We start from the raw sequence: 57671 nt of genomic DNA, 5'->3' as shown, positions 1-57671 counted from the left end.
CAAATCCCAACCCCGACTAACAATCTAAGATTAGTTTTTCTTAGACTAATTCTTTTTAGACTAATTCTTTTTAGAATAAGCCGCTGCATTCTCACCAGCCATTCTACCGAAGGTGACGATATCAGAGATAGCGTTACCACCTAGACGGTTAGCACCGTGAACACCACCAGTTACTTCACCTGCGCCATATAGACCTGGGATAACTTGCTGCTTCGCGTTCATGATTTCAGCTTTAGAGTCAATCTTCACGCCGCCCATAGTGTGGTGAACACCAGGAGTCACTTCGATTGCGTAGTAGTTACCTTCGTTAAGAGCACGAGGTAGGTTAGGACGTTCAAAGTCTGCATCCTTACCGCTCTTAACAAGTGTGTTGTAGCGTGCAACAGCTTCAGTTAGGTTCTTACCGTCAATACCTGTCTGCTCACCTAGTTTAACTAGCGAGTCAGCACTTGGTACAACACCTAGACCGATGTACTTATCAATCTTACTTAGCGACTTACGTACTGAGTCATCAAAGATTAGGAAGGCTGATTTGCCTGTTTGGTTCAAAATCGCTGCAGAAGCCTTATCACGTGTGGTGATTTCGTTGACGAAGCGCTTACCTTCACGGTTAACCAAGATTGCGCCGTTACCACGAACCGCTTCAGTAACCATCACACCACCTTTAACAGATAATGTTGGGTGAGCCTGGATGTATTGTAGATCTGTCATCGCCGCGCCTGCATTACCTGCTACGTCGATACCGTCACCTGTGGCACCAGGTTGGTTAGTTGAGATGAAGCCTTTTAACTTAGGATCAAGTTTTGATACACGCTCGTTGTTCTTAGCAAAACCACCTGTTGCTAGGATAACTGCGTCAGCTTTAATCCAGTAGTAACCTTTGTACATGCCTTTAACGAGTAGGCCTTTAACATTGCCTTTATCGTCTTTAAGAATTTCGATACCACGGGTGTTCATACGCATATCAACGTCACGCTTAACCGCGTTATCGTAAAGTACTTGAATTACGTGAGCACCCACACCTGCACCACCTGTTGGACGGTGTGAACGGTTGGCTGATGCGCCGCCCATACGACCTACGTCGTTAAGATCTGCGCCCATTGCGGTTAACCAATCAACAGAACCTTTAGAGTGTGAAGTGAGTACTTCAACTAGCTCTGGCTCGTTTAGGTCACGACCACCTTTCATAGTGTCTTTGTACATAGACTCAACACTATCTTTAATGCCTTTGGCTTTTTGCTGATCAGTCCAAGCGGCGTTCATGCCACCTGCTGCAAGCTTAGCGTTACCGCCAATAACAGGTTCTTTTTCAATTAGAATCACTTTAGCGCCGTGATCAACTGCAGATACTGCTGCAGAGAAACCTGCGCCACCTGAACCGACAACAACGACATCAACGGTGTCACGTGGTGCTGCAGCAAGGGCTGCTTGACGATCTTCAGTGTCTTTTAATAACTCATCGATGCTTGGCTCATGACGTTCCCACTTCTTAGTGTAAGGCATGTCAAAGTCGAAGCTATGGCAAGAGTCACAGTAGACCATCGATTTTTCGTGAGCGCTGTGACAAGAAGTACAAGCCACTTCGCCAGGGAAATGAGAGTCATGGGCATTGTAGTGCTCATGTTTAGTTTCTTCAGCAACTTCAGCGAGTGTACCGTGGCAAGCTACACACTGTTCATTCTCGTAAGTTAAGCTGTCGTTTGAAAGCTCACCATCTGGCATGTGGCAGCTATCACACTCTTGGTTTTCACCGTGGAATTCTGCCAAGTTGTCTGCCGCAATGGCGTTAGACATAAAGCCTGCTGAGCCGAGAAGTGTTGCAATACACACTGCTTTTTTAAAGTTTTTCATCTCATTTCCTCGCCTTTTTATTGCTGTTCTTAGCAGCGCAAAAAGCTATCACGTTATATACGACAGTCATAAACGCTGTCTTAAATACTCAATTCGAGGTAATTGTCTGCCTATTGCGTTAAGGCATCAACTGCATGTACCAAGTAGCTAGAGAAACTGAACACTCGATCACAGCTTGTAAAAGCGGCCATGCAAACATGCATAACCTGATAGGCAGTTATGCAAAAATGCATAAGACTAGGTTAACAAGATCACAAACCGGCCAAACTCAAAAGCTAAAGATGCTTACAATGATAAAAACCTGATAAACCAAGGGTTCGGTAGCACTTAAAGCCAGTACGTATTGCTTTAAAAGCGAGAAACCCCGCACAGTTATGCTGCATAAGCTCATGCTAAGATTCAAATATGAAAACATTTGTTAACTTAGTTTGCAGTCTTTGCACTCTCTACATATTAGCACTCTCGCAGCCGTTGCATGCTGAAGAGCCACACCTTAAGCAAAACATCGTCTTTGGGGTTCATTCAAAAACTGCGCCGCTAGAGTGGCGTAACAACGGTGTCGACCAAGGCTTTAATCTTGAGTTAATGGACCGCATCGGCCAGCTCACAGGTAAACGCATTGTCACCCGCCGCAAAAGCTTTCAACAACTGCTCAATGATGTACATAATCCAGATTCATTAATTGATGTGATTGCGGTTGTGAGCCCGATTAGCATCGACAGAGAGTTGAGCCAGTCAGACCCTATTTACGCTACCCATGCCAAAGCGTATACCCTGCAAGGTAAGTCATTTATTAATGGCTGGGCTGATCTAGTAGGTAAACGTGTCGCCATTAAAAAAGGTGCGTTTGTCGATGTGTATATTTCAGGAAAAAAGCAGGACTTTACCCGCGTCGATGTCGACCTGTATGAAACCGGCTTTCAAAAGCTGATAAAAGGTGAAGTCGATGTGGTCATCGCTGAGAACTTCGTGGCTAGACGTTTAATGCCACTGTATCCATCAGTCCGTAGCTCAAGTGATCCGCTTATTTATGGCGCCTTCAACTTTGTGAGTAACCATAAGAATGATGCGCTGATGGCTCAGATAAATGATGCCCTCAGACAATTAAAGCTATCGGGTGAGTACGACCGCTTAGTCAATAAGTGGTTTGGTACTGGCCGCGAGAAAGTTGATCTGAACTCCGCTCAAAAAAGAATGTTATCGTTAGCCATCTTTGTCAGCTTGCTCTCTGCCGTCGGTATGCTACTCACCGGCTTTATCAGTCTCAGCCTACGTAAGCGTTCTAAGGCGCTTAAAAAAGAGCTAGCCCAGCGCAAAAAAGCCGAGTTAGCCATATCTAGCCTATCGAAACAGTTCCAGTCAGTGCTCGACGGCATTCCCCATGGTGTGACTCTGTTTAACCAAGACGGCGAATGCTTATGGAGTAATGACAATAATAACGACCTACTGACAAACTCTGAGTTTCACTACATTGATGGCGAAACCTTTAACTTGAGCCATGCGCTATCTGGCGCACTAGCTGAGCAAAAATCGCAAACCGCAGATATGCAGATCAACAACCAGTATTGGCAGTTGCAGTTACACCCTATCAGCAAACTACAGGTGGTAATTCTGCTAGAGGAAGCCACTGAGCAGCATAGGCTACGCCAAGCTAATGATGAAGCCAGCCGCCTGGCATCCCTCGGTGAACTGTCGGCGGGTATTGCCCACGAAATTAATAATCCTACCGGGATTATCGTCCACGCTATCGCCTTTATTAATGACGCGCTAAAGGATCTTTCTGAGGCCAGCAACCATTATCAGAAGCAGAACCCGTTTTGGACAGTGGCAGGCTTGCCTCCAGACTCTGCAATGGGCGAACTTGAGTTAAGTGGCCAGTCTATTCACGAGGGAGCAGAGCGGATAAGTCGCATTGTTAACGATCTCAAACGTTATGCCTTACCGAGCCTAGCCAACGAATATCAGCCAATTAGCCTTAATGAAGTAGTAGCGGTATCGCTGCGCCTTACAGCCAACCAGACTAAGATATTTAATGTCACTACCGACCTGCTAACTCCCTCACCTGTTGTTATGGGTGATGCCCAGCAGCTACATCAAGTGCTGATTAATCTTATCCAGAATGCCTGTCATGCCATAAGGCAGGACGCAGAGTGCTATGAATGCGGCAATCACATCGATATCAAAACCTGTGTAGAGCAGAGCCATATCTGCCTTGTCATTAGCGATAAAGGAGTCGGTATGGATAGAGCAACATTACAAAGAATTACCGAGCCCTTCTTTACCACCCGCCGCTCAAGTGGTGGCACTGGACTGGGCTTATCGGTGTGCAGCCGCATCATCAAAGAACACAAGGCCGACATGCAGATCAGTTCACGTCTTGGCGAAGGGACTGAGATTAAAATACGCTTTCCGTTGGAGTACTAATTTCTTCATCAATACACCTTGAATTGAAAGCCACTGGGCTCTAGAACAGATATTTAATAGGATTGGTATCAAATGAAACTTGCTAGAAATATTCTTCTTGTTGACGATGAAGCCTCTTGGCTTAGAACGCTTTCTATCACGCTTAACCGCTTAGTACCGGAAGCGAAAATTGATACCTGCGTCGATAGCCGCCAGGTGATGAGTCGATTGCAGACCGGTGACTACGCCCTTGTGCTGCTCGATCTGACCATGCCATTTCACTCCGGCGAAGACTTACTAGAGATGATCCGTAGCGAGTTTCCTAAAACACGAGTGTTGATAGTCACAGGTGTGAACGAAGTTGACACTGCCGTGCGCTGCATTAAAAACGGCGCGTATGACTACTTTATTAAAACCGATAACGTCGACGACCTTGCCCGCACAGTGCGCCGCGCATTAGAAGTGGTTGGCCTTGAGCGGAACTACTTAAGGATTAAAGAAAGCTTTTTAAGCCGCACCTTAAATCGTCCCGAGGTGTTTAATAATATTCTCACCTGCGAGCCAGCGCTGCTTGACCAATTCCGCTATCTTGAGGCGGTCGCCTTAAGCCCTGAACCGATTTTAATTCAGGGTGAAAGTGGCACAGGTAAAGATGAATTTGCCAAATCGTGCCATCAGCTTATTTGTGCTGATGCGCCGTTTATTAACGTCAACTTAGCCGGTATTAGCACCTCAGCCTTTGAGCTGCAGTTATTTGGCCAAATTCATACTCAGGACGATGGCCAGATCAGTGCTCAAGCGGGGGTATTGCACCAGGTGCAAACGGGCTTACTCTATTTAAATGAAATTGGTGACTTGCCAATTGAAGCTCAAGCTAAACTTGTGGATGTGATTGAGCATAAACAGTATTACCCAATCGGTAGCGACAGAGCCTATCCGGTAATGTGTAAAATCATTACCTCGACCCAGCATGATCTGCTTGCACTTAATCAAGCGGGGAAATTTAGAAGTGATCTTTTATATCGCCTACGATCACACACAATCAAACTGCCACCATTGAGACAGCGTAAGCTAGATCTATCTATGCTTATCAATCACTTTATTAGCTTAGCAGCGAAGGATATGGGGCTTTCAGAGCCGCAACAACCCAGCTCACTGGCGCAGCAGTTATCGGAATACGATTTTCCTGGCAACTTGCATGAGCTTAAAGGCATGGTGTTTGATGCTGTCAGTCGCAGTGACGGGATCTCTCTTAATATCACCCCGTTTATGGAAGCAATGAACCTCAGCAAACCGGCTAATACGTCTGATAGCGACCAGTTTATCTTCCCTAAGAATTTGCCGACATTAGCACAGATGAGCGATGCGTTAATTCACGAAGCCTTGAACCGCACCGCTAACAATCAAACTGCAGCGGCGCAAATGCTTGGCATCAGCCAAAGCGCGCTAAGCCGCCGCATCACTAAAGAAAAGTAAGCAGCTTCTATGCTGTAAACTGAACACAAAAATGCCAGCAAATTGCTGGCATTTTTATCCTGAAATAGCGGTTCTAGTGCAGTTTAAGCTTGAGCTTGAGCTTGAGCCTGAGCTGCTGCGACCTTAGCCTCGCTGCTCTTTTCTGTTTCATCAACGATGGTCAAAACAGCAGTGTCACCCACCACGTTACAAGAGGTCAGTACCATATCGATTAAACGGTCAAGTGCTGCCACAATGGCGAAGGCTTCTACGGGAAGACCCATTTGGTGAATAAGCACACCAATCATCACCATGCCGCCACCGGGTACACCACCAGCGCCAACTGACAGTAAGAAGATACTGAACATCAATGCTGGTAGCTGCTCCATTGAAATTGGTGCGCCGAACGCATTAGCCACAAAGAAGATAGCGATAGTGATATATATCGATACACCGCCCATGTTCATGGTCGCGCCGAGAGGTACACCAAAGCCTGCCACTGCGCGGCTCACACCCAGCTTTTCGGTAAGCGTACGCATAGTCACTGGGATAGTGGCGTTTGAGCTCGCAGTCGACAGTGAAAACAAGATTTGCTCGCGGGTCTTAGCGCGAAACTCTTTTGCTGAAACTTGTGTGAACATGCCAACGGCAAATGGATACACTACGAAAATCCACAACAACAATAAGCCTAAGATCAACGCCAGATATTCAACCACACTGCCAAATATCGCCGCTTCTAGTGTTGCACCAAGCTTTAACATCAAGGCAAACACACCGATAGGGGCTAATTGCATCACGACGCTAATCAACTTCATCATGATCTTGTTAGCAACTTGAAAGCCATTTACCGCGCTTTGCGCCGCATCGCCTAAGGATTTAATCACGCCACCAAGTAGCAGCGCCATAAAGATAACCTGTAGCATGTTACCCGAGCTAAATGCCGCAACGGGGTTGCTCGGCACTATGCTCACCACTAAATCTACAAGGTTAGGTAGCTCAGTGGCGACAATATCGACACCGCCGCCACTGGACATATCGACGCCTTTACCAGGAGCAAGCAATAACGCCACCCCTAATGCTGCGACAATAGCCACTAGAGTATTGATGATGTAAAAACCGAATGTTTTACCGCCTAGGCGGCCGAAGCTGTTGAGATCCTTAAGCTCGCACACACCGCAAACGATACTGACGAACACTAACGGTACCACTAGCATCATGATCATATTAACGAACATGGTGCCTGCGCCTGAGGCCAAGTCAACGATAGTGCCAGAGAATAAGCTGATATCAGCGAGGAAGTATTGGATGATAGAGCCAAAAATTAGCCCTGAAAATAGACCGATAAAGATCCGAGTCGAAAGTGATTTAGTCATTTGCTTGCCTTATTAGGACATGTCTTAACGCATGCCTTCTATTGCCTTCAATTTTGATGAATTATAGGTTTTCATCTCTATGTGCCAAGGATAGTGAAACATGCTGGCAAAAATTTCAATCAAAATGGCATAATAAGTTTTTGATACAGGCAGGTAACCACTGAGCACAACAGCAATCAAACCATTGATAAGCAACGCTTTTCACCAACCACAAAACACGACTTAAATTTCACAACTTTTACACCAGCAACATATCCGCATCATTTTCCACACAGAAACTTAAAAACGGAATAGTCAAAAACACCACCAACAAGCCACACAAAAGAGAAATCAACCGCAAAATACCGCACGCACAGCGCGATACCTCCACCCCAAGACAGCAACACCGATTAATGCTCATAAAAAAAGCACCTTAAAAGGTGCTTTTTATTAAGCTGTTTTGCGGCCTATTAGGCTTGCTTTAGCCTTGATTTAGACTGGCGATTACGCCAACCACAGCTCCACATCCTTAATGATGAAGTTACCGCTATACACAGGGTCTGGCTCACCGATATGCTCAAGCTCGAAGTAGCTACGATGCTCTTCTGGCAGGCCCTCATAACCGCAGATCACCTGATACAACCATGATTCTCTATCCCAAGGCAGACCATGCTCATCGAGGTAATCCAATGCTGACTGGCTCTTGCCCGAGTCGATTACGGCACAGAAATAGCCATCTACCGCTATCTTGAGCGGGTTATCGGGAATATCGAAATCTTCCACCTGGGTCAAATCTACTGAGACATCTTGCTCACGCATAACGCCAACATCATTTAAGCGGTCGATACGTTTAATATTTGAGACTATCTCTAATAACTCAGGCTCTAAGCTATGGTTTTGTACATCTACTGCCGCAGGCGCAAGAAGTGGCTCAGCGATATTAAACAACGCCGGGAGCTGCTTGTGGCTAACGTGATCTGCAGGGCGATAATCAGGGTGTAAGTCGGTATACAACAACCAACCTTTTAGCAATCGAGTACGGCCACGAATTTGGCGAAAACGCCCAAGCAATTCAAGTAAACGTGCCTGCACAACACTAAGCTCTTGAGTACAGTCACTTAAGGTTTCTTGCAAGGTGGTAACCAGCAGCTTTCTAAGCTCTCGAATATCACCAGCGATCTCACCGAGCTCACTAAACTGGAACATCTCAAGGCCATTTAGCAGCTCAGATACCTGGCTCTGAGCTAACTCATTTTCGCGGATTTTCGCGTTAATGCTGCCTACATAGCCAAATTCGTTGTTGATGCGGCTCCACAGCACACGAATTGAGTAACGTAGACCATCGGCAAAACTGTAAACATGTTCACTTAAGTCGGCAAGGTAAGCCTCAGAAGCTGCAAAATCGACATTATGACGCGCCTCTTTATAGTGAGCAGCCAAGGTTTTAATGGTCGCCAGTGACGAGCCAACATTAGAGTCAATCTGACGATTACGCTCATCGCTCAAGGCTTCCTCAAGCAAGGCTCGCACCGAACGCTTAAGGCGCAGCTCCTGCTCAGGCTCTGGTCGCCACAAGATATCGCTTTTCTGTAGCTTATCGATGGCGCCAGCGTTGCTCTCATCAATCGAGACCGAGCCTGACAAGTAAACGTCCATCACCAGCTCTGCATGGCGTCCAAGCTGTTTTAGCAGCTTAACACCAGCTTGGTGTAAGTTACTGCTCATATTAGATCAGATCCCTTTGCGTTGCGGTCTCGGCCTGCGCTTCAAGACTTAAGCCTTCGGTCTCATCGATAAAGCGGATCACTTCATACAGGTAATCGAGCTTACCGGTGGCGATATAAATTTGCTTCTCACTGTTAGGGCGAGTCAGATAACCTAGCTCGACCAAGCGCTTAAACACTAACTTTATCTGTGCATCTACATTGGTACTGGTAGAGCCAAACAGGCGGTAGTGACTGATTTTGGCTAACTGCTCACGAAATGCTGGCGTGTCTTCAATGCGGGTTTGCAGCTCAGTTAAACGCACCGCAACACCTTCAGAAAGCGGGGCGTCTTGGCCACTGCCCTCTTGCACTAACACTAGCCACTCCACCAACGGGATAAGCGCATTACAGATATCTTTAAACTGCGATGAAATGACTTTACGCTCGCTATCACCTAGCTGCTGATAACCACAGAAAAACACTTCGCCTTCACTGGCAGAGCCGATAGTACGGTTGATCTGGTTAAGGTAGTTTTCAACATGTTCACGAGTCGACGGGCTTTTAAGTGCGCGCCAACCGTCTTCATCAGTGGTGCGGCAGATAAACTGACCTTTAAGTAAACGCTCGATCAGGGCGCTAGTCCCTACAATGGCGGTTTCGGTTACTTGGCTCATTACACGGCCTCCTGAGTGCGTCGCTGATTAAGTTTATCGGCGATAGGATTAACTTGAGGCTTAACCACCTGCAGTTTCTTAGTTTGTTTATTGATGATGTAACGGTTAGCAAACAGGCTCAACACCTCTGACTCTGGGTTCGGAAACGCGCCCAGTACTGAGATGTTGTTGTTCTCACAGGCATCAAAAATCTTCTTCACGTTACCGTGGTGCAAGGTACCTAGCTCATCAATCGGCCAGTGAATGGTCACCTCGGCGCGGCCACGAAGCAGACGGGTAAATGCCAGTAAGAACTTACACAAAATCAAGTAAGCCATACCGTGACTCGATGATTCATTTAGCTGTCTGTCGGTTCGAATAATCAAATCGCTATTGCCCTCTTTTAGGCGCAATTCAATCTCTAGCAGCTTAGCAATGCCACCTGACAGTGCTGCGCGGCCGATAATGTCTAACGCGCGGCGCATGCTGTTGGTGTAATCCTCGCCCGGTAAGTCATTAAAGCCATCGGCTTTCCAGCGCTTAAACGCCTTAACAAACTGCTCCAGCTCAGGCCAGAACTCAAGCTCACTAATGCGTGAACGAATTCTAACGGCTGATTCTGATACGCCGTCAAGGAACAGTTCTTCACCCACCTCGCGTGTAATACGCGCACTTTGTGAGGCGATACGGCGGTCGATATCGGCGAGTACATCGTAGAAGGCCGTTAAGTCGACACCAAAAATTCGCCCTTGCTCACGTAGCGCCATAATCGATTGCGGCACCATCACGTTCAGCAGCTGCTCTAGCTGTGGCACCAACTTGCGGTAATCGATAATGCGAATGCCTTTGTCATTAACAAAGCTTGATTCTTCACGGGCGCGCTCCCAGGTCTCTGATAAACCTGAACCTGATTTGCTGGCGATCACTGAGTCAAAGTGCTCAACATATTGCTTAACTGAGCCCATCATAGAATCACGCTTAAGCAGTTGGTCTTCACCTTGACGCAAACGCTCAGACAGGCTGCCCTGTGCATCATCATTATTTGGCGGTAGCTTAAGCTCGCTCAGTTTACGCATCACGCTGCGCAGTTTAGTTAAGTTCTCCGATGCTTCAATTTGCACCGCATCAGAGCGCTTACGCTCACCATCTAGCTCGTTACGCTTAGCTTTAACTTCGTTAGCTTTACTCTTTAGCTGTTGCTCTAGATCTAGGCTGGCATGTTTAACTTTGCTCAGCTCAGATTGTAGCTTTGGCTTACGTTTAAGCCAGGTGTGCTGATACCAGTCTTCGTAACGCAATACTTCGCTACGGCGCTGCTCGGCTTTACTGATATTGCTTTCTAGCGTGCGGATCTCCGCTTTTAGGGCAACGATTTTGGCTTCGTCGACACCACGAGACTTAAGCTCATTCTTGTACCACTGCTCACAGGCTTTTTGCTCGCTTGCAGCGTGATCTCGGCGGTTTTGAATATTGGCTTTCACTTGCCCAAGTTGATTGTCTAATGCGCCAACCACTTCTTGCCAGTAAGCATTTTTCTCCATGCGCGCTTCAAGCGCTTGCTCTTTTTGCTCTGCAAGCCACTCCTGCTGCTGGCTTTGCAATTGCTTGATATCACTATCGATACGGGCAAGTTGCTTTTGCGATGCTGCTTTGCGCTCATTCAGCGCTTGGTTAATCTTTTCTTGCTCGGCGCGCTTGTCATCAAACAGGCGACGCAGATCATCACGGCTATTCTTATAAGCCGTACGGGCAAACGTTAGCTCGCGCAGCAGGTTATCCAGCTCAGTGTTGCTAGCAACTAAGATATCTTCCGCTTCCGCTTGCAGCTCTTTAGCGCTGGCTAACATCTCTTCGGCAGCGGCGTGCTTAACTCTTAGCTCTTGCTCTGAAGCGGCATATTCTGGCGCGTCGATAGCTTTTAAGTCGAGTGCAATGCCGTATAGCGCTTCTAGGTTGTCGCTGTTTAACTTATCGCTAATTAGGCTTGGGTGTAGATCGCTACGGTGCAGTAGCTCAGAGTTAATCACCTTACCTAAGGTGTTTTCCCAGCCGTTAGCTTCTTTACGTAAAAACTCCAGCAAGGTATGCGACTGCGGGAACAAAATATGTTGCAGCTCTTCAAGCTCACTTTGGCGCTCGGTGACTCGAATACCGGCGACACGCAGGCTCTCGTTGGCTTGATCGCGCTTGGCCCTAAGCTTACGCTCCTCGCTCGATAGGCGATCGACTTTAGCATTGCAGGCCTCTTGATTTTCATCGGCGCCAGATATGCGCTCATCAAATACCGCAAGGGCAAGCTTTTCATCTTCTGAGTAAGTCACGCTGTCGACGCGAACCTTAAGCTCAGCAGCAGAGACTTTGAGCTGGTAGGCTTGCTCGCTAAATTGGGCCTGGCCTTTTTCGGTCGATTCACGCCACTCTTGCTCAAGCTCAGCAAGCTCACTGCGGCCCACCTCTCTTTGCTTATCGCGCGACTCTCGCAGGCTATCTTGCTCTTGATGCAAGTTTTCTAGCTCACGGTTAAGGCCTTCGCCAATCTTGCTGCGACGGGCGTTATAAGCCGCCTCAATATCTTGATGCTTTTCAGTTTGTAACTTATGACGCTCGCTTAGGTTCTCTAAACTGCCGCGCCAGCTCGGTAGCTGCTCTAAATCTAACTTAGCTTGTTCAATGTCGGCGTCTTGGAAGTTAGCATGCTGATCTTCAATTGAGTCCAGCTCATGCTCACACTTAGCCACGTCACCTTTGGCGGCTGACAAGTCGAGGTTAAGTTCGTCGCGCTGCTCTTTCCACTCATCATCTAACTGACGCAACTGAGCATTTAAAGCTTTAGACAGGTCTTGATGATGCTCCTGGCGCTCAATTTCTGTGGTTTCGTCTTTGCTATAACCACGACGTAGGCTAGCTAGGCGCTGCTCGGTACTGAGTAATTGGTTAAACTCTTGCTCCAGCTTTTCAAACTCTGGGCGAATTTGCTCAAACCCCTGGATAAGCTGACTCTCACGGATCCACGCTTCAACACGTTGTGGATTAAGGCGAGAGCTAGGCGGATTAACACCGTCCTCTTCTAAAATGGCTGCGATCATTGATTTGATCGTTTCCATCTTGCCCTCTTTCGAGTGCACCGCTTTAGCCAGTTTTTCGATATGGCGCAGTGAATGCTCAGCTTCACACAAGGAGAACTGGCGCGCATAGTTGCGCAGTTCATTGCGATTACTGCCGGTGCTTAATAGCGCGCGATCATTCTGGATAATGGCGCGATATTCGCGAGTATTGAGCAGGTTAGTCACCGCTACGCCAGCGCGCTTCATCTCACGGCCAAGTTCAGCCATGGTGTAACACTGAATGCTATCCCCCTGTTTTGTCTTGATGTAATCCTCAAGCTCAAACCCCTTCGCAATAAAGCGGTAATTAACCCCTTTACCATCACCCGCAGAAGCGAGCACAGCCTGATAAGCGAGGCCGTCAGACTTGATGTATTCATAAATGATGTAGCTTGAATCATGAGGCAAGTACCAGCGCTCAAAGCTGTCACGGGTTGATGGCACCACTCGACTCGGGTATTCACCATAAAAAACCGGTACCAACCGCTGTAGGGTAGTTTTACCCGATGCGTTAGTGCCGCAAATATTGGTGTGGCCATCCAGAGCCAGTTCTACCACGCCAGGTAGATGAGTATCGATAAGTATGATGCGATTTAAGCTTGGCATTGCATTCCTTAATCCAAACAGAGCCGTAACGGTAAGCGCTATGGGCTTACATTAAGCTAAAAATGTCAGGTCTAATGTTAGGGCTATAAAAAATTTTGATGGTCACTAAATTAAAGGAAAGCACCGCGCTTGGCAATCGTGTCTAAGCGACAAAAGAGGCGGTTTGCTGTAATTTTGTGACCAAGTATCTGAAGCGAGATCATACGCCATTTTTGGGTATTTAGATGCTCAATCAATCGGCAGTTAACAAGCGACGCCATTAGCGAGAAACTTAAACTGACAACCAATAAAAAACCCGTCTCAGTAATGATAAGACGGGCTCGAATTTTGACTTTGGCTAAATTACTGAACTCTTTACAAAACGCTGCAGTTAAGCACTTTTTTGTTCTTGTTAGCGCTAAGCATTACTGAGTGTACGAGTCACTTAAGCCAGCGAGCTTTGCGTTGCTAAGGCTTGCTGCTTAGCAAAATACTTGCGCGTCTCTTTTAAGATCACGTGTCTTAAACCTAAAATTGCAATCAAGTTGGGAATAGCCATTAAACCGTTAACGGTATCAGCCAGCATCCAGATAAGATCTAAGTGAATAAAGGCACCACCAGCAATCAAGGCTAGAAAGGTAAATTGATAAAGCTTAACCCCCTTCTCACCAAGACGACTACCGGTTAGGTAATACCAACAGCGCTCGCCATAATAATGCCAACCTAAAATGGTGGTAAAGGCAAAACAAACCAGCGCAATAGTCACCACGTATTGACCTACGATTGCCGAACCTCCCGCTGCAAATGCCGCGCTGGTCATAGCGGCACCTGCGGTATCACCACTCCATACGCCGGTAATGATCAGCACAAGCCCTGTCATGGTACAGATCAATATGGTATCGAAGAAAGTCCCCGTCATGCTTACCAGACCTTGCTCAACCGGTTCGTTGGTCTTAGCCGCAGCAGCAGCAATCGGTGCGCTACCTAGGCCTGACTCATTGGAGAATACGCCGCGGGCAATACCAATTTGCAGCGCCTGCGCAACGGTTGCCCCCAGGAAGCCACCCGCCGCCGAGATAGGCATAAAGGCTGAATGAATCACTAACTCAAACGCTGGCATGATCTGATCTGAAAAGGTAAACAGCACCCACATGCAGGCAAGTACATATCCCAGCGCCATCGTCGGCACCAGCTTTTGCGCCACGTTCGCGATGCGCTTAACACCGCCCAATGTCACCGCTGCAACCATTAAGGTAAGAACGACCGCGGTCACCCAGGCTGGCACGTCAAAGGCGATCGTCATGGCATCGCTAATCGCGTTAACTTGCGCAAAGGTACCAATACCAAAAAACGCGACACCCACACCGAAAATAGCGAAGATTTGAGCGAGCCACTTAAGGCCGAGACCACGCTCGATATAGTACATTGGACCACCAGCGATATTACCTTTTGCATCTGTGGTGCGGTATTTCACCGCCAGCATACATTCGGCGTACTTGGTTGCCATGCCAAAGAAGGCGGCAAGCCACATCCAAAAAAGTGCCCCGGGGCCGCCAATCTTAATCGCGGTGGCCACGCCAACAATATTACCGGTACCAATAGTTGCCGATAGCGCGGTACATAAGGCAGCAAAAGAGGATAAGTCGCCCTTACCACTTGCAGGTTTAAACAATAAACCCAGCGCCATAGGCAGCTTAAAGACTTGAATAAGTTTGAGTCGAACTGTGAGATAAAGACCGGTACCGACCAATAGGCAAAGAGTAACAGGTCCCCAGACTATGGCATTGATATCGGCTAAAAGCGCGTGAAAATTCATGGTATTCCTCGAGTATTAAACAACAAAACTCTCTAAATAAGAGTTATTAATAATCGGAGGAGGAAAAGAAATGGCTGTTGCACATCACAGGCGTTTGCAACGAGCAATTGAGTCTAGCTAACATTACTAAACGTAAGTTAGGTAGAAAAAGGCGCAGCGACAAACGACAGTGACTGGTGTATGTGGTTAATATTAACCAACACAGTCATCCTCTCCTCTGTCCTTTTGCCTGAGCGTTTCGCGTTTACTCAGTGTATAGAGTAAACACTTTCGCCTTCGGCGCTGTGTGACAATTAAGCTTCGAACACTTAGCTGCTCACAGTCTCTCCAGAGGCTCGTCCAGTAACAGTCCTCACCACTATGTGGCACCTGAAAGAGTGCTTTGTTAACTGCGATTAGCAATAACAAAGTTGCCTCGTCGGTGTGGGGTTACTCCCCACTCTCCTGCTACCTTCATCCGAACGGATCCCAATCCTTGTCTAACCATTAGGGTCAGCAAGTGATGGGGACACGTAGAATGCGCCCTCTGCGCGCTGGCATCAAGTGAACTTAGTCACATTTTTAAGGTTAACCGTTCATTCGAGCGCTTTTAAATCAAGCTGGCGCTATTTTGTTCTAAAACTACAAAGCTAAAAAACATAAAAGCCACTCAAGCAAGTTAGCTTAAAGTGGCTTAAAGCAGGTATATAAAGCGCAGTTTTAATACCAAGTCGTATAAAAAGCTAACTTAGCCGAAGGCGATTCTGCGGCTTTCATAGGCATCAAACATCTTCTGCGCGGGCTCATCTTCGTATGGGCGCAGACCACTCATGACCAAGGTTTTAACCCCGGTACCGACTACGGTATCACCACTGAGTAGCTCAAAGGTTAGCGTCACATCGCCGCGTTTGCCTTCGATCGCTAGCTCTTGCTTAACCAGAGACAAGCTTACCTCGTTAAAATCTAGGGTGGTTAAATCAAAAGACATGCTCTCGTAGATCACCAAGGGGCGAGCAGGGTTAATCATCATCTGCTGCTGCTTCATCATAGGCACCAAAATGTGCATAAAATTAAGACCTGAGAACGCCACATATTTACGAATAAATGACTCTATCTGTGTCTCGCACTGACGCACATCACCGCTTCGATGTACTTCCAGATAACGTTTATCTTTGTCATCTCGGATATCAAAGTCTTCAGCAACAGCTGCAGGAAACTGCAACTTGACACCATCGCCAACCATACCGGCAAAGTTGAAGGTCATTTTCTGGCTTAAACCATACTCATTAAGCACTAAGGCGAATAACAGGTCGCCAGGAACACAAAAGCGTTTGGCAGCAACATCATGAATTGGATTAAAATCTTGCGCGACGATTTTGGCAAAATCACTCGCCTGCTGAGGAGTGATAGATACAGATTGATTTTCTTTTTTAAAATAAGAACTTAGAAACATATTCACTCAAAAATCTATTTAGCCATAAAAATGACCAGACAGTGTATACCAAGATTCAATTTTCACTCACCCGATGACTTGGTGAATGCCGATGAAATGAACCTGCACCGTCGAACAGAATTTTTTAGTCTAAATAAAGCCTCCCTCTAACCCCATGAATAAAAATTAAAAAAACCACAAATCGCCCAAAAAACTCCCAATAAAACCCAACTCAAACACAAACCTGAATGAGAATAGTTTGCATTATGATAAGCAATTGATACAATCTGCGACAAATAAAGCAAATTGATTTAACATTTGGGGAATGAAATGATGAAAAAAACCTTACTTGCCACAGCGCTAGTTGGCATGTTTGCGTCTCAAACTGCCGTTGCAGCCGATGATTCAGCAGAACTACGAAAAATTATCGAACAACAACAGCAAGTACTTCAAGATCTTGAAAAACGTCTCGACGAAACAGAAAAGCGTGTTGAACAAACTGCTGACGTTGTTGAAGAATCAGTCTCTGTATCGGTCACTGAAAGTTCGACGACTATCGGTGGTTATGGTGAGCTTCACTACAACAACATTACTGATAACAAAACTGGTAACGATAAGAAGTCCATCGATTTTCATCGCTTCGTATTATTCTTTGGCCACGAATTCACTGAAAATACACGTTTTTTCTCTGAGCTGGAAATTGAACACGCTCTATCGGGTAACGATAAGCCTGGTGAAGTTGAGCTAGAGCAAGCTTATATCGAGCATGACTTCAATCAAATGTTCACAGGTAAAGCGGGTCTATTCCTCATCCCTGTCGGCATCATTAACGAAACTCACGAGCCACCAGCATTTTACGGTGTTGAGCGTAACCCTGTTGAGAAGAACATCATTCCAGCAACATGGTGGGAAGCAGGTGCACTGCTAAATGTTAAAGCCGCTCCAGGCCTTGTATTTGATGGTGCTATCACTTCAGGTCTTAAAGTGGATGACACTTATAATATTCGTGGCGGCCGTCAAAAAGTTGCTAAAGCAGACGCCTCTGATCTTGCTTACACCGCCCATGTTAAATACACAGGTGTGACCGGTTTAGAGCTAGCAGCAACTGCGCAGTATCAATCTGATTTAACTCAGGGCGCTGCTGGCGTTGATAATGCCGCGGCGACATTACTGACAGCACATGCTATCTATTCTATTGAAGCGTTCACCGTTAAAGCACTGTATGCACAGTGGGATATAGACGGTAAAGAAGCAAAAGCCCTTGGTCGTAACGAGCAAAACGGTTGGTACATTGAGCCGTCTTACCGCATCAACGAAAGTTTTGGTGTGTTTGCTCGCTATAACGAATATGACAACAATGCGGGTAATAACGAAGACACTAAAATTGAGCAAACTAACGTAGGTATCAACTACTGGTTGCACGAGAACGTAGTGTTTAAAGCTGACTATGAAACCGTGGGCGGCGCTAAAGATGCTGACGGTTTTAATTTAGGTGTTGGCTACCAGTTCTAAGCTAAACAGCCCGCTCCCAATGACGTTAGCTCCAATGACGTTAGCTTCTGTGGGATTAGCTTTAACAACGTTAGTTTAAATGACGTTAAGCTAATGCAGGCTGTTACCAAAAAAGCGTCCAACTCGGGCGCTCTTTTAAAATCAATTCGAATAAGCTGTTAAAATAAGTTGTTATATATGAAGTTACCCTTAGTCATTTTTATCACTGCTATCAACTTATCGCTGCTGACAAGTGTGGCGCACGCTCGCGGAACCTATCAAACTCCTGAAGACTTTATATCTCAAGCCTTTAATAGCACAGTTCCTAAAGCTAAAGTGCTATGGATTGATGACGAGACCAAAAGCGTAATTGAATCGATTCTCGCCCATAGTTTTAAAAAAATGCGTCTGCGTTATTGGCAACAAGGCGATGAAAGTGTGTGGGTGATGAATGAACTCGGTAAAGAAGCCCCGATCACCGTCGGCATTCATGTTAAAAACCATCAAATAGCCCAAACTAAAGTCTTGGTTTACCGAGAAAGCCGCGGTGATGAAGTCAGGCATGATTTTTTTACTGACCAATTCAAGTCAGCCAAGCTCACCCCAGCACTCAAGCTTGATACCCATATCGACGGCATTACCGGTGCAACATTATCAGTAAGAGCGCTGACCAAGTTATCACGTATCGCGCTTTACCTAGATGGGTATATCACCACCAAAAACTAAGTAATAACAACGACAAAGTGAACCAGAGTAACCTCGAGTAAAACCATACCAGTAACGGCGCAACATAACTGCAGTTCGCAGACATGATCTCTGTTGCACCGGCGCTAATACTCAGATGCGCTAATGGTACATCTGAGTATATATCACTACTCTTGCCAATAAAAACAGTGCTAAATTATGCTTACCGTTTGCCTTATCAATGGCAGAGTAACTAATGAATTCTAAAGTCAAAATACTAGCGACAAGTTTGTTATGTCTGAATATCAGTGGCTGTGAATATATCGACAATATATTGCACCCAGATGATGGTAATGAAGTGATCGTCGATAACAACTTCAGAAATGATGCGCTGCAACTCGGTTTATCTGATGACACCATAACCCGTTTATGTACAGCGACAAATAAGGTTAGCGTTAAATGCATCACCCAATTTAATGTTGAAACAAGTCAACAAGAAGTCAGAGTTGAATACGCTTACAACGATGTGATTCAGAAAAATGATTACGCCAAAAGCACCGCTGTAAGCCGAGTTATTTTTCATCTGCCCGCAGACGGCGCCACTGCCAATATTGAATTTGAAAACAGCCGAGTTTACCAGTTCAATGATGGTTATCAGTACACTTGGCAAGAACCCACTGATTTTGCTACAGCTGATTTGGTAAATGATGCCAAAGAGTCAATTGCAACACTCGATAATTTATCTGTGACAATTCGTGTATCTGATTCTCAGCTATCAAATATTTCTGCAGTTTCAATAAGTAATGATGATTATTCATTAACTGAAGCGCAAGATCTGATTAATGCAGCCAACAGCCTGTTATTTCCAGAATTAATCGTCAATGTCACCGGTAGTGAAGTAACAGTGCCCACCGATGCATCATTTGCGATGTTTACTACGGGTCATCGCGCTATTTTAGCTGATTATTCTTCTGTTTATTCAACCGCGATTGAACAAAGTTGGTTCTAGCTTTAAGGCTTAGTGAATGACCGACTCAATAGCCTACTAAGTGATTGATTAAGTCAGTAAGTGAGTAACTTTAAGTTAGTCTTTCCTTGAGTAGGCCTGCTGTTAGGCTGGCCTATTCGCTTGAACGACATTCTTACTCAACGCCATCAACCGCATTGCTTTATTCTCTATTTTGAGAAGTAAAGCACGACGAAAAACTAAACAACCCATTAGCAACAACATTTAACGGTTCAGTAGTGGCTGCGGTTGCTGTAAAGTAAATGAGCAGCATTCGTATTTAACGTCTTAACTGAGTATGCCCTAAGCAACCAATTAAGCAATGCGCCTTAAGCAACACAATGACGACTCATTAAAACAACTAGAAGGTCAACAGGCCCTAAAATGACCCGAAAACACCCAAATTTTAGAGTTAGACTATTACGTCAACTTCGCCCCTGGCACCGCAGAATCGGTATTTTTTCTACCTTGTTGGTTATTTTTATCGCTATCACTGGCGTGTTAATCAATCACAGCAATCACCTATCTCTCGATACCGCACATGTTAAGCAGACCTGGTTACTCGATTACTATGGGATAAAACCACCCACTGACGTTGCCATATACCAACTCAGCCCTTATCACCTCGCCAGCTCTGACAATGAGGTTTGGTTAAACGATAAGTTAATATTAGAAGCGGGCAGTGAGGTTTTGGCCGTCGCCGTCAACCAAGAGATGATTGTCGCCATCGATAGCCAACACCTGTATTTACTCTCCCCTCAAGGCGTATTACTTGAAACCCAAAGCTCAGCCACGGGGTTACCTGATCATATTCAGGCAATTGGATACAGCGAAGCGTGGTGGCTACAAACAACAAGTGGCCAGTATAAGGCCGATAACGATATTATCGAATGGACTGCGGTAGCGCCTTCGGCTGTTATTAATTGGGTTAGCCCTATAGATAACGCAGAAACAATCAAGGTTGCAGAGCAAATTAGATCGAGTCGGTTAACGTGGGAGCGGGTATTACTCGATATGCACAGCGGTCGATTCTTCGGTTCTCTCGGCCCTTGGATAATGGATCTAGTGGCATTAAGTTTATTGATTATGGCGTTTACAGGATGCTATATCTGGTTACAGCAAAAACCGCCTAGAACAAGGAAAGGTCCTAGGTCCTAGGTCCTTCTTTGTAATGTAGGTCGGCATTTATGCCGTCAATCCAGGTATGTTTAACGGCAAGGCTGATGGGCTAAAGCCCAACCTACATCAGAAACACCATACACATCTTTGACTGTATAGCAGGACGAAGTCCGCTCTAGCCGCGAAGCGTTCTAGATTCTAGGTCTTAGAGAAAGCAGGTTATAGGAAGGGCTGAGACGGAATAGCACAAAGCTAAGATGGTTTAAGCTGAGACGGAAAACTAAAGTAATAACACTAAAATAGTAACGCAACTTGGAAGTTGAAATGAAAGTTAAAATAGATGTGAACCATGGCGAATCTCAGTCCGTATTTGATGCTTTGGTTGATGGCGTCAGGCAACACAACTTTGCCCATATGGGGCCTGAAACCTCCAAAGCTCTTTCGGTGGTTGCCCATGACTCTAGTGATAGTAGTGGCAGCGGCAAACTTATTGGTGGTGTTGCCGGACGTACTATTTACGACAACTTTCTAATTAACGTGGTGTGGGTCGATAAAGCAGCGCGAGGCACAGGACTTGGCCGCAAGCTTATGCTGCAAGCCGAGACTGAAGCCAAAAAGCGCGGTTGCACTATGGCGCAACTCGATACCCTTTCTTTTCAGGCTCCGGTCTTTTATCAAAAACTCGGCTTTGAAATTATTGGCACTGTACCTAGCACCGCGAAAAGCCCCGAACGCTATTTTTTATTGAAGAGGTATTAAAATAAGGTTCTAGGAAAAGCAGGTTCTGGATCCTAGAGCCTTCTTTATAGTAGCTCGGCATTTATGCCGTCATTTCCACTTTAGTTAATCCTCATCCGTGATGGGCTAAAGCCCAACCTACATTGAAAACACAATGCAGGCTCTTGCCTGTATAGCAGGACGCAGTCCGCTCTAACAGCAAAGCGTCCTCGCAGCGAGTTTACGAGTGCTCTAGGCTTTTAGCTTTTAGCTTTTAGCTTTTAGGTCCTAGGTCCTAAATAATCAAAATAATATGCGTTAAGTCAAACTGTCTCACTGCTCACAAGTTAAACATTTTATATCTCACACCATCGCTAACCCTCTCGCCAAAAATCCGATTTGGGCGTAGACTTGCCGCCCTTTTGATTTTGATTTAGACCCGATGAAACCAGACCCGATGAAACAGCGCCTTCTCGCTTGGGCTCCAGTGTGGCTACTGGCACTAACGGCCTTCGTTTTTGTCTCTACTGAATTTGTTCCTGTAGGCCTATTATCAGCCCTTGGCCAAAGCTTTAATATGAGCGCGGTTGCTATCGGCCCGATGCTCACAGTGTATGCCGCCGTGGTTGCGCTGGCATCACTGCCTGCGGTGCTGCTGTTTGCACGCTTTGAGCGTAAAAAGCTGCTGCTTGGATTAATGTCTATCTTTATCATTAGCCATGGGATCTGCGTCTGGGCGCCAAGCTACGACATCTTACTATCTGGCCGCATCGGCATCGCCTTAACTCACGCACTCTTCTGGGCTATCGCTCCGGCGCTAGTGGTACGTTTAGCCCCTGAAGGACAAGGCGCAAAAGCGTTAAGTATCTTCGCCACTGGTTGCGTATTGGCGCTAGTACTTGGTATTCCACTGGGACGAGTAATAGGCCAATTAATCGGTTGGCGTAGTATTTTCGCCTTAATTGGCTTACTCACTCTAGGCATGATGTTACTACTGTGGCGCGGTCTACCAAACTTACCCGCAACCCATGGCGGTAGCTGGAGAAGCCTACCAAGCTTGGCTCGTAATAAAGCGCTACTCTGGCTGTATCTGTTAACCATGACGCTCGTTACTGCACACTACAGCGTTTACACTTACCTAGAGCCTTTGTTGCAAGAGCACTTTGGCTACTCAGCCAATATCACCACTATGATTTTGTTGATATTCGGTGCGGCAGGATTAATTGGCAGTGCGCTTTTTAGTCGCTATCAAGCACGTCATGCTCAACAACTGCTTACCTTAGCGATAGTATCGCTCGGTACTTGCATGGCGATATTACCTTTCATTGCGAGTCAGATCTGGTTATTGCTGCCACTGTGTATTTTATGGGGTACGGGCATGATGTTGATGTGCCTATCTTTACAATCAAAGGCGCTCAAGCTCGCGCCAGATGCTACCGATGTGGCTATGGCTATCTATTCTGGTCTATTCAATGTTGGCATTGGTGGCGGCGCTTTGCTGGGCAGTATCGTTGCGGCAAAATATGGTGTCGTTCAAAATGGCAACTGGGCCGCTTTCCTGGTGGCTCTAGCCATTATTCCCTTGATTTATCTACTAAGGGCTCGTCGTGTGCAAACGCTAGCAGGCTAGTATTACTCGATTCTACAAACAAAGATGGCCAGAGATACAAAGCATCACTGGCCATCTTCACTTTATTAGCTAATACCTTAGCGCTTGACCTATTAGTCACCTACGTATTAGTTATTCATCTAATAAGTTATCCACCTATCAGTTTCTTCCACCAAGGCAGCGGTTCACCGCAATTGGCCGCAGGTTGATAGCTGTCTCTCAGTGCTGGCACCTTTACCACATTGGCGCATTGTGGCTCTTGCGCTTTACCTGTGTCACGCTCAAAGTAGCCCTGCACAACCCCATCAACTGGCGCCATACGTAAGCTTAATGGCGCACGATGATTAAGAAATGCCTGATAAACCGCCATAGCGCCGCTACTGCCATAGAGTCCGGTTTTGCCGTTATCATCTCGGCCAACCCAAATGGCGGCGACATTGCGCTCATCGAAGCCGGCAAACCAGGAATCGCGCGAGTCGTTACTGGTGCCAGTCTTACCCGCTAGCGTCACATAAGGGAATGCATTACCCAAACGTCTAGCCGTACCTGACTCAACCACTTGAGTCATGGCATATTTAACTAAGTAGTTACTGGCTGCAGGAATACTTTGCACCGCTTGCGGCCTAGAGGCTGCCAGCGGCTGGTTTTGGGCATTCAATACCGTAGTCACCGAATTTAAGTGGCGGTAACGACCATCATCGGCAATAGTTTGGAACACCTGCGCAACCATTAATGGTGAGCCATTGACTGCGCCAAGTAGCATAGAAGGATACTCAGGGATCGTATCTTTCCAGCCTGCTTTATCTAGCGTGGTTGCTACACTACTCACGCCTATCGCCATGCCAAGGTTAACCGTCGGCACGTTCATCGAGTTCTTAAATGCTGTCAGTAAAGGCACTTGATCTCGGAACTTTTTATCAACGTTTTGCGGCGACCAGGTCTTGCCTTGGCCATTTTTCAGCGTAATGGGCTGATCTTTTAAAGGCGTCATCAAGTTATATTGCTTACCATCATTCAACGCTGTGGCGTACACAAATGGCTTGATCAATGAACCTATAGGCCTGCGAATTTCTACCGCACGGTTAAAGCCTTTATAGCTTGGCACTTTATCGCCCACCATCGCAGCAATACCTGCCGAATACTTATCGGTCAGAACCATACCCACTTGCAGACTTTTATCATTTTTACCCAGCTGCTTTAAGGTGTGTTCGACCGCCTTTTCTGCCGCCTCTTGCGCCATTGGATCTAGCGTAGTGTAGACTTTTATCCCAGACTCTTGCAGTAAAGCGTCACCATAGCGGCTAGCAAGTTCATGCTTCACCACAGAAAAGAACGCAGGCAGTTTCTGGTGCACTGACTTGTTGGCTAATCGAAGCCCCAAAGGCGACTCTACCGCCGCTTGATACTGGCTCACATTCAAGTCACCGGCTTCCATTAGCAAACGCAATACTAAGTCACGTCGCTCCTGCGCACGCTCAGGGTAGCGCCACGGATTGTAATAAGATGGCCCTTTAATCACCGCCACCAAAAATGCCTGCTGCGGTACCGTCAATTCTGCAATTGGGCGACCAAAGTAAAACTGCGAAGCTAAGCCCATACCGTGCACGCCACGGGCTTTATCTTGGCCCATATACACTTCATTGAGGTAGGCTTCTAAAATCTCATCTTTTTCATAACGAAAATCGATAATGATCGCCATTAGCGCTTCGCGCAGCTTTCGACTCAGTGAGCGTTCACTCGATAGGAAGAAGTTCTTTGCCAGCTGCTGAGTCAAGGTAGAACCACCTTGTACAGTGCGCCCTGCGCTGATATTCACCATAGCAGCACGTAATATGGCGAACGGATTAACGCCGTGATGCTCATAGAAACTGCGGTCTTCAACTAAGATAAGTGCGTTAACAATAGGTTGAGGGATCTTATCGGTCGCCACAAACAGTCTATCTTCACCATCACCAGTGATAATTCTGTCGAGCAGCACAGGCTCTAGATGGAATACGGCCAATTGACGTTGATCGCTATTACGCGCTACAGATCCCACACCATTACTGTCGAAGGTAATCATCACCCTCTGCTCTGCTTGCTCGCCTTGAGGATGCAAAAATGGTCGACGCCATAGATCGATTTTAGTCTTGGATGCTGAAAACTCGCCGACCTGACGCGGATTAGCCACCTTACGATAGCCAAGCAATTTAAGCTCTGACATCAATTGCTCATGGCTCACTGCAGCGCCAGGATACAGCGCCATCGAGCGACTAAAGACCTGGGCTGGCAGATGCCATTTTTGCCCTTCAAACTTACGGGCAATAATTTGGTCAAGATAGATAGCATAAGATGCGATGATCACGGCTAAGACAAGGCCCAGCTTCCAGCTGATGGACCAGATTTTTTGCCCCCAACCACGACTCGTTTTCTTTTGAGTGGGCTTTCTTGTTGCTCGCGGTTTTTTCGCGACGGTTTTCTTCTTCGCCGGCGCTCTTTTAGCGCCTGTTTTAGGTGTAGCTTTATCTGTCATTATCGGTCCGCGACGTGCTCAAGCTTATTGCGAGCTAAACGTCTTCTTTTTAGTAAATTTGGTCGGTTGGGTATTGGCGGGATCATCGGGCCATAAATGCTTCGGATACCTTCCCTTCATCTCTTTCTTAACATGCTCATAGGGCCCTTGCCAAAAACTCGCAAGGTCAGCGGTTAACGCTAACGGCCTATGTGCAGGGGACAACAACTCCATCGTCACAATGAGTTTGCCCTGTGCAAGTATTGGGCTTTGTGGCATACCCAATGCTTCTTGTAGCCTTACGCTCAACAATGCGCGGCCGTTAGCATCATAATCGATGCGAACTTGCGTCCCTGTCGCCATTGGCCAGCTTCTTGGAAGTAACGCCTCAAGTTGCTGCTGCAACTCCCAAGGTAATAAATTAAGCAGCAGAGTATAACAATCTATTTGCTGTAATTGTGCCAAACTGCGCACGTCATCTAAGTAAGGGGCTAGCCAGTCATCAAGCTCATTTAGCAATGAGTCATTATCTAATGCTGGCCAAGCATGTTCTGGGCAGTACTGCGTCGCTAAGGCGACACGATTTTGCAATTGCTGACATTTGCTGTTGAAATTAACTAATGCCAAGCCCTTTAATCTTATCTGCTCTAAAAGGGCGCCCTTTATTAACCGCTTATCGACGACTTTAATCGCCTCTTTGGTTAATAATATTTGGCCAACTTTACGCTGTTTTTCAGCATAGAAACGCCCTTTTACCTCATCCCAGCCGCAATACTCTACGCTTTCAACCAAGCTGGCTAACTGGGTATCAAACAATTGCTCATTGAGCGATGCCGCTAAATATACCTTACCTTGGCTGCGACCTTCAGTTTCTTGCAGATCTGCAACCACTAACCAACTTGCCCCTGCTAGCGCATCTTCACTCGCCAGTTCAACACCACTACCGTTCGCCAATTGATATCCACTGACCCCACGGGCCTTGGCAATTCTGTCTGGAAAGGCAAAAGCCAATAACATGGCGATATCATCATTGCTGGCATGGCGCACCGCCTCGTTCAGATCAATGTTGCCTAACGCGGTGAGGTTTAATGTGCTGACCCAGTTACGGATCTGCTGGCGTGTCTCACCCTGAAGCGCTTCATGTAAGTAACGACTGATATCCGCCCCTTGCCTGCTACGACTTCGTGACTCCAAGGTTGCCGCCAATATACAGGCCAGCACGGCGAGATAAATATCTTGTTGTTGCTTCGCTTGCTGCTTAGCAAGCAATAACATGTGCGCCAATCTTGGATTACAACCAAGTTGGTGCGCGGCGCGGCCGTGGCTGGTAATTGAGTGTGAGTCATTCACCATGCCCATAATTTGAAGTAAGTGCCAACTTACATTTTCATTTGCCACCGATGGTGGGGTGAGCATTGGCAGCTCACCTAAGGATTTAACGCCCCAATAGGCACCGTCGAGTACCATTGACAGCAGATCGCTATGAACAACCTCTGGCTCATCGGCTTTTAATAATCGCCCATGCTCCTCTTGGCTCCATAATCGAGTACAAAAGCCTGCCATAAGACGCCCAGCTCGGCCCGCACGCTGTGCTGCCGAGGCCTGACTGATGCGCTTTAGTGATAACCGAGTGACACCGGTTTTGGGGTTAAAGCGCGCCTGGCGTTTATAACCGGAATCGATGACCTGAGTGATCCCCTCAATAGTCAGACTCGACTCTGCCACGTTAGTGGCAAGTACCACTTTTCGCATCCCGCTTGGCGCTGGGGCAATCGCCAGATCTTGCGCCTTAGCACTAAGGCTGCCATATAGCGGACAGATAATGATCGTTTTAGGGTCTAAACGTGCGCTCAGCATGGTGTGTAAGCGATTAATCTCACCCTGACCAGGTAAAAATGCCAACAACGATCCTTGTGAATGCTCATTAAGGCTATTGATGATCACCTTCGCCATATGGTCCAGCCAGTGACCCTGACTCGGAACACTGCTATAACTATGCTCAACAGGAAAGCTACGGCCTTCACTGTTAAGCATTATGGCCTCAGGCATCAGCTTGGCAAGCGGCAAGCCAGACAGCGTCGCTGACATGGCGAGGATTTTTAAGTCCTCTCGAAAGCTCGCTTGGATCTCTAGCGCCAACGCTAAACCGAGATCTGTGGTGAGATGCCTTTCGTGGATCTCATCAAAAATCACCATATCAATACCCGTTAACTCGGGATCTTGCTGGATCATACGAGTAAGAATACCTTCGGTAACGATTTCTAAACGGGTATTAGCACTGACCCGCGAGTCACCTTTGACTCGGTAGCCCACCTCTTTGCCTAATTCACCTCCCCGCTGCTTGGCAATAAACTGCGCAACATTACGTGCAGCTACCCGCCGAGGCTCTAGCATTAAAATTTTACCGCTTATTTCTGGCCAATCGAGCATATCAAGTGGCAGAGCTGTTGATTTACCAGCGCCAGTAGGAGCTTCGAGGATCACCTGCTGCTGACACTTAAAAGCGTCACGCAATGGTTGTAGCAGTGCATGTATTGGTAATGAGGTCACGAGAAGGTCTTTTATACCGTTATAATAAGTTCATGCCATGAGTGATTCGGGAAAAATGCCCGTTAATCTGCATGAATGAAATGAAACCCATGCTCGCTAGTGTACTCTAAAAGCCACCTAGGGCTAAACGTATCATCGGCTTTAATACCTAAACTTTGAGAACCTTAAATGCCAGCGACAACTAAACGTGTATTCTTAGGCTTTAGCCTCAATGCCGCGCAAACTGAGCAGATAACGGCGGTCCAAGCTCAACTTGTCGATACGGTGAGATTAGTTCCGAGTGCTAACCTGCATATGACGCTCGCCTTTTTAGGCGCTGCCACCCCAAGTCAACTGCAAGCACTTATCGATAGTGTCGATAAAATGAGTAAACCTACGTTTAGCGTCACGCTCGATACCCTGAGCCATTGGAGTAAGCCCAAAATTATCTGCCTCAAAGGGGATGCGAGCGACAACGGCTTGCGCCAATTCGCCCAAGATGCGCAGCTCATTGCAGCAAAGCTTGGCTTACATTGTAGTGAGCACAGTTATAACCCCCACATTACTCTTGCGCGCAAGGCTAAAGGTGAAGCAAGAACAGTCGTTTATCACCCCATCTGCTTACAACCGTTACAATTGCATTTGTTTGAATCCTACCCCGGCACCAATGGGGTCGAATATCCAACACTCCAGCACTGGGATTTAGCTTAAGCCTTTGTCATCGATTCAATCTGAGCTACCCTATGCAGTATTAAGTTCTTGCTAATGAGATAACGATGGAAAACACCGAAATAACCAAAGCGCAACTGCTTGCTCTACTCACTTCTTGGAAGCTAGGTGAGATCGATGCCGAAGCACTACAAAACTGGATGGTAACTCACTACGATCCACCAGAAGTGAAAATTGGTACAGGTGAAGCCGAGTGGACTCAAGAAGCGATGAATATCGTGATGAATGAGTATGAAATTGCCAAAATCGCCAAGTTTAGATTAGACAATGCTCAATACGCTATCGACTTTGTTAATTGCAGTGAGAGCAACTTTAATCAAACTAAGCATCTATTTATTCATGATGGATTTATCGATTAAGCGTCTTAGCCAGATTAACAAATCTGACAAAAAGCAGACAAAAAAATGCCACCTGGTTTAGGTGGCTAATCGAAGAAGCTTTAGTGTCTAACCATTGATAATCATCAAATGAAGCTAAACAAGCTAAGATAAATAGTGAGCAGTTAGAGCCCTAAAATTCGTTACCAACTCAATTCATTCATAAAAAATTGTGGGCCACTCTGCCTGCAGACAAACGATAACTTGTCGTCGCTTGCTGATTGGTTGCTGTCTCTATTGGTACCATAGACTCCCTTAATGACCCACTTACAAACTTTGAAATAATCTGAAAAGTGTTGAATTCATTCCAACCCTATCGCTTTTCAGGCTCAAAATGAGCAAGCACCAAGTTATATAACGATTCAGAGTCGAGCACGACGGCCTGCCCGCCGCTTTTATAAATCGCATCCACAACCCCCGCCGACTCGACATAGGTGTATAGATAAAATGGAGTCTTATTACCACTCGCCCTAATCGATTGTAATAACTTGAGCCCAGCTAATGAGTCTCCGTGGCGGCCCATGTCAGAGATCACCGCTTGATAGCTATACATAGATAACAGCATTAAGGCTTCTTCCGAAGTCACAGTGTTATAAACACCGATCCCCTTTTGCTCAAAAAAAGCTTTTTCTAGCAAATTATTTTCGGGATGGTCATCAACCCACAGCACTCGCCCTATCGAACCATGTTGTTCACTGTAAACCAGTTGCTTTACGGGTTCATTATGCTCAAGGGTTACACTGTTACCATGCTCGTGACTTGGACGACTAACATGCCAAAACTGCAATATCAGACCGAGTAGCAACAAAAATGCAATGACAAGCTTAGCAACGTTCTCCCACCAAACTGGCAGCCAGTTCAAACCGGCCTTACGCTGCGGATGTGAAGCTGCAGGCTGCGGCTTATCTTCTGCACGTTCAACCGTTCCCTTTTGCTCTGCTTTATTAGCGCGCTGCTTGTGCAACAATGCTTGTTGCTGGCTTTGCTGTGCTAACTCTGCCTGCTTTAACTCAACCTGCTCTAGCTCAGCCTGTTCTAGCTCAGCCTGAGCCATGAGCTGCTTGCCCAGCACCTGCTCTAAGCGATAACCGCGACCATGAACCGTATGAATGAGTGGGCCTTGGTAGCCAGCTTGGCTAAAGAGTTTTCGAGTATCGGACACAAGCTTAGATAAAGACATATCTGAGACGACCGTGTCTGGCCAGATAAGGCTTAAACAGTCTTGTTTACTGCAATGTTCAGGGTAGGCCTGCGCCAAGGTAAGCAACAGAGTGATATTTCGTTCATCGATAGCCACACCATTGCCATCGATATACAGTTCTAATGCTTCACTGTCTATGGAGAACTCACTAAAACTCAGCATCATTGGGAGAAGAGCCTATGTTTTGTTGCAATGGTAGTTAAGCAACAATACTGCAACATAACACAAGATTTGGCAAAGACTGATTGCTAGGCCTTTGGTATTAGTGGTTAATTATTAACCGCCAACCACCAACTGCCACCACAAAAAGAAAGCCCCGCTATTGCGAGGCCTTGAATGGTAAGTCGTTGTAGTCTTAAAAATCGTTAAATCTTAATCAATCATCTTAATGGCACATTTAAACGACTCATTTTAGCAATGATCACAGCCTTACAAATTAGTCTTCAAGTAAACCCGCGATAGTCAACACCCCATGGGTCGTCGCGCCCGGAGACCAAAGGTGATCACCCGCATCAGAAAACGCCGAGGCTAAATCAATGTGCAACCAATTAGCTTGTGGCGAAACAAAGCGCCATAGGAACCCCGCTGCATTTGATGCACCGCCTGCTCCGCCGCCTTTCATTGGGCGACTGTTTGCCGTGTCTGCGTATGGGCTAGGGCAATTGTCTTTATGCCAAGGATCCAGTGGCAATGGCCAAACACGCTCACCCACAGCCAGTGCCTTTTGCTGTGCAAGCGCCAGCACTTCAGCCTTTGGCGAGAAAATCGCATTATAGTTAGTGCCAACCGCCATCACAGCAGCGCCTGTCAGTGTCGCAGCATCAATAATCAGTGGCGCACCGGTTTCTGATGCAGCTTGTAAACCATCAGCTAACACTAGACGACCTTCAGCATCGGTATTCACCACTTCAACTGTTACGCCATTTTTGTATTTTAAAATGTCACCTAGCTTATAAGCATGGCCACTAATCAAGTTTTCCGCGCAGCATAAAAACAGCTTAACGCGCTTATTAAGGCCAGATTTCATCGCAAGACCTAAGGCTGCGGTCACCGTTGCCGCGCCGCCCATGTCACATTTCATACCCAGCATGCCTTCTGAGCCTTTAATGCTATAACCGCCTGAGTCAAAGGTGATGCCTTTACCCACTAGTGCAACAGAGACTGGCGCGTCATCAGTTAATGGGTTGAAGTCTAACTCTAGTAATGCTGGGGGGCGATCACTGCCGCGACCTACAGCATGAATACCAATCCACTTTTTCTCTAATAGCTCTTCGCCTTCAATAATGCGATAGCTCACCTTGTCGCCACCGATAGCACTGAGCCACTTTGCCGCCTGCGTTGCCAGAACAACGGGAGAGAGATTTTCAGGTGTTTCGTTGATCAACTGACGCGCAAAAGTGGCGCTTTCTAGGCGACTAGTCAGCAATGCCTGAGTGGCATCATCGCCAGTCCAGTGAATAACAGGTGTTGTCATTGCGGTAGCAAAGCCTTGGGCAAATGCCCACTGCAGATCTAACGTCCATAGAGCGCCTGTCAGTGCCACTTGAGTGACCCCTTGCAGTTCGAGTTTGCGTGCGGCTTGCTGAACATGAAGCAGGGCGTCGCCCTCAATCAAATGAATACAGGCAACGTCGCCTTGAAAGGTAACATCTGCTCTGCCCCAATGGGCTGCAGCAGCTTCGTGAGTTAGGGTGACTTTCATTAAATCTATCATTCTAGGTCCTTTATATGAATCTATGTTGCCAAGACTGTAGCTATGTAGCCTGAGTTTTCGACAACCAGCCTATTTTTAGTGCAAGCAGTCTACTGGATCCTTATCTATTTCTAAAGGCAGCGCTTCAAACTGCGCAGCTATAGTAGTGGAACTATTTAAAGACAGGTTAAAGCCCTTAATACAAAATGACTGCTGTAGAACCAAAGCTACAAAACCACTGATACAAAGCCTTCGCCATCCACCGCCAACTTTAACCAAAACTCTGTTAACCTATCGCAAAATCATTCATATAAAGAAGCCTTATGCAATTTATCCCTAGCTTCGAAAGTGGCGTGCTCATCCAACGTTACAAACGCTTTCTAACCGACATTACCCTTGATAACGGTGAAGAGGTGACAATTCACTGCCCCAACACTGGCTCGATGAGAAACTGTTTATTTGTAGGTGAAAAGGTGTGGTTCTCTGTGTCTGACAATCCTAAGCGAAAATATAGCCGTACTTGGGAGCTAGCCGAAACACCTGAAGGCCATATGATTGGCATTAACACTGGCCGCGCTAATGCTCTCGCAGAAGAAGCGATTAACAACGGCGTTATCAGCGAACTGCAAGGTTATGGCTCACTACGCCGAGAAGTAAAATATGGTAGCGAAAATAGTCGTATCGATATTCTGCTCGAAGATGCTGATAAAGCTAACTGCTATATAGAAGTCAAAAGTTGTACTTTATTAGAAGAGGGGCAAGGTTACTTTCCAGATGCTGTCACTACACGTGGGCAAAAACACTTGCGAGAACTGATGGAAATGGTCCAGCAAGGTCAACGAGCCGTATTACTATTTGTTGTTCAGCATTCGGGTATAAATAGTGTGCAAGCTGCGGCGCATATTGACCCAGATTATGCCGCACTACTTAGCGAGGCTCATGTAAAAGGTGTAGAGATAATCGCCTATAAAGCCAACTCATCGCCTATAGAGACACGTTTGGTTAAATCCTGTCCAGTTAGGCTTTAATTCAAAAGATAGGGTTGAAATTGTCCGTAATAGCGGACATAGTCAAAGAATAGACCCCGATTAACACAAATTATTTGCCTAGTATAAAGCTTTCTGGTATAGATAGCGGCCGTTATTAAATGACGCCCTACAACGCAAATGATTAACAGGAGATGCGTTATGCCTCAAGGCACTAGAAAACTTGGCGTGCTCGCTATCGCAGGTGTAGATCCTTACCAGGAAAAACCAGGTGAGGAGTACATGAACGAGGCTCAATTGGGTCACTTTAAGAAGATTCTTGAAGCATGGCGTAACCAATTGCGTGAAGAAGTCGATCGCACTCTTAATCACATGCAAGACGAAGCTGCGAATTTCCCAGACCCTGTCGACCGTGCAGCTCAGGAAGAAGAGTTCAGCTTAGAATTACGTGCTCGAGATAGAGAGCGTAAGCTTATTAAGAAGATCGAAAAGACAATGCAAAAGATTGAAGAAGATGATTTTGGCTTCTGTGAATCTTGCGGTATCGAAATCGGTATTCGTCGATTAGAAGCTCGTCCAACAGCCGATCAGTGTATCGACTGTAAAACGCTTGCTGAAATCAAAGAAAAGCAAATGGCAGGTTAATTTCTGTCTGAAGTGCGGAGCTTAGGCTCCGCTCTTTCGTTTTATTATCAGCACATGATTAATACGACTCCCTATATAGGCCGTTTTGCGCCGTCCCCATCTGGTCCTCTTCATTTTGGTTCATTAATCGCTGCCCTCGGCAGTTTTTTGCGTGCCCGCTCGCAAGGCGGAAAATGGCTGGTTCGTATCGAAGATATCGACCCACCACGTGAAATCTTAGGCGCAAGCAATGCTATTTTGAAAACCCTTGAAGCCTATGGCTTAGAGTGGGATGACAGCGTGCTCTATCAGAGTCAACGCCTTGATGCATACCAAGCTAAAATTGAGCAGTTACTTGCTGATAATCAAGCTTATTATTGTCAATGCACACGCAAACAGATCCAAAGCATGGGCGGTAGTTACGACAGCCGATGTGGCACGTTATTACAGCCTCTGACACAAGGCGCTATTCGAGTACGTAATCCGTACGCAATCGAGCATTTTATCGACCAGCATATGGGGCGAGTGTCAGTTGATAAAGGCTTTGCTAGTGAAGACTTTATTATCAAGCGTAGCGATGGATTATATGCTTATCAGCTCGCAGTCGTGCTCGATGATATTCATCAGCAAATTACTGAGGTGGTAAGAGGATGTGATCTGCTGGAGCCGACTTGTCGTCAAGAAAGCTTATATCAGATCCTAAAAGCACCGGTGCCCAAATGGCTACACTTGCCGTTAGCCTGTGCAGAAAAAGGCAGAAAACTGTCTAAGCAAAATCATGCGGCTGCGATCGATAATTTACACCCGCAAGCCAGTATTAACGCGGCCTTAGCTTTTCTAGGCCAACGTCCGGTGACTATGGAGTCTCACGTAAGTAAGATGATTGAACAGGCCGTGAGTCAGTTTGATTTGGCCAAGGTGCCAAAACAATCGGAAATACTGCTTGATACGTGAGATCAATCGTATACTCATTAAGCTTTAATTGAGTTATCATAGCGCACTTGTTTTTACCCAAATTAAGATCCAAATCAGAGGTGTCCCATTTTTCGCCGTATTAGCCAATTCTGTAAACAGCTATTTGAAGATAGTCCAAAAGCTGAAGAACACACACAGACAGGTCTTAGTTTAGAGGTCGTGTCTAGAAATGCGCACGCTATTTCTCGCAAACAGATCAGTGACAATGCGATCAAAGTACTCTATAGACTGCACAAGTCAGGCTTTAAAGCTTACTTGGTAGGCGGTGGTGTACGCGATATTTTATTGGGCTTGCAACCAAAAGACTTCGACGTTGTTACCAATGCCACCCCTGAAGAAATTAAACGCTTATTCCGTAACTGCCGACTAGTTGGCCGTCGCTTCCGTCTCGCGCATATCGTTTTTGGACGCGATGTCATTGAAGTTGCGACCTTACGTGGCCATCACGTTGATAGCGGTGAAAAAATCTCAAAGACTAATGAGTCGGGTCGTCTATTACGCGACAATGTCTATGGCAGTATTGATGAAGATGCCGAGCGTCGTGATTTTACCGTCAACGCCCTGTATTACGATATCAGCGATTTCTCTATTCACAGCTACGGCGGTGGATTACAAGATTTAGAGTCTCGTACTATTCGCTTAATTGGCGATCCTGAGACGCGCTATCGTGAAGACCCTGTGCGTATGCTACGTGCAGTGCGTTTCGCCACTAAACTGGATATGACTATTGAAGCGAAAGCCGCAGAACCGATTAAAGGTTTAGCGGGTTTGCTTAAAGATATTCCAGCTGCCCGCATGTATGAAGAAGTACTGAAGATGTTTTTCGCCGGAAAAGCGCTGCAAAACTTTAATATGATGCGTGAATTTGGCCTTTTCGAACCGTTATTCCCATTAGTAGAAACACTGCTAAAAGAATATCCAAACGGTGAAACCGCTAAGTTAATGCAAGAGATGATGCAAAGTACTGATGAGCGGGTTGCCCAGGATAAACCGGTTACCCCAGCATTTTTCTATGCAGCACTGCTTTGGTATCCATTGAGCCAGCGTGCCGATGATATTGCAGTAGAAAGTGGCCTATCAACCTATGATGCATACACTGCAGCTATGGGTGATATTATGGAGCAGCAATGCCGCTCGATTAGTATTCCGCGCCGCTTTAGCACTGTAGCCAAAGACATTTGGCAGTTACAACTTAGATTCGAGCGTAACAAGGGCACCAAAGCTTATCGATTTATGGAGCACCCTAAGTTTAGGGCCGCTTACGATCTACTCTTGCTACGTGGCAATGCTGAAGGCGGCCTTACCGCTAAAAATGCTGCTTGGTGGAAGAGCTTTGTCGAAGGCAATGAAGATCAGCGCAATGTGATTGCTCGCTCAGCCAATAAAGGCGGCCGTAACCGTAATTCTAATCAACGCCGACGCCGCAAGCCTGGTACAAAACCGGCGCCAAATTCTGCAGAATAATGGCTCAAGTATATATTGCATTAGGCGCAAACTTAGCCGATCCGATTAGCCAGCTCAATAGTGCTTGTGAAGCATTATTGAGTTTGGCAAGTCCGGGCTCTCTTGTCATTTCTCCCTACTATCGCTCAGCCCCTATGGGAGATGTCGAGCAGCCTGATTACGTTAATGCTGTTGCTGGATTTCACACCCGCTTGCCTCCTATTGAACTCCTCGATGCATTGCAACATATTGAAAACCAGCAAGGCCGTTTACGCGCACTTCGCTGGGGACCAAGAACACTCGACCTCGACTTGTTACTCTATGACGATCAACACATCGATATTCCTCGCCTAGTGGTGCCCCACTATGGCATGCGTGAACGCAGCTTTGTACTGGTACCTCTGAGCGATATCGCCCCAGAGCTCATCTTGCCAGATAATACGCCGCTATCGAGTCTTATCAATAAGTCATTAAAAGCAGAGTTAGTATTGGCACAAGCGTCAACTGTGAAATAACAGACATTCAGTCAATGTTGATTTCTGCTAGTATGGCGAGCATCTGTTTAAATAAATATTCGACACCGAGATCATTGAAGTTGAGCCTTTATTGGCATATAACAACCTCACAAATTGGGTTTTAAAATTACCATTATGTCCAAAATTACAAGTTCTACACTGCGTACCTTTAAGCAAGAAGGTAAGAAATTCACTGCATTAACGGCCTATGATGCCAGCTTTGCTAGCGCGTTCGATAGTGAAGGTATTGACGTGTTATTAGTCGGTGATTCAATGGGAATGGTACTACAAGGACATAGCGACACCCTGCCAGTAACGGTTGACGATATTGCCTACCATACTCGTTGTGTACGTCGTGGTATTGAGCGTTCACTGCTGATCGCTGATATGCCATTTATGAGCTATGCCACGCCTGAACAAACCATGATTAATGCCACAACGCTGATGCAAGCTGGCGCTAGCATGGTTAAGGTTGAGGGCGGTAAGTGGCTGCTAGAAAGTGTCGCGATGCTGACTGAGCGCGGCATTCCAGTCTGTGCTCATTTAGGACTAACGCCGCAATCAGTTCATGTTTTTGGTGGCTTCAAAGTACAGGGTCGTGACGCCGATAATGCCCAGCGTATTCTTGATGAGGCTAAAGCCTTAGAATCCGCAGGCGCACAGTTGTTGGTCGTAGAATGTATTCCAGCACCGTTAGCAAAAGCGATTACTCAAGCACTTACTATTCCGGTGATAGGTATTGGTGCAGGTAAAGACACCGATGGCCAGATCTTAGTTATGCACGATGTACTTGGGATCTCTAGCGGCTATATTCCCCGTTTTTCTAAAAACTACCTCAAGCAGACCGGTGAGATCCGCGCAGCTGTTCGTGCTTATATTGACGAAGTGGCTCAAGGCGCTTTTCCTGGCGAAGAGCATACCTTTAACTAATTATCTGCTCCTAGTCCATCCACTGGGAGCGCATTTTCAAATTGAGTGTTAGAGCAGTAAAACCATGATCACGACTCAATCTATTTCAGATATCCGTGCGCAAATCAAAGCATGGCGTCAAAAAGGTGAAACCGTTGCATTTGTCCCCACTATGGGTAACTTGCACTTAGGCCATATCACCTTAGTCAAAGAAGCTAAAACCCGTGCCGACCATGTCGTTGCCTCTATCTTTGTCAATCCGATGCAATTTGGTCAAAACGAAGATTTAGATGCCTACCCAAGAACCTTGGCCAACGACCAAGCCGCATTGACGGCAGCGGGAGCCGAACTGCTGTTCACCCCAACGCCAGCCATCATCTATCCAAAAGGAATGGATGCACAAACCTATGTTGAAGTACCGAGTATTTCAGAGCAGCTTTGTGGCGCTAGCCGCCCTGGTCACTTTAGAGGTGTGGCAACTATCGTCTGCAAGCTATTTAACATAGTACAGCCCGATATTGCGGTATTCGGACAAAAAGACTTTCAGCAGTTATTAGTGATCCGCACTATGGTTGAAGACCTCTCTATGCCGATTGAGGTTGTCGGCGTTGATACCATACGTGAAGCTTCTGGCCTTGCCATGAGCTCGCGCAACGGTTACCTAAGCGAGGAGCAAAAAGCTCAGGCATCACAGATTAAGCGCAGCTTAGACAAGATGGCCACGGCGCTCACTGCTGGCTTAGCAATTAAAAATGTTATAGCACAGGCGCAAGCCGAGTTAACCGAGGTAGGCTTTAAAAACGATTACCTTGATGTACGAAATGCCAATACTTTTGCTAGCGCGACTGCGGATGATAGCGAATTGGTCATTCTGGTTGCTGCCTATATGGGCTCGACACGATTGATTGACAATCTCGTCGTCAATTTGGCGAACTAACATTTATCTATCTGTGCTTGCAGTACTTGCGTTCAGTGCTTAAGTTCCAGTACTTGCGTTTAAGTGCTAGATTTAAGTGCTAATTTAAGTATCGGCCCATAAGCATTTTGATGCTGTGCAATTTAACGGTTCACAACTTAGTTTTGAGCCGTTTTTTATTGCACAAACATCAGCAGAGCTTGCCAAAAATGGCCATTCTCCACAGTTACAGCACCAATCACTAGATTAAAGAACCATCAAGCAATAGCTCCAAAAATCATCAAGTTAATAACTCATCCCTGCCTGCTATATAGGAGTTATCGATACTTTTAAAGTGCAATTTTTTAGTGTCAAAAAACTGGTGTTTTCAGTCAACTTAAGCCATAGTACGCACGTTGTTAATTTTTAAGTACTATTGTTAATCAAAAACAACCTGCACGCTAAATCAACATAGATTTACTGATATCGACTAAGTACTGTTATCGACGGTCAATAAGGATAGTTAGCCGGATGGCGAGAGTAATTTTCACTTTAATTTGCCTGATTCTTACTGCTTCTGCACAGGCCAATGGTATTTTTAAGTGCATAAAAAACGACAAAATCGTTTTTAGTCAGCAGTCGTGTCCAAAAGAATTCCGTCAGCATAAAATCGAGTATCAGCTAGGGATCACCACTGAAACCGATTCAGATAAACGCACCAAAGTGCAAGATCCGCTACAAGCCTTACTTAACAAAAAAACCATCTCTAAAAAACGCTTACTTCAACTACTTGATAGCGAAGTGTATCGCCTACGCCAAGAAAACAGCTATTACGAAATACTCAGAGCCAGCGAATTGCAAAAACTTGAACGTGACCGTTATTGGCAGAAGAAACCACTTAATGATCCTGAATATGTAGCATCACTCAAAGAGATGAATCTACACTTCGACCAACTCGTGCAAGTTAACGCTGATGCCATTACCCTGCTTAGTGATAGAAAATCATTGATAGAACAAGAAACCACTGCAGCAAACTAAGCAGTGATTGCTATCATCTCTTACCTACATATTTAAACAACATCTTTTAATGGCCGCCCGAGTCGACGACAAGGAGACTTTTCAAATGGATATCCAATCCCTTAATTGGCCTATTTTGTTAAAACAAAAGCAGCAAGACGAGCTTTTCTACCTTGACTCTATAGATGACTATGCAGAGCAGACAAGCATGCTCGCTGAGCTTCACAACGCCATCTTTATCGATAGTGATGGCAAAAGCTATCAACTAGATAAGAGTCATCACACGCCATGTTTGCATTTGTGTTCACCTCAAATCGATTTTGAGACCCTGCTCCAATGGACACGTCTGCATGCTAGCCAAGCAGGACACTGCTGCACCAGTAAACTCAGTGCTAAGGATATAAGGTCATTGTTTGAGATTATCGCGTTTATCGAGCATCAATAAGCCAATACAAAGATCAATACTAATACCAACAGAAACAAAAACGCCAACAGCAAAACTGTTGGCGTTTTTTCAATCAGCATCTCAATTGCTATTATACCAATTGAGATGCTGTAAGCGCTCAGCGCTGATCAACTTCTAAGGCCAATGCCGCGAGAGATCAAGTAGTAAGCCACACTCCACAAACCAACACAGAACCCCACCATCACAGCTACAGATAAGGGGATGCTCATATCTGCGTATCCCAAGAAGCCATAGCGAAATACGTTGATCATGTACACAACAGGATTAAGTGCCGACACGCCTTGCCAGAAATCTGGTAGCAGTGACAACGAGTAAAACACGCCGCCTAAGTAGGTCAAAGGCGTTAAAACGAAGGTGGGTACAATACTGATATCATCGTAACTCTTCGCAAAGACCGCATTGATTAAGCCGCCCAAGGAAAACAGTATCGACGTCAGCAACACAGTCACGACCACTAAACCTGCATGATGAATGGTGATATCCACAAAGAACATCGCCACCATGGTGACAATAGCGCCCACGCATAAGCCACGGGCAACACCGCCGCCGACATAACCGGCGATAATCACATAATGAGGCACTGGCGCAACAATTAACTCTTCCAGGTTTCGCTGAAACTTAGCGCTGAAAAATGATGAGGCCACATTAGAATATGAACTGGTGATCACCGCCATCATGATAAGGCCTGGCGCGATAAACTCCATATAGGACACCCCGCCCATATCACCGATCCGCTTACCAACAAGATTACCGAAAATTAAGAAATACAGCGTCATAGAAATAGCTGGCGGTACTAGCGTTTGTACCCAAATACGGGTGAAGCGGTTAATCTCTTTGGTTAAAATACTTTTAAAAGCCGTGAAATACAGCGCATTCATATTCATTTCACATCTCCGCTATTTTTACCCTTTTCAACTAACTCAACAAACAGCTCTTCTAGACGGTTCGCCTTGTTACGCATCGATAATACCTGAATACCTAACTCGCTGAGTTGCACAAATACGCTATTTAAGCCCTGCTCTTTAGCCACATCAACTTCCAATGTATGGCTATCGCTAAGACGGCATTCGACGCCGACAAGCTGAGGCTCTATGCTCAAATCGTCTCTTAAATCGAGAATGAAGGTTTCCATATTTAGGCGACTAAGCAGCGACTTCATGCTAGTGCATTCCACCAGCACACCTTTGTCGATAATGCCGATATTACGACATAGCATTTCTGCTTCTTCTAAATAATGCGTAGTAAGAATGATCGTCACGCCCTGGGCGTTGAGCTCAGTTAGGAAGGTCCACATTGAGCGGCGTAACTCAATATCCACCCCTGCGGTTGGCTCATCGAGGATAAGCAGCTTAGGCTCATGCATCAATGCGCGAGCTATCATTAAGCGTCGCTTCATACCGCCTGAAAGCTCACGGGCAGCGCTATTGCGCTTTTCCCACAAATCGAGCTGACTTAGATATTTTTCGGCTCTAGCCAGTGCGACATCGCGTTTTACGCCGTAATAGCCAGCCTGGTTAACCACGATTTGCAGTACTGTCTCAAATTGATTGAAATTGAACTCTTGCGGCACTAATCCAATACACAGCTTAGCCAGTTCTAACTCTTTATCGATGTCGTGCTCGAACACAAAGACTTTACCCGCGCTCTTTTGTACCAGTGAGCTAATCACGCCTATCGTGGTCGATTTTCCTGCGCCATTGGGTCCTAAAAGTGCAAAAAAATCACCTTTATTTACCGTTAAGCTGATCCCTTTAACCGCTTCTACTCCGCCTTTGTAGGTTTTTTTAAGAGAGTCGATAACGAGGGCGGCTTCTGAATTTGCCATGGTTATTTCAATCCATTTGAAAGATATATAAAAACTCCCGCGATTGCGGGAGTCGATAAGGTAATTACGTCTCAAAATGAGCACTCAAATCAGTATGCAATCACAGCCTAATTCCAATGCCTATTTTGTTACGTAATTGATACCTAGTTAGTCCTCTAACGGGACAACTTTAGCGATGTAAGGCAGGTTACGGTACTGCTCTGCATAGTCGATACCATAACCAACGATAAACTCGTCAGGGATAGTAAATCCAATGAAATCAACTGGTACATCTACTTCGCGGCGTTCAGGCTTATCAAGCAACGTACAAAGGGCTAGGCTCTTTGGCTCACGTAGCATCAGCATTTCGCGCACCTTGTTCAAGGTATTGCCTGAATCAATGAGATCTTCAACGATCAGTACATCACGCCCCTGAATTTCAGACTGTACGTCTTTAAGGATTTTTACGTCGCGGCTGCTACTCATCTCATTACCGTAGCTTGATACCGACATAAAATCGATTTCAACATGACCTTTAATACGTCTGCAAAGATCTGCCATAAAAACAACAGAACCTTTCAACAAACCTACCATCAATAGACGGTCGCTATCAGCATAATGAGCATTGATCTGCTCAGCCAAAATATCCAATTTTTGATTGATCTCTTCAGCAGTGATCATCACTTCAGTGGTGTGTTTCATAAAACTCTCAGTAGTCGATGTCGCTAACGTTATGTTTGTCATAACCCCAACGATTCGTTAGTGCATGGTTAACGCCCAAATGGTCAAGAATTCGGGCGACCATGAAGTCTACCAGATCTTCAACCGATTTGGGATTATGATAAAAGCCTGGCGCCGCGGGCATAATGGTCACACCGAGCTTTGAAAGTGACAACATATGCTCTAAGTGTATGGCACTAAACGGAGTTTCTCGCGGAACAACGATTAATTGACCACGCTCTTTAATTACTACATCGGCAGCTCTTTCAAGCAAATTATTACTCATACCTGTGGCAACGGCCGCTAACGTACCTGTGCTACAAGGGCAGATAACCATCTGCTTAGGTGCGGCAGAACCCGATGCAGGCGGCGAAAACCACTCCTCTTTGCCAAGTACAATCAGCTCACCGCCGACGTCACCAAACTGCGCCAGTAGCTGCATCTTGGCTTTATCGCCATTAGCGCTCAGCTGCAAGCCTTGCTCTGTAGCCAATACTACCCTAGCGGCAGAAGAGATCATCAAGAACACCTGATAATCACTTTTCAATAAGATCTCGAGCAGTCTCAGTCCGTAAGGTGCACCAGATGCACCGGTCCACGCCAGGCTGATCGACTTTTCTGCTTTACGGTATGTTGAAGTCATGACTCATTATTTACCTGTTTGCTGCGAAGCTTAGTAAGCAGCTTTTGATGTAAGCCACCGAAACCACCATTACTCATTACAATAATAGTATCAGTGCTAGTCGCTTGTGCTGCGACCTTATCAACAATCTCATCAATATCGAATAAGACCTCGACCGGAATTGAAGCAGAGCGCATTGCAGAACTCACATCCCAGTCGATATTGCCAGCTTGATACAGATAAGCATTACTCGCTAACGCTAATGAGTTAGCCAAGGTATCTTTATGTACGCCGCTTTTCATGGTGTTCGAGCGCGGCTCTAAAATTACTGTGACTTTAGCGTCGCCTACACGCGCACGCATGCCATTAAGTGAAGTCGTAATCGCTGTTGGGTGATGGGCAAAGTCATCATAGACTTCAATCCCATTAACCGTATCAAGCAGCTCCATACGACGCTTAGGCGGTGCAAACTGAGTTAATGCAGCAATGGCAGCCTCAGGTTTAACGCCCACATGTCTTGCTGCTGCCATCGCCATAACGGCATTCTCAATATTGTGCTGGCCGATTAATTGCCAATCGAGCACACCTTGTGATTCACCATCGAAGAAGACTTCAAACTTATGACCATCTTCGGTCAAATTTACCGCATACCAACCCTGTGAGCTTTGTGCAAGATGATAAGTCTCTTGCTCGCTCCAGCAGCCCATATCTATCACTTGTTGCACGCTCGCCGCATCGGCAGGCCATATAACTTTGCCTTCGCCCGGCACGGTGCGTATTACGTGATTAAACTGACGCTGGATCGCTTTTAAATCATCAAAAATATCAGCGTGATCAAACTCTAAGTTGTTAATCACTAAGGTGCGAGGCTGATAATGTACAAACTTAGAACGCTTATCGAAAAACGCGCTGTCGTATTCATCAGCTTCTACCACAAAGAAAGGTGAACCACCAAGACGGGCTGACACCCCAAAGTTTTGCGGTACGCCGCCAATCAAGAACCCAGGCTCATAGCCACAATCTTCTAAAATCCATGCGAGCATGCTTGAGGTTGAGGTTTTACCGTGAGTGCCTGATACCGCTAGCACCCAGCGCTGAGGCAAAATATGCTCAGCTAAAAACTGTGGACCTGAGGTGTACTTAAGGCCACGATTTAATACCGCTTCAACACAAGGGTTACCTCGGCTCATCGCATTACCAATCACCACCAAATCAGGCGCGTCATCTTCACTGCTACCGAGCTGAGATGGATCGAAGCCTTGGATAAGCTCAATGCCTTGCTCTTCAAGTTGCGTGCTCATTGGCGGATAAACATTGGCATCACTGCCGGTGACTTTGTGCCCTTCTGCTCTAGCCAATAACGCTAGACCGCCCATGAAAGTGCCACAAATCCCTAAAATATGTACGTGCATACCAGTCACTCTGATGAATGAAAAATCTGCCTCATTCTACCCAATTGCGTGCCAGTTTGGCAGTTAACTCGCGTTTAAATCTGTTGAGTCACACTCGGCCTTAGCACGGCATAGCTCATTTAAACTATTTACACCAGATTAGTGCCGTGATTTCTCGCCACTATTTCTCGCCACAGGGGGCATGTGTAACTTCACAGTTTTTGCCAAAACTTCGACAAATGATTGCGCCCTATCACCTTGCTGTCATCGCGCTATTTAAGCATTCGGTAACATACGGTATAACTCCATCTTAACAGCGAGCTTCAATGGCACGCTTTATCATTATCGCTCAGTCAATACGCCTGTTTGCGCAAAAATCCTAAAGGAACCCCGCTATGTTTTTCATACATATGCTCTTGTTGTTAACTGTAATTTTTGTGGGGATCCGCCACGGTGGTGTGGCCTTTGGTTTACTCGGTGGTTTAGGTGTTTCGGTATTAGCGTTTGCATTTGGCATTGCGCCAGGCTCGCCCCCTATCAATGTAATGTTGATTATTCTCGCTGTCGTTGCCGCATCAGCGACACTTGAGGCCACAGGAGGCCTCAAACTATTGGTTCGCTACGCCGAAAAGCTACTGCGCAAACACCCAAACCAAATCGTCTTTCTTGGCCCTCTTTGCACTTATTCATTGACTGTATTGGTGGGTACGGGTCACTCGGTTTACCCGCTATTGCCGGTTATCTATGATATCGCCTATAAAAAAGGCATTCGCCCAGAGCGCCCGCTAGCAATAGCCACTGTAGCCTCGCAGATGGGGATCACTGCTAGCCCAATTGCAGCAGCGGCAGCGGTCGTTATTGCCACCTCGATGGAAAACAATCTCGATATCAGCTTGGTTGACGTACTCGTCGTCACGATTCCGTCGACCTTAATAGGTGTGTTAGTCGCATCAGCCTGGAGCCTTAAGCGCGGTAAAGATCTGGATAAAGACCCAGAGTTTCAAGCGCGCCTTCAAGATGAAGAATTTAGAAATAGCCTAGTTGATAGCGAAGTTGAAACTGACGATGTAGCTAAATCAGACAGCACCGCGAAGAAAGGGTTAAGTATTTTTCTACTGGGTATATTGTCGGTTATTGCCCTAGCCATATTCAGCGAACAACTGCTGCCTGAAGGGGTCAAGATGTCGGTAGCAATTCAGTTTATGATGCTATCGGTTGGTGCGGTGATATTACTGGCGACTAAAATTGATCCGAAGAAAATCGTACACAGCAATGTGTTTATCGCGGGTATGACAGCGGTGATCATTATCTTCGGTATTGCTTGGCTAAGTGACACCATTATTGGTCATCACAAAGCGTATTTGATTGAATCAGTTAGCGATATTGTTCATGCCCATCCCTGGTCATTTGCCATAGCAATGTTTACCGCTTCGGTATTTCTTAAAAGCCAAGCTGCAACGCTGACCATCATGCTACCGCTTGGATTCTCATTAGGTATTCCCGCACCTGTTCTTATCGGTGTCCTGCCAGCTTGTTACGCATACTTTTTCTTCCCGTTCTACCCAAGTGACTTAGCCGCCATCAGCTTTGATAGAACTGGCAGCACCCATATTGGTAAGTACATAGTGAATCACAGCTTTATCATGCCAGGCTTTATCGGTGTGGTAACGGCAACGGTTATAGGCTACTTTATCTCTATGATCGTCAATTAGTTTTAAACTAAAATAAAGCTGATTTAGCAAACATATCGTTAAGTTCTAAGGCGTCATATTTTGTATATACGACGCCTTTTTATTATCTCGATTTCATGCAGAGAGCACTATTTCATGCAGATAACCCTATGAGCCGCCAATTTTCAGCCGATGACAGCCTTTTACTTGCCGATATTATTCAACTAAGGCGCGATGTAAGAGGTAATCGCTTTCTAGCTACCGATATTGATAATGACATCATGGATAAGCTACTCAACGCCGCCTTAAATGCCCCGTCAGTAGGCTATTCTCAACCTTGGCAATTTGTAGTCATCCGCTCTGATAACGTTAAACAACAAGTACATCAATCATTTGTTAAAGAAAATGCCGCTGGCGCTAAGCAGTTTAGCTCTACTAAACAGCAGCAATATCAGAACTTAAAGCTTGAGGGGATCATGGAAGCCCCGGTCAATTTAGCCGTTTTTTATCAACCAGTTTCAAAGCCCGTGCTGGGACAGACCAGCATGCCTGATATGGGGCGATTTAGCGTAGTTTGTGCGATTCAAAACCTCTGGTTAATGGCTCGCTCACTCAATATTGGTGTAGGTTGGGTCAGCATCGTCGATCCAGAAGCCATTAAAACAATACTCAATGCCCCCAGCAATAGTGAGCTTATTGGCTACCTATGTATTGGCTATGTTGAAGATTTTCTCTCTGAACCTGAGTTAAAAACTGCTGGTTGGGAAAAACAAAAAAACAAGAGCCAGGTGATATTTACCGAGAGCTTTAACTAATACCAAGCGGCATAAAACTATCGAGATAAACTAAAGAACCGCTCTGCTAGAAAAACCACATTAAAAAAAACTAATTAAAAAATAATTAAAAAAATAGTTAAAAAAATAGTTAAAAAAATAAAACCCTTTTTAAAAATGACTACGTTTATACATAACAAGATAAACAAACCTTGATAAATCTCATCCGTTTTTACTTTTGGAGTCATTATGAAATCATCAATTATCGCAGCACTCATCTCAGGCCTTATTGCTTCAACTAGCATGATAAGTACCGCTCATGCAGCCGACGGCCTAGATTTTCCTAGCCTCAACACTGTAGGCACAAGCCAGCTCACCGTAAAAGCGGATATGGCAGAAGTTAATGTTGAAGTGGTGATTAAGGCAAAGACCGCACTGGAAGCCAAAACAGAATCAGATAAAGCCGTGGCTCGCTTTTTACAACGCCTAGAAAAAGCTGGCGTTAATAAAGAGCGAGTGCAAAGCGCCAATATCAGCCTACAACCGCAATACCGCTATGAGAAAGATAAGCCTAATCAGCTTACCGGTTATAGCGCTAGCCGCCGCATCAAAGTCACAGTGATGGATTTAGCTAAGCTTAATAGCATCCTTGATTCAGCCCTTGAGCAAGGGATAAACCGCATCAATAACATCGCGCTAAAGTCGAGTAAAGAAACGCAATATGTTGAACAAGCAAGAATGGCCGCGATAAAAGATGCCCAACAGAAAGCGAAGATGCTGGCTGAAGGGTTTGGGGAAAAACTCGATGGTGTTTGGCAGATTAGTTACTTTGAGCAGCGCCCTATTCAACCGGTAATGTTACGTATGAACTCTGAAGCAGCAAGCTTCGATGCAGCTCAAACTTACCAGCAAGGGCAGGTCGTGATCCAAGATAGAGTCGAAGTGACCTATCGCTTAAAATAGCCTTATTAGGTTAAATGAAGTAGAAAAAAGGCTTACCCAGTTTCAATTTCAACTAGGTAAGCCTTTAATGTTATTAAAACTATACCCAAACGACTTGAACATGCTCATTTCAGAGGCCTTGCGCGAGTTCAATTCTAGGCGTATTAGCGTAGGAATGGTAACTCCCTTTTAAGCTAGTGCAACAACGAAGTGGGCTTGCGCAAAGCCTTCTTCGATGGGGTTTAATGCACTTTCTGCTGCGTTATTGATCTTGCTAAGGGAACAACCATTAACTGCAATCAACGCCTTGCTTAAAGCGCATTAAATTCCCACTGAACCCTGCATCTTCAGGTGGCTTGGGTATATATACTACAGAATAAAGCGTACGCCTATTGCAACACCATCATCTTCAGGTTTACCCATCAGCTTTTCTTGCTCTTTATTAGTACTGTCAAAGTTACTCAAATCTTTACGGCCTTCAAGATAGAAAATAACACTGTTTTGCCAAATATAGTGCCCGCCGGCAACGAGTGATTCACGCTCAAAAATATCACCGTTATAAGCGTCTTCATATTCGTCACCCGCCTTTAAGATGTTGTACGAGATAAATACCTTAAAGTCATCTTCAAATAGGTAGGAGAAAAGTGACTCTAGACCCGTTGCATCCGGGATAATCCGCCCAATATTATCGGTATCATGGTATTGCTGTTGATTGGCATTTAATGCCGCATAAAACCCGTCGTCGTCCCATGCTCCCCAGGTAACACCGCCACCATAAATATAATCAGTTTCGGTTAGTCGCGAACCATTAGACGATCTCGCTTTAAACTCACCAAAGTTGGCACCAGCAGTGAAGGTCAGCCTATCGGTTGCATCAAGAGTCAGGCCTGCACCGTAGGTATAGTTATACTCAACATGAGTGACTGTTGCAGGAGTCGTTACCATTGCCGCTACTTGGTCTACCGGTTCGATAACATCGAAGGAGTCATCTTTTAACTGTGCCTGCAACGCAAAACTAAACATACCAAAGCTGTTACGGTACTGCAGTGCTTTATCGGCACGGCCCGTACCATTAAAGGAGCCATCTCCTTGATAAGTGTATGTACCAGATGCATTACCATCCCATACAAAGCCATAGTTAGTATTATAAACAACGTCATACCATGCCCCCCACTGCTTACCAATAGCGAGGGAGCCAAGCTTGTCATGACTAACACCGACATAGCCTAAGCGATTGCTCAGAAAGTTATCAGTGGTGGTTTCAAAGAAACTTTCACTGCTATATGACAGGTTCGTATCACCAAAAGGGTTTACCCCCCACTCGAGCTTAGCGTAAGCCTTCCAGTCATCAGACATCTCACGTGTAAAACCAATATTGACTCTAGAGCTACCGTTTACGACTTGAGTCTGTCCTTGGGTATCGATAATACGTGCATCAAGGTAGCCGCCAATTCCTATGGAGTTTTTATCATCTTTATAGATTTCAACAGCGAAAGCCGATGGCGTTAAAGCCAATGTGGCAAGGGGTAATATTGCTAGCGCTTTTTTCATGGGATCTCCAACCTTGGTTATCTATTCATCAATCCGTTTAGCGAACATCCTAACTGAAATAGTCTCGCGCTCTAGCACGAATAAAATTCAGCTCTCGCTAAATAAAAAACATAGCAAACAAATGACTTAATACAAGTTTTGGCAGACTTAATCACTTGAAAACAGTGAAATAGGCTTATACTCATTCAGTCAAGGGGAAACATGTGGAATATGATAGGGGAATAGTGGTTTCGAACTTAAGCGTAACTCTGGATAAAGTACACCGCATTCTTGCCTGAAAATTTGGCCTTATAGAGTCCCTTGTCCGCCTGATTAACTAGCTCTGTTAAACACCTTTGCTGCTCAGTTAACGCCGTAACACCAATACTCACGGTCAACTCAATAGTCACATCGTCAAATGTATACGCTTGAGCGGCAATCCCCTCACGCAAACGGTCGGAGATCTGCATCGCCTCCTCTTGACTTGTCTCTGGCAAGACAATTAAAAACTCTTCACCACCAATTCGGCCAATTAAGTCTCTCTCTCTTAGCCAACGAGCACCACGTTTCGCCACCGCTTGAATGGCGAGATCACCAACATGATGGCCGTATTGATCATTAATGGATTTGAAGTTGTCGATATCGAAAATGATCACCGCTAAACGTCGCTGCTTCTTAAGCGCTTTATCGACCATACGCTGCCCAAGGCTAAAGGTATGCGCGCGATTAGCAATCCCCGTTAGAAAATCGGTTTGTGCACTAAGCTTAAAGGCTTTGCGTGATTGCCACAAAAACAAGATTGCGATCAGAAGGACTGTGGCCACTAAGAAGAAGATGCTTAACCTTAAGTCATAGATGCGCTCTTTATCGACCACCGCCGCTAAACTCAGCTCATTAATCGCTAGCTTGTTCGCTAGCAGTAGATTCTCGAATTCAGCGACTTTAGAGTTATGATCTAAGGCTAAATCAATCACTTCATTATCAATAATCTGATTATTAGTTTGCCGCTCTTGATCGATCACTTCTAGCAAGATGTTTACCGCAGTTAAGTAATGCTGCTCATCCAAGGCAATAATCGCATTAGCCTTTAGCGTCAAACTGGTCATATTTTTAGGGAAACTACGGTCTTGTTTAAAAATACGCGCCATCGCCGCTGCTCTTTCAACATCTCCGGTTCGCAAATAAGCTTCGGCTAAAAAGAGAAAGCCACTGCTTACGAAATACTGCTCTTGGGTGGTATCTTGCAAAGAAATTGCTTTTTCTAAATGCTCAATCGCCTTGGCATACTGGTGTGTTGCCAGTGCAACTCGACCTGCATTAAGGTGGGCAAAAAAACCAAAGTCGATAAACTCTGGCGCCGACTCCGTTAATTTAAATTGCTGCTCAATATTATGCTTTGCCTTGTCCCAGTCACCGAGCTTAACCGCTTCACTAATCATATTGTGCTGCATGTTAAACATATCTTGAATATCGTCTATCTCACTCCATGTTTGATAGGCTTTTTCAAAGTTGCTATAGCCACGTTTATGTAAACCGACCGTACGGTAGAGCGACCCTGTTGCGTTATAAATCATCGCCTTACGGTTATAATTAGTATTGGCTTCAGTTTCAATAAGCAGCATAGCTTCATCAAGCAAGGCAATGCCTTGATGAACATTGGTAACCTTGTTATAGCAAAAAGCATTTTGGGTCAGTGTTTTGGCTAGGAGCTCTTTATCGCTTTGTTGTCGGGCCAATACCAAGGCTTTTTTTCTGTCGACGCAATAAACCAGGGGATCGTTGCTCTTTAAGTAGAGAGCAAAAGAGCGCTCTAGGTAACTGTCGATCAAAACGTTAGATGCACCAAGCGGCTTTGCGATGGCTATAGCTTGATCGTAGCGGGCAATCGCTTGATCAAGTTGACGGTTTTTTTCATATTGCTGAGCATACAAAAAATGCAGTTGGGCTTGGTCTTGAATACTGGCGTGAGTAAAATTTAAATCGAAACTATCAAGAAGGGTCAGTCCATCGGCCGTAGAAGCGTCAGCAAGCTGTTGCTCTAAAGATTGTAATGATTGTGATACTTGCGCGCATATACCCGCTACAGAGGCCAAATAAGCCACTGTAAAAAGTATCATTGTCTTTAGCCATTTTGTTGCAACAAGCACTGCCAACCCAGGTTCTTTTACAAAAATCCTCAGCCAGCTTAACACAAACACCTATCCTGTATATAGGCTTGATTTAATAAGGACTTATCATTAGAAGCCCCCCTTTACATAGCCCATATTTTTTATGCTAAAACAGCAGAAAATCGCTTCATATTAATATCAATAAGCAGTGAAGATAACGGTAAATATCAATATTAAACACACAAAAGGCTAGCGACCTGCGCTAGCCTTTTGTACTGAATCGACACCAGCAAGAACATGACGGATTAACGCTTCACTACAGCTTGTTCTGTACATTAACTCGCTTTATCTAGTGCCTGCGCCACGTCGCTAATGATGTCATCAATATGTTCGATGCCCACTGAAATACGCACTAAATCCTCTGACACCCCAGCTTTGGCTAATTCTGTTGCATCCAATTGCCTATGAGTGGTTGAAGCAGGATGACAGGCTAAAGACTTCGCATCGCCAATATTAACCAATCGCAAAATCATCTGCAGTGCATCAATAAAGCGCCCCCCAGCCACTTTGCCATCATCGGCCTTTATTCCAAAACTGATGATCCCTGATGCCTTACCACCTGTAATTTTATGGCAGTTATCCTGAAACGGGCTATTTTCAAGCGCAGCATAGTTCACCCAGCTCACCTTGGGGTGCGACGCTAAATACTGAGCTAAGGCCAAAGCGTTGTCACAATGACGCTCCATTCTTAACGCCAAGGTTTCTAGCCCTTGTAACAGCAAGAAAGCGCTCTGAGGCGCTAATGCGGCGCCAGTATTACGCAGCGGCACAACGCGGCAACGGCCAATAAAGGCTGCCGGACCGAATGCCTGGGTATAAACCACACCATGGTAAGACGGGTCGGGCTCATTGAGTAGCGCAAAACGCTTAGGCTGCGCTGTCCAGTCAAACTTGCCACTATCGATAATTGCGCCGCCAATAGTGGTGCCATGGCCGCCGATGTATTTAGTCAAAGAATGGATAACGATATCTGCACCATGTTCAAATGGTTTACACAGCACGGGCGTGGCAACCGTGTTATCTACAATCAAGGGCACACCGTGCTTGTGAGCAATGGCAGCTAAACGCTGTAGGTCAACAATATTGCCCGCAGGATTGCCAATCGATTCGCAAAATAGCGCCTTGGTTTTATCATCAATCAATGCATCAAGCTGCTCGAAATCATCAAAGCCTGCCATACGTACTTCAACACCTTGACGCGGCAAAGTATGAGCAAACAAGTTGTAGGTGCCGCCATAAAGCTGGCTGGTGCTAACGATGTTGTCGCCCACTTCGGTGAGCGCTTGAATCGCATAGGTAATGGCCGCCATACCCGATGCAAGTGCGAGGGCACCGATGCCGCCTTCTATCGCCGCAAGGCGCTGTTCAAGCACATCTGTCGTTGGGTTCATGATGCGAGTGTAGATGTTGCCAGGCACTTTTAAGTCAAAGAGGTCTGCACCATGCTGGGTATCATCAAAGGTATAAGAGGTCGTTTGATAAATTGGAACCGCTGCAGCCTTGGTGGTCGCTTCCGATTTATATCCGTGGTGCAGAGCTAAAGATTCGAGTTTCATCGCGTCATGTCCTATTCCATTTGATTGAAATACGAACATAACAGTTAGCCATCTAGAAGTCTAAATAATTTTAAAGCCCGAACTTTAAAGCTAAAGTTTGAAAGCTAGAGTTTTAAAGCTAGAGTTTTAAAGCTTGGGCTTAAACTCAAAGTCGCCTGCATTGTAAACGCGACTCGATGGCCCAAGCTGCCCCAATGGTGCAGAGCTAATACAGCAATCTTAAATCTTATCGAGTATTTCCGGCTCAAACTGCTCAGGCGTAATGGTTAACCCTAACGCTGCTATCTTTTCATTTAGCTGCGCCTGATCTTGCTCTACTTTGGATATCGTCAGTGTGTTGTCATCGAGGGTGTAAACCTGCTTTAAGCTAGCAAAGTAAAAACTCAAGATGATAAACGCATTGGTGTCATCATTGTCTGCTGCTGCTTTTATCTTGGCTAATTTTCGATAAATTTGGTTATGTAACTGCTTTAAACGCCAAACGTAATACACTTCTTTGAAAAACGGCTTTTGCTTTTGACTATTGAGCACCGCACTGCAGGTGGCGAGTGCTAAAAGCACACCAATAAAGTTTAAATGAAAATTCCCGGTTGATTCACCACTCGCTGACACTGGAGCACCAAAAAAGTGGATCAGCAACGCGCCAAAAGCTAGCGCCAATATTGCCAAACTTGCCACGAACCCCATGATCACTAGGTTAGTGCTCTTACGGTAGCTTTGCTTATCCACTTCCATCAATTGCATATGGGTTCTCTTATTTAAAGTCGTTATTTAGCCGATGAATAATGCCATGGCCGCGATGAGTAAAGTATATTGCAAGTAGCGCTTAGCCGCTAAAACTAAATATTAAAATGCTAAATGAAAGCACGCTAGCAATATACCCAGCATCATATGGAGCAGTGTCTAATTGGTAACTAGCCTCGGCTACTTAAGCCACACCTAAATAACCCAACCGAGTTCACAAGTTTCATTAATTACTCGGTTAGCGGTAAAAACATCTAGACGTCTAAATTGACAGGCGTCTTTCAATCTCATATCCTCTCAACTATTGAGATGTACCATTCTATGATTTAGCTAACACTAATGACGAGTCTGTTCCAGCTAGGAGGGCGATGGGAACAATGGTTCAAAGACTGATTGAAGATAAGAGAGATAACATTGACGACTTCCAGTAATGCCCCACAAGCCCAAAACACCGCTGCGGCCACGGCCCCATCATTTTTAGCCCTTACGCCGCTATTTTTGTTTTTAGCCCTATTTATTGGTGCTGGCGTTTACTTTCAAAGCCAAGGCGTAGATTTTGCGTTTTATCAGCTACCCAGCGTAGTGGCGATTCTACCCGCCATTATTTTTGCTGTTTTGATTTCAAAGCAGAAGCTTAACCAAACGATTGAAACGTTTATCGCAGGCATTGGCCACTCAAATATCATCGCAATGTGTATGATTTATTTGTTAGCGGGTGCTTTTGCCGCTGTAGCTAAAGCCACTGGCGGTGTTGATGCAACGGTCGCCCTTGGCCTGTCTCTTGTGCCATCGAACCTATTACTACCTGGTTTTTTCGTCATTGCAGCATTTATAGCAACGGCCATGGGTACTTCTATGGGCACCATCGCGGCAGTAGCCCCGATTGCACTTGGCGTCGCTAACGAAGCACAAATCGACTTAGCCATTATGGCGGGCGCGGTGATCTCAGGTGCGCTATTTGGTGATAACTTATCTATCATCTCTGATACCACGATTGCAGCCACTCGTACTCAGGGCTGCCATATGAAAGACAAGTTTAAAGAAAACCTAATCTTTGCAATCCCTGCATCTATCATCACTTTGGTACTGTTCACCCTAGTGGGTCAAGGCCAAGCTGAGGTGGCGCCACAAGATATCGATTTCATCAAAGTCATCCCCTACCTAACCATTCTATTCTTAGCGGTGGCGGGTGTTAACGTATTTGTTGTACTGACTATCGGTATTTTACTCGCAGGCGTTACGGGGATAACCACTATGGATTACGGCGTGATCCAGTTTGGTAAAGATATCTATGCAGGCTTCGGTAGCATGCAAGAGATCTTCATCTTGTCTATGTTAGTCGGTGGTTTAGCCGCGCTAATGCAGCAACAAGGTGGCCTTGCTTTTGTTAGTCAACAAATTGAAAAGCTGATCGGTCGCTTCTCTAAAGCTAAAGGCGAAGCATCATGCCGCGCATCAGAGCTTGGTATGGCAGCGATTGTGGCAGCCACTAACACTTGTGTGGCCAACAACACTGTATCAATTGTGGTTACAGGCGATATTGCTAAAGACCTCGCACAGAAGCACGGCGTAACCCCAAAGCGTGCCGCCAGCATTTTGGATATCTTCTCTTGTATCATTCAAGGTCTAATTCCATACGGCGCACAGGCGCTATTAGTGGCCTCAACCTTTAGTCTTTCACCACTTGATGTTGTCACCCACGCTTGGTACTGCATGATCTTAGCCGTGGTCGCAATTGCGATTGTTATCTTGCGCAAACGCCATTAATCAGGCAAGTTATGCTAATAGAGTGTTCAAGGCGAGCGCATTAACACTCAAAAGGAGTACATCAATATGTACTCCTTTTTTGTTATCCAAACATAAAGAAGGTTGTGATAAGCCCCCTTAACACCATTATCAAATACAAAGGCTTGAATGGACGATAAATTGCAATACCAATCGATGCAATATGACCTTCACCGCTTAGTGGTGTTGATGATTTTTAGTGGCGCATTAATTACGGCAATGGGTGTATCTTTATCCGTCTGGTTTGAATATCAAAACATAGGCATTGACGTATTAAACCGCCGCGCCGATTTACTCGGAGACTATACAGAAACCCCTTTTGCCTATATCTATAATTTCTCTCTAATGATTGCGGGTCTGTGTATTTTACTGTCGATGCTAGGTTTATACCTGCTTCGCCTTGGTCACTTTAGTCACTATTTATCGCTTATCGGCTCATGTGTGGGCTTTTGCATTATCTTAATGGGCGTGTTCCCCATCAATTACCTTGAGCTTCACCGACTCGTATCGACCTGTTATCTGATTAGCACTGTGATGATGTTTTTTATCTGCATTAGCGATAAATTTAGTCGTCAATCTGTTTGTAGCTGGCCCGTGTTCTTTTGCAGCGTACTGGGGTTTATTACCGCCTCAGGGCTAGTATTTCAGTTAGACTGGCATACCTTAGACTTTGCTCCTTGCATCAATCACAATATCAAACAACATTACTGCTGGGTGCCTATCAGCATGTGGGTCTTAACCAATATCGTCATGCTTTGGTGCCTTGCATTGGCTTGGAGCATACGTAAAATTGCGATTAATAATTACCGAGAACTGTCACAGCGCTACCTCGCCGGAGACCACTAAGCCTTCCATGAGACTCGCAAAATATCTTGCCTTAACAGGCAGCTGTTCACGCCGCGCCGCCACCCGTTTAATCCGTGATGGTTTAGTACGCATTAACGACCGCCTCGCTAACCATATTGATAGTGTCACTATTATTGAAACGGCAGATGGCCAGCAATGTGTAGAGCAGATTTATGTTAACGGGGAGCTTGTTCGCGCCGTTGAAGCTAAAGCTTATTGGCTATTTAATAAAGCGGTCGGTACTGACAGTCGGCTGTTGCCGCATCTGCCAAACAGTTTATTACATCTACTGCCTGAGTCGCCAAGGCTTTACCCTATCGGCCGCCTCGATAAAGACAGCCGCGGTTTACTGATTTTAACCAACGATGGCGAGCTAACCCATCAACTGATGCACCCAGATTTTGGTCATGCTAAGACTTACCATGTGCAAGTTGACCGTGCTTTTGATGATAGTTTTCTTACCAGTATGGCTGCTGGAGTGAGTTATAAAGATGTCACCACTTTGCCGTGTATCATGCAGCGTTTAGCTACTGATAAGTATGAGATTACCTTGACTCAGGGGCTCAATCGCCAGATACGGCGTATGTCTCAGGCGTTGGGGTTTAAGGTTATCGACCTTAAACGGGTATCGATTCAAAGTTTGCAGCTTGGGGATTTGCCAGAGGGCTCTATGCGACCTTTGAGTTCCGTTGAGCTAACGGAATTGTTAGCTTCTGTTGCTTGCCCAGAAAGCTGCGCTGATTGATTTAGCCTTATCGGCTGGGGGATTAAGTTAGACTTTGTCTAACAAGTTCTATTGGAGGCAATCAAACTCCGTTTGATAAAAGGGCGTGGCTTTGCCACATATCAGGCTACGCCTGACCTTTAAGTTAGACTGCGTCTAACAACTAAAGTCGTGAGCTTCCAGCTCACACACGGCCAAGAAGGGGTCTACAGCAACCCCCTCTTGAATCTCCCCTGCCGCCCCGACGAAGTTACATGCATTAGATACGGGCCTCATACTCCAATAAAAATCGCCTAACGGCTCAGATGGGACATCCATGTCCCCCCGAGCCGGAACCATCATCCATGATGGTTCCACGACATTTTCATCTACGTACTTCGGCAACTTCGATGGGGAATAGGTGTTTTCTGTGAGCCTACAGGGGTTATCTAACTTTTTGATTATGGCTAAAAATAGAGGGGCTGTTATTTAAGAGCCAAACATCAATTCAGAAAGTTTACTCTGACCCTGAGGGATCCCCAGGAATTTAATAGCATGCTTGTGGATCCCGAACTAAGCCTTGCAGTGTCTTAATGGCCGTTCGC

General features: G+C 45.7%; 45 protein-coding genes and 1 riboswitch. Of the genes, 25 read left to right on the top strand and 20 right to left on the bottom strand.

From position 1 onward, the window contains the following. Positions 1–60: 60 nt before the first annotated feature. Positions 61–1851 carry a flavocytochrome c gene (locus ACVBIK_RS14675; protein WP_447160964.1) on the bottom strand — a complete coding sequence of 597 codons (1791 nt, stop codon included), beginning with the start codon at positions 1849–1851 and terminating at the stop codon, positions 61–63. 405 nt (positions 1852–2256) lie between these two features. Here ACVBIK_RS14675 and ACVBIK_RS14670 point away from each other — a divergent pair, with 405 nt between their 5' ends. Further along, complete coding sequence (locus tag ACVBIK_RS14670) at positions 2257–4275, top strand: ATP-binding protein (protein WP_447160963.1); 2019 nt, start codon at positions 2257–2259, stop codon at positions 4273–4275. Positions 4276–4347: 72 nt separating this feature from the next. Beyond that, a complete protein-coding gene (locus ACVBIK_RS14665; protein WP_447160962.1) occupies positions 4348–5730 on the top strand; it encodes a sigma-54-dependent transcriptional regulator in 1383 nt (460 codons plus the stop codon). Positions 5731–5813: 83 nt separating this feature from the next. Here the strand turns inward: ACVBIK_RS14665 and ACVBIK_RS14660 are convergent, their stop codons facing one another. From ACVBIK_RS14660 to ACVBIK_RS14635, 6 genes are all read right to left on the bottom strand, one after another. Further along, positions 5814–7082: a dicarboxylate/amino acid:cation symporter gene (locus tag ACVBIK_RS14660; protein ID WP_447169982.1), complete on the bottom strand. Its 1269-nt coding sequence runs from the start codon at positions 7080–7082 to the stop codon at positions 5814–5816. A gap of 483 nt (positions 7083–7565) precedes the next feature. Beyond that, positions 7566–8786: a phosphoenolpyruvate carboxylase gene (locus tag ACVBIK_RS14655; protein ID WP_447160960.1), complete on the bottom strand. Its 1221-nt coding sequence runs from the start codon at positions 8784–8786 to the stop codon at positions 7566–7568. A gap of 1 nt (position 8787) precedes the next feature. After that, on the bottom strand, positions 8788–9441 hold the full coding sequence (locus ACVBIK_RS14650) for a hypothetical protein (protein ID WP_447160959.1): 654 nt from the start codon (positions 9439–9441) through the stop codon (positions 8788–8790). Next, positions 9441–13130, bottom strand: a complete 3690-nt coding sequence (locus ACVBIK_RS14645) for an ATP-binding protein (RefSeq protein WP_447160958.1) — start codon at positions 13128–13130, stop codon at positions 9441–9443. The genes ACVBIK_RS14650 and ACVBIK_RS14645 overlap by 1 nt, the downstream gene beginning before the upstream one ends. A 424-nt stretch (positions 13131–13554) precedes the next feature. Continuing rightward, positions 13555–14925, bottom strand: coding sequence for an alanine/glycine:cation symporter family protein (locus tag ACVBIK_RS14640; protein WP_447169981.1), 1371 nt, complete (start codon positions 14923–14925; stop codon positions 13555–13557). A gap of 207 nt (positions 14926–15132) precedes the next feature. After that, positions 15133–15266, bottom strand: a riboswitch (glycine riboswitch). A 386-nt stretch (positions 15267–15652) separates the two neighbouring features. Beyond that, positions 15653–16357: a DUF3581 domain-containing protein gene (locus ACVBIK_RS14635; RefSeq protein WP_447169980.1), complete on the bottom strand. Its 705-nt coding sequence runs from the start codon at positions 16355–16357 to the stop codon at positions 15653–15655. A gap of 312 nt (positions 16358–16669) precedes the next feature. Between ACVBIK_RS14635 and ACVBIK_RS14630 the strand changes: the two genes are divergently transcribed. From ACVBIK_RS14630 to ACVBIK_RS14605, 6 genes are all read left to right on the top strand, one after another. After that, on the top strand, positions 16670–17848 hold the full coding sequence (locus tag ACVBIK_RS14630) for a porin (RefSeq protein ID WP_447160983.1): 1179 nt from the start codon (positions 16670–16672) through the stop codon (positions 17846–17848). Positions 17849–18025: 177 nt separating this feature from the next. Next, positions 18026–18553 (top strand): FMN-binding protein, encoded by a 528-nt coding sequence (locus ACVBIK_RS14625; protein ID WP_447169979.1) that lies wholly within the window; start codon positions 18026–18028, stop codon positions 18551–18553. Between the two features lie 214 nt (positions 18554–18767). After that, positions 18768–19520, top strand: a complete 753-nt coding sequence (locus tag ACVBIK_RS14620; protein WP_447169978.1) for a hypothetical protein — start codon at positions 18768–18770, stop codon at positions 19518–19520. A 381-nt stretch (positions 19521–19901) separates the two neighbouring features. Continuing rightward, positions 19902–20675, top strand: coding sequence for a PepSY-associated TM helix domain-containing protein (locus ACVBIK_RS14615; protein WP_447160953.1), 774 nt, complete (start codon positions 19902–19904; stop codon positions 20673–20675). Positions 20676–20960: 285 nt separating this feature from the next. After that, on the top strand, positions 20961–21395 hold the full coding sequence (locus ACVBIK_RS14610; protein WP_447169977.1) for a GNAT family N-acetyltransferase: 435 nt from the start codon (positions 20961–20963) through the stop codon (positions 21393–21395). A 415-nt stretch (positions 21396–21810) separates the two neighbouring features. Further along, positions 21811–22983 (top strand): sugar transporter, encoded by a 1173-nt coding sequence (locus tag ACVBIK_RS14605; RefSeq protein WP_447160951.1) that lies wholly within the window; start codon positions 21811–21813, stop codon positions 22981–22983. Between the two features lie 127 nt (positions 22984–23110). Here the strand turns inward: ACVBIK_RS14605 and mrcB are convergent, their stop codons facing one another. Together mrcB and hrpB are read right to left on the bottom strand one after the other, a co-directional pair. Further along, on the bottom strand, positions 23111–25474 hold the full coding sequence (gene mrcB / locus ACVBIK_RS14600) for a penicillin-binding protein 1B (RefSeq protein ID WP_447160950.1): 2364 nt from the start codon (positions 25472–25474) through the stop codon (positions 23111–23113). 24 nt (positions 25475–25498) lie between these two features. Continuing rightward, on the bottom strand, positions 25499–28003 hold the full coding sequence (gene hrpB / locus ACVBIK_RS14595; protein WP_447169976.1) for an ATP-dependent helicase HrpB: 2505 nt from the start codon (positions 28001–28003) through the stop codon (positions 25499–25501). A gap of 168 nt (positions 28004–28171) precedes the next feature. Between hrpB and thpR the strand changes: the two genes are divergently transcribed. Together thpR and ACVBIK_RS14585 are read left to right on the top strand one after the other, a co-directional pair. Beyond that, entirely contained in the window at positions 28172–28693 is a 522-nt protein-coding gene (thpR, locus tag ACVBIK_RS14590) for an RNA 2',3'-cyclic phosphodiesterase (RefSeq protein ID WP_447160948.1), read from the top strand. A 65-nt stretch (positions 28694–28758) separates the two neighbouring features. Beyond that, positions 28759–29070: a hypothetical protein gene (locus tag ACVBIK_RS14585; RefSeq protein ID WP_447160947.1), complete on the top strand. Its 312-nt coding sequence runs from the start codon at positions 28759–28761 to the stop codon at positions 29068–29070. Positions 29071–29401: 331 nt separating this feature from the next. Here ACVBIK_RS14585 and ACVBIK_RS14580 read toward each other — a convergent pair whose 3' ends face one another. Beyond that, a complete protein-coding gene (locus tag ACVBIK_RS14580) occupies positions 29402–30454 on the bottom strand; it encodes a winged helix-turn-helix domain-containing protein (RefSeq protein ID WP_447160946.1) in 1053 nt (350 codons plus the stop codon). 271 nt (positions 30455–30725) lie between these two features. Next, positions 30726–32003, bottom strand: coding sequence for an aminopeptidase PepB (pepB, locus tag ACVBIK_RS14575; protein WP_447160945.1), 1278 nt, complete (start codon positions 32001–32003; stop codon positions 30726–30728). Between the two features lie 302 nt (positions 32004–32305). Between pepB and sfsA the strand changes: the two genes are divergently transcribed. The 9 genes from sfsA to ACVBIK_RS14530 all read left to right on the top strand — a co-directional run bounded on the left by sfsA (position 32306) and on the right by ACVBIK_RS14530 (position 39791). Continuing rightward, positions 32306–33010 carry a DNA/RNA nuclease SfsA gene (gene sfsA / locus ACVBIK_RS14570; RefSeq protein WP_447169975.1) on the top strand — a complete coding sequence of 235 codons (705 nt, stop codon included), beginning with the start codon at positions 32306–32308 and terminating at the stop codon, positions 33008–33010. A gap of 159 nt (positions 33011–33169) precedes the next feature. Continuing rightward, positions 33170–33613, top strand: a complete 444-nt coding sequence (gene dksA, locus ACVBIK_RS14565) for an RNA polymerase-binding protein DksA (protein ID WP_248998233.1) — start codon at positions 33170–33172, stop codon at positions 33611–33613. Between the two features lie 54 nt (positions 33614–33667). Further along, complete coding sequence (gene gluQRS, locus ACVBIK_RS14560; RefSeq protein ID WP_447169974.1) at positions 33668–34546, top strand: tRNA glutamyl-Q(34) synthetase GluQRS; 879 nt, start codon at positions 33668–33670, stop codon at positions 34544–34546. Between the two features lie 180 nt (positions 34547–34726). Continuing rightward, complete coding sequence (gene pcnB, locus ACVBIK_RS14555; RefSeq protein ID WP_447163154.1) at positions 34727–36031, top strand: polynucleotide adenylyltransferase PcnB; 1305 nt, start codon at positions 34727–34729, stop codon at positions 36029–36031. Then, a complete protein-coding gene (gene folK, locus ACVBIK_RS14550) occupies positions 36031–36525 on the top strand; it encodes a 2-amino-4-hydroxy-6-hydroxymethyldihydropteridine diphosphokinase (protein ID WP_447160941.1) in 495 nt (164 codons plus the stop codon). The genes pcnB and folK overlap by 1 nt, the downstream gene beginning before the upstream one ends. A gap of 135 nt (positions 36526–36660) precedes the next feature. Then, complete coding sequence (gene panB / locus ACVBIK_RS14545) at positions 36661–37455, top strand: 3-methyl-2-oxobutanoate hydroxymethyltransferase (RefSeq protein WP_447160940.1); 795 nt, start codon at positions 36661–36663, stop codon at positions 37453–37455. A gap of 64 nt (positions 37456–37519) precedes the next feature. Further along, the gene (gene panC, locus ACVBIK_RS14540; protein ID WP_447169973.1) at positions 37520–38371 is read left to right on the top strand and encodes a pantoate--beta-alanine ligase; all 852 of its coding nucleotides are present in this window, start codon (positions 37520–37522) and stop codon (positions 38369–38371) included. A 489-nt stretch (positions 38372–38860) separates the two neighbouring features. Continuing rightward, entirely contained in the window at positions 38861–39367 is a 507-nt protein-coding gene (locus ACVBIK_RS14535) for a DUF4124 domain-containing protein (RefSeq protein ID WP_447169972.1), read from the top strand. Between the two features lie 85 nt (positions 39368–39452). Continuing rightward, complete coding sequence (locus tag ACVBIK_RS14530) at positions 39453–39791, top strand: DUF4144 family protein (RefSeq protein WP_447160937.1); 339 nt, start codon at positions 39453–39455, stop codon at positions 39789–39791. A 128-nt stretch (positions 39792–39919) separates the two neighbouring features. Here ACVBIK_RS14530 and ACVBIK_RS14525 read toward each other — a convergent pair whose 3' ends face one another. The 5 genes from ACVBIK_RS14525 to mpl all read right to left on the bottom strand — a co-directional run bounded on the left by ACVBIK_RS14525 (position 39920) and on the right by mpl (position 44370). Continuing rightward, positions 39920–40690: an ABC transporter permease gene (locus ACVBIK_RS14525; RefSeq protein WP_447160982.1), complete on the bottom strand. Its 771-nt coding sequence runs from the start codon at positions 40688–40690 to the stop codon at positions 39920–39922. A 2-nt stretch (positions 40691–40692) separates the two neighbouring features. Then, the gene (locus ACVBIK_RS14520) at positions 40693–41637 is read right to left on the bottom strand and encodes an ABC transporter ATP-binding protein (protein WP_447169971.1); all 945 of its coding nucleotides are present in this window, start codon (positions 41635–41637) and stop codon (positions 40693–40695) included. A gap of 147 nt (positions 41638–41784) precedes the next feature. Continuing rightward, positions 41785–42318 carry a hypoxanthine phosphoribosyltransferase gene (gene hpt, locus ACVBIK_RS14515; RefSeq protein ID WP_447160935.1) on the bottom strand — a complete coding sequence of 178 codons (534 nt, stop codon included), beginning with the start codon at positions 42316–42318 and terminating at the stop codon, positions 41785–41787. Positions 42319–42325: 7 nt separating this feature from the next. Further along, positions 42326–42979 carry a flavin prenyltransferase UbiX gene (locus ACVBIK_RS14510; RefSeq protein ID WP_447160934.1) on the bottom strand — a complete coding sequence of 218 codons (654 nt, stop codon included), beginning with the start codon at positions 42977–42979 and terminating at the stop codon, positions 42326–42328. Beyond that, on the bottom strand, positions 42976–44370 hold the full coding sequence (mpl, locus tag ACVBIK_RS14505) for a UDP-N-acetylmuramate:L-alanyl-gamma-D-glutamyl-meso-diaminopimelate ligase (protein ID WP_447163151.1): 1395 nt from the start codon (positions 44368–44370) through the stop codon (positions 42976–42978). The genes ACVBIK_RS14510 and mpl overlap by 4 nt, the downstream gene beginning before the upstream one ends. A 374-nt stretch (positions 44371–44744) precedes the next feature. Between mpl and ACVBIK_RS14500 the strand changes: the two genes are divergently transcribed. From ACVBIK_RS14500 to ACVBIK_RS14490, 3 genes are all read left to right on the top strand, one after another. Continuing rightward, a complete protein-coding gene (locus ACVBIK_RS14500) occupies positions 44745–46061 on the top strand; it encodes an anaerobic C4-dicarboxylate transporter (RefSeq protein ID WP_447169970.1) in 1317 nt (438 codons plus the stop codon). Between the two features lie 128 nt (positions 46062–46189). Next, the gene (bluB, locus tag ACVBIK_RS14495; protein ID WP_447169969.1) at positions 46190–46834 is read left to right on the top strand and encodes a 5,6-dimethylbenzimidazole synthase; all 645 of its coding nucleotides are present in this window, start codon (positions 46190–46192) and stop codon (positions 46832–46834) included. A 207-nt stretch (positions 46835–47041) separates the two neighbouring features. Continuing rightward, positions 47042–47755 (top strand): oxidative stress defense protein, encoded by a 714-nt coding sequence (locus ACVBIK_RS14490; protein WP_447160930.1) that lies wholly within the window; start codon positions 47042–47044, stop codon positions 47753–47755. 348 nt (positions 47756–48103) lie between these two features. Here ACVBIK_RS14490 and ACVBIK_RS14485 read toward each other — a convergent pair whose 3' ends face one another. The 4 genes from ACVBIK_RS14485 to ACVBIK_RS14470 all read right to left on the bottom strand — a co-directional run bounded on the left by ACVBIK_RS14485 (position 48104) and on the right by ACVBIK_RS14470 (position 53732). Beyond that, a complete protein-coding gene (locus ACVBIK_RS14485; RefSeq protein ID WP_447160929.1) occupies positions 48104–49285 on the bottom strand; it encodes a porin in 1182 nt (393 codons plus the stop codon). 236 nt (positions 49286–49521) lie between these two features. Then, positions 49522–51381: a diguanylate cyclase gene (locus ACVBIK_RS14480; protein WP_447169968.1), complete on the bottom strand. Its 1860-nt coding sequence runs from the start codon at positions 51379–51381 to the stop codon at positions 49522–49524. Positions 51382–51707: 326 nt separating this feature from the next. Further along, on the bottom strand, positions 51708–52988 hold the full coding sequence (locus ACVBIK_RS14475; protein ID WP_447160927.1) for an O-acetylhomoserine aminocarboxypropyltransferase/cysteine synthase family protein: 1281 nt from the start codon (positions 52986–52988) through the stop codon (positions 51708–51710). A 219-nt stretch (positions 52989–53207) separates the two neighbouring features. Then, the gene (locus ACVBIK_RS14470; protein WP_447160926.1) at positions 53208–53732 is read right to left on the bottom strand and encodes a DUF3087 domain-containing protein; all 525 of its coding nucleotides are present in this window, start codon (positions 53730–53732) and stop codon (positions 53208–53210) included. Positions 53733–54146: 414 nt separating this feature from the next. Between ACVBIK_RS14470 and ACVBIK_RS14465 the strand changes: the two genes are divergently transcribed. From ACVBIK_RS14465 to ACVBIK_RS14455, 3 genes are all read left to right on the top strand, one after another. Further along, positions 54147–55499 carry a Na+/H+ antiporter NhaC family protein gene (locus ACVBIK_RS14465; RefSeq protein WP_447169967.1) on the top strand — a complete coding sequence of 451 codons (1353 nt, stop codon included), beginning with the start codon at positions 54147–54149 and terminating at the stop codon, positions 55497–55499. Between the two features lie 147 nt (positions 55500–55646). Continuing rightward, positions 55647–56363: a hypothetical protein gene (locus ACVBIK_RS14460; RefSeq protein WP_447169966.1), complete on the top strand. Its 717-nt coding sequence runs from the start codon at positions 55647–55649 to the stop codon at positions 56361–56363. Positions 56364–56370: 7 nt separating this feature from the next. Next, complete coding sequence (locus ACVBIK_RS14455) at positions 56371–57108, top strand: RNA pseudouridine synthase (protein WP_447169965.1); 738 nt, start codon at positions 56371–56373, stop codon at positions 57106–57108. Positions 57109–57671: the final 563 nt, after the last annotated feature.

It is taken from the genome of Shewanella sp. 125m-1 (genome assembly GCF_052977065.1).
Note: the sequence above shows the minus strand (reverse complement) of the source record. Positions and strands in the feature narration are given on the sequence as shown.

Excerpts from the sequence above, each read along its gene's own strand:
- ACVBIK_RS14675 (WP_447160964.1), bottom strand. The coding sequence starts at position 1,851 with ATGAAAAACTTTAAAAAAGCAGTGTGTATTGCAACACTTCTCGGCTCA.
- ACVBIK_RS14670 (WP_447160963.1), top strand. The coding sequence starts at position 2,257 with ATGAAAACATTTGTTAACTTAGTTTGCAGTCTTTGCACTCTCTACATA.
- ACVBIK_RS14665 (WP_447160962.1), top strand. The coding sequence starts at position 4,348 with ATGAAACTTGCTAGAAATATTCTTCTTGTTGACGATGAAGCCTCTTGG.
- ACVBIK_RS14660 (WP_447169982.1), bottom strand. The coding sequence starts at position 7,082 with ATGACTAAATCACTTTCGACTCGGATCTTTATCGGTCTATTTTCAGGG.
- ACVBIK_RS14655 (WP_447160960.1), bottom strand. The coding sequence starts at position 8,786 with ATGAGCAGTAACTTACACCAAGCTGGTGTTAAGCTGCTAAAACAGCTT.
- ACVBIK_RS14650 (WP_447160959.1), bottom strand. The coding sequence starts at position 9,441 with ATGAGCCAAGTAACCGAAACCGCCATTGTAGGGACTAGCGCCCTGATC.
- ACVBIK_RS14645 (WP_447160958.1), bottom strand. The coding sequence starts at position 13,130 with ATGCCAAGCTTAAATCGCATCATACTTATCGATACTCATCTACCTGGC.
- ACVBIK_RS14640 (WP_447169981.1), bottom strand. The coding sequence starts at position 14,925 with ATGAATTTTCACGCGCTTTTAGCCGATATCAATGCCATAGTCTGGGGA.
- ACVBIK_RS14635 (WP_447169980.1), bottom strand. The coding sequence starts at position 16,357 with ATGTTTCTAAGTTCTTATTTTAAAAAAGAAAATCAATCTGTATCTATC.
- ACVBIK_RS14630 (WP_447160983.1), top strand. The coding sequence starts at position 16,670 with ATGAAAAAAACCTTACTTGCCACAGCGCTAGTTGGCATGTTTGCGTCT.
- ACVBIK_RS14625 (WP_447169979.1), top strand. The coding sequence starts at position 18,026 with ATGAAGTTACCCTTAGTCATTTTTATCACTGCTATCAACTTATCGCTG.
- ACVBIK_RS14620 (WP_447169978.1), top strand. The coding sequence starts at position 18,768 with ATGAATTCTAAAGTCAAAATACTAGCGACAAGTTTGTTATGTCTGAAT.
- ACVBIK_RS14615 (WP_447160953.1), top strand. The coding sequence starts at position 19,902 with ATGACCCGAAAACACCCAAATTTTAGAGTTAGACTATTACGTCAACTT.
- ACVBIK_RS14610 (WP_447169977.1), top strand. The coding sequence starts at position 20,961 with ATGAAAGTTAAAATAGATGTGAACCATGGCGAATCTCAGTCCGTATTT.
- ACVBIK_RS14605 (WP_447160951.1), top strand. The coding sequence starts at position 21,811 with ATGAAACAGCGCCTTCTCGCTTGGGCTCCAGTGTGGCTACTGGCACTA.
- mrcB (WP_447160950.1), bottom strand. The coding sequence starts at position 25,474 with ATGACAGATAAAGCTACACCTAAAACAGGCGCTAAAAGAGCGCCGGCG.
- thpR (WP_447160948.1), top strand. The coding sequence starts at position 28,172 with ATGCCAGCGACAACTAAACGTGTATTCTTAGGCTTTAGCCTCAATGCC.
- ACVBIK_RS14585 (WP_447160947.1), top strand. The coding sequence starts at position 28,759 with ATGGAAAACACCGAAATAACCAAAGCGCAACTGCTTGCTCTACTCACT.
- ACVBIK_RS14580 (WP_447160946.1), bottom strand. The coding sequence starts at position 30,454 with ATGATGCTGAGTTTTAGTGAGTTCTCCATAGACAGTGAAGCATTAGAA.
- pepB (WP_447160945.1), bottom strand. The coding sequence starts at position 32,003 with ATGATAGATTTAATGAAAGTCACCCTAACTCACGAAGCTGCTGCAGCC.
- sfsA (WP_447169975.1), top strand. The coding sequence starts at position 32,306 with ATGCAATTTATCCCTAGCTTCGAAAGTGGCGTGCTCATCCAACGTTAC.
- dksA (WP_248998233.1), top strand. The coding sequence starts at position 33,170 with ATGCCTCAAGGCACTAGAAAACTTGGCGTGCTCGCTATCGCAGGTGTA.
- gluQRS (WP_447169974.1), top strand. The coding sequence starts at position 33,668 with ATGATTAATACGACTCCCTATATAGGCCGTTTTGCGCCGTCCCCATCT.
- folK (WP_447160941.1), top strand. The coding sequence starts at position 36,031 with ATGGCTCAAGTATATATTGCATTAGGCGCAAACTTAGCCGATCCGATT.
- panB (WP_447160940.1), top strand. The coding sequence starts at position 36,661 with ATGTCCAAAATTACAAGTTCTACACTGCGTACCTTTAAGCAAGAAGGT.
- panC (WP_447169973.1), top strand. The coding sequence starts at position 37,520 with ATGATCACGACTCAATCTATTTCAGATATCCGTGCGCAAATCAAAGCA.
- ACVBIK_RS14535 (WP_447169972.1), top strand. The coding sequence starts at position 38,861 with ATGGCGAGAGTAATTTTCACTTTAATTTGCCTGATTCTTACTGCTTCT.
- ACVBIK_RS14530 (WP_447160937.1), top strand. The coding sequence starts at position 39,453 with ATGGATATCCAATCCCTTAATTGGCCTATTTTGTTAAAACAAAAGCAG.
- ACVBIK_RS14525 (WP_447160982.1), bottom strand. The coding sequence starts at position 40,690 with ATGAATGCGCTGTATTTCACGGCTTTTAAAAGTATTTTAACCAAAGAG.
- ACVBIK_RS14520 (WP_447169971.1), bottom strand. The coding sequence starts at position 41,637 with ATGGCAAATTCAGAAGCCGCCCTCGTTATCGACTCTCTTAAAAAAACC.
- hpt (WP_447160935.1), bottom strand. The coding sequence starts at position 42,318 with ATGAAACACACCACTGAAGTGATGATCACTGCTGAAGAGATCAATCAA.
- ACVBIK_RS14510 (WP_447160934.1), bottom strand. The coding sequence starts at position 42,979 with ATGACTTCAACATACCGTAAAGCAGAAAAGTCGATCAGCCTGGCGTGG.
- mpl (WP_447163151.1), bottom strand. The coding sequence starts at position 44,370 with ATGCACGTACATATTTTAGGGATTTGTGGCACTTTCATGGGCGGTCTA.
- ACVBIK_RS14500 (WP_447169970.1), top strand. The coding sequence starts at position 44,745 with ATGTTTTTCATACATATGCTCTTGTTGTTAACTGTAATTTTTGTGGGG.
- bluB (WP_447169969.1), top strand. The coding sequence starts at position 46,190 with ATGAGCCGCCAATTTTCAGCCGATGACAGCCTTTTACTTGCCGATATT.
- ACVBIK_RS14490 (WP_447160930.1), top strand. The coding sequence starts at position 47,042 with ATGAAATCATCAATTATCGCAGCACTCATCTCAGGCCTTATTGCTTCA.
- ACVBIK_RS14485 (WP_447160929.1), bottom strand. The coding sequence starts at position 49,285 with ATGAAAAAAGCGCTAGCAATATTACCCCTTGCCACATTGGCTTTAACG.
- ACVBIK_RS14480 (WP_447169968.1), bottom strand. The coding sequence starts at position 51,381 with ATGATACTTTTTACAGTGGCTTATTTGGCCTCTGTAGCGGGTATATGC.
- ACVBIK_RS14475 (WP_447160927.1), bottom strand. The coding sequence starts at position 52,988 with ATGAAACTCGAATCTTTAGCTCTGCACCACGGATATAAATCGGAAGCG.
- ACVBIK_RS14470 (WP_447160926.1), bottom strand. The coding sequence starts at position 53,732 with ATGCAATTGATGGAAGTGGATAAGCAAAGCTACCGTAAGAGCACTAAC.
- ACVBIK_RS14460 (WP_447169966.1), top strand. The coding sequence starts at position 55,647 with ATGGACGATAAATTGCAATACCAATCGATGCAATATGACCTTCACCGC.
- ACVBIK_RS14455 (WP_447169965.1), top strand. The coding sequence starts at position 56,371 with ATGAGACTCGCAAAATATCTTGCCTTAACAGGCAGCTGTTCACGCCGC.